The organism is Actinomadura sp. 7K534, assembly GCF_004348575.1.
Taxonomy (GTDB): Bacteria; Actinomycetota; Actinomycetes; order Streptosporangiales; family Streptosporangiaceae; genus Spirillospora; species Spirillospora livida.
In genome coordinates, this window is sequence record NZ_SMKB01000006.1 from 1 (window position 1) to 57223 (window position 57223).

52 protein-coding genes and 1 pseudogene (1 of these 53 cut by a window edge) are annotated in these 57223 nt (G+C 72.2%); 16 read left to right on the forward strand and 37 right to left on the reverse strand.

All coding sequences use genetic code 11. The features are described from left to right. Positions 1–513: 513 nt before the first annotated feature. From E1266_RS02375 to E1266_RS02405, 7 genes are all read left to right on the forward strand, one after another. Entirely contained in the window at positions 514–1770 is a 1257-nt protein-coding gene (locus tag E1266_RS02375; protein WP_165965899.1) for a cytochrome P450, read from the forward strand. A gap of 65 nt (positions 1771–1835) precedes the next feature. Continuing rightward, positions 1836–2714: a hypothetical protein gene (locus tag E1266_RS02380; RefSeq protein WP_132043224.1), complete on the forward strand. Its 879-nt coding sequence runs from the start codon at positions 1836–1838 to the stop codon at positions 2712–2714. Next, positions 2711–4369 (forward strand): hypothetical protein, encoded by a 1659-nt coding sequence (locus E1266_RS02385; protein WP_132043226.1) that lies wholly within the window; start codon positions 2711–2713, stop codon positions 4367–4369. Before E1266_RS02380 ends, E1266_RS02385 begins: the two co-directional genes overlap by 4 nt. A 222-nt stretch (positions 4370–4591) precedes the next feature. Continuing rightward, positions 4592–7051 (forward strand): nitrate- and nitrite sensing domain-containing protein, encoded by a 2460-nt coding sequence (locus tag E1266_RS02390; RefSeq protein ID WP_132043228.1) that lies wholly within the window; start codon positions 4592–4594, stop codon positions 7049–7051. Continuing rightward, positions 7048–7473 (forward strand): roadblock/LC7 domain-containing protein, encoded by a 426-nt coding sequence (locus tag E1266_RS02395; protein WP_132043230.1) that lies wholly within the window; start codon positions 7048–7050, stop codon positions 7471–7473. The genes E1266_RS02390 and E1266_RS02395 overlap by 4 nt, the downstream gene beginning before the upstream one ends. Continuing rightward, the gene (locus E1266_RS02400; RefSeq protein ID WP_132043232.1) at positions 7470–7889 is read left to right on the forward strand and encodes a DUF742 domain-containing protein; all 420 of its coding nucleotides are present in this window, start codon (positions 7470–7472) and stop codon (positions 7887–7889) included. The genes E1266_RS02395 and E1266_RS02400 overlap by 4 nt, the downstream gene beginning before the upstream one ends. Then, positions 7870–8499, forward strand: coding sequence for an ATP/GTP-binding protein (locus E1266_RS02405; protein WP_132043234.1), 630 nt, complete (start codon positions 7870–7872; stop codon positions 8497–8499). The genes E1266_RS02400 and E1266_RS02405 overlap by 20 nt, the downstream gene beginning before the upstream one ends. An 87-nt stretch (positions 8500–8586) precedes the next feature. On the opposite strand, the gene E1266_RS02410 is transcribed toward E1266_RS02405, so the two are convergent. From E1266_RS02410 to E1266_RS02500, 19 genes and pseudogenes are all read right to left on the reverse strand, one after another. Next, entirely contained in the window at positions 8587–9507 is a 921-nt protein-coding gene (locus tag E1266_RS02410) for a polyprenyl synthetase family protein (RefSeq protein ID WP_132043367.1), read from the reverse strand. 133 nt (positions 9508–9640) lie between these two features. Beyond that, the gene (gene nuoN / locus E1266_RS02415; RefSeq protein WP_132043236.1) at positions 9641–11239 is read right to left on the reverse strand and encodes an NADH-quinone oxidoreductase subunit NuoN; all 1599 of its coding nucleotides are present in this window, start codon (positions 11237–11239) and stop codon (positions 9641–9643) included. Next, positions 11236–12816, reverse strand: a complete 1581-nt coding sequence (locus E1266_RS02420) for an NADH-quinone oxidoreductase subunit M (protein ID WP_132043238.1) — start codon at positions 12814–12816, stop codon at positions 11236–11238. Before E1266_RS02420 ends, nuoN begins: the two co-directional genes overlap by 4 nt. Then, positions 12813–14729, reverse strand: a complete 1917-nt coding sequence (gene nuoL / locus E1266_RS02425) for an NADH-quinone oxidoreductase subunit L (protein ID WP_132043240.1) — start codon at positions 14727–14729, stop codon at positions 12813–12815. Before nuoL ends, E1266_RS02420 begins: the two co-directional genes overlap by 4 nt. Positions 14730–14738: 9 nt before the next feature. After that, on the reverse strand, positions 14739–15038 hold the full coding sequence (nuoK, locus tag E1266_RS02430; RefSeq protein ID WP_132043242.1) for an NADH-quinone oxidoreductase subunit NuoK: 300 nt from the start codon (positions 15036–15038) through the stop codon (positions 14739–14741). Further along, positions 15035–15955 (reverse strand): NADH-quinone oxidoreductase subunit J, encoded by a 921-nt coding sequence (locus E1266_RS02435; protein ID WP_132043244.1) that lies wholly within the window; start codon positions 15953–15955, stop codon positions 15035–15037. Before E1266_RS02435 ends, nuoK begins: the two co-directional genes overlap by 4 nt. 164 nt (positions 15956–16119) lie before the next feature. Continuing rightward, positions 16120–16557, reverse strand: a pseudogene (gene nuoI / locus E1266_RS02440) (NADH-quinone oxidoreductase subunit NuoI); the annotation flags it as partial. Between the two features lie 49 nt (positions 16558–16606). After that, the gene (gene nuoH / locus E1266_RS02445) at positions 16607–17983 is read right to left on the reverse strand and encodes an NADH-quinone oxidoreductase subunit NuoH (protein WP_132043248.1); all 1377 of its coding nucleotides are present in this window, start codon (positions 17981–17983) and stop codon (positions 16607–16609) included. Next, positions 17980–20514 (reverse strand): NADH-quinone oxidoreductase subunit G, encoded by a 2535-nt coding sequence (locus tag E1266_RS02450; protein ID WP_207945378.1) that lies wholly within the window; start codon positions 20512–20514, stop codon positions 17980–17982. Before E1266_RS02450 ends, nuoH begins: the two co-directional genes overlap by 4 nt. Next, positions 20511–21809 (reverse strand): NADH-quinone oxidoreductase subunit NuoF, encoded by a 1299-nt coding sequence (gene nuoF / locus E1266_RS02455; protein ID WP_132043250.1) that lies wholly within the window; start codon positions 21807–21809, stop codon positions 20511–20513. The genes E1266_RS02450 and nuoF overlap by 4 nt, the downstream gene beginning before the upstream one ends. After that, positions 21806–22585 (reverse strand): NADH-quinone oxidoreductase subunit NuoE, encoded by a 780-nt coding sequence (gene nuoE / locus E1266_RS02460; protein ID WP_132043252.1) that lies wholly within the window; start codon positions 22583–22585, stop codon positions 21806–21808. The genes nuoF and nuoE overlap by 4 nt, the downstream gene beginning before the upstream one ends. Then, the gene (locus E1266_RS02465; RefSeq protein WP_132043254.1) at positions 22582–23952 is read right to left on the reverse strand and encodes an NADH-quinone oxidoreductase subunit D; all 1371 of its coding nucleotides are present in this window, start codon (positions 23950–23952) and stop codon (positions 22582–22584) included. Before E1266_RS02465 ends, nuoE begins: the two co-directional genes overlap by 4 nt. Beyond that, positions 23949–24695: an NADH-quinone oxidoreductase subunit C gene (locus E1266_RS02470; protein WP_132043256.1), complete on the reverse strand. Its 747-nt coding sequence runs from the start codon at positions 24693–24695 to the stop codon at positions 23949–23951. The genes E1266_RS02465 and E1266_RS02470 overlap by 4 nt, the downstream gene beginning before the upstream one ends. Position 24696: 1 nt before the next feature. Then, on the reverse strand, positions 24697–25242 hold the full coding sequence (locus E1266_RS02475; protein WP_132043258.1) for an NADH-quinone oxidoreductase subunit B: 546 nt from the start codon (positions 25240–25242) through the stop codon (positions 24697–24699). Next, entirely contained in the window at positions 25243–25602 is a 360-nt protein-coding gene (locus tag E1266_RS02480; protein WP_132043260.1) for an NADH-quinone oxidoreductase subunit A, read from the reverse strand. Positions 25603–25781: 179 nt separating this feature from the next. Continuing rightward, positions 25782–27038, reverse strand: coding sequence for a geranylgeranyl reductase family protein (locus E1266_RS02485; RefSeq protein ID WP_207945379.1), 1257 nt, complete (start codon positions 27036–27038; stop codon positions 25782–25784). 132 nt (positions 27039–27170) lie between these two features. After that, positions 27171–27872: a demethylmenaquinone methyltransferase gene (locus E1266_RS02490; protein WP_132043264.1), complete on the reverse strand. Its 702-nt coding sequence runs from the start codon at positions 27870–27872 to the stop codon at positions 27171–27173. 54 nt (positions 27873–27926) lie between these two features. Then, a complete protein-coding gene (locus tag E1266_RS02495; protein ID WP_132043266.1) occupies positions 27927–28166 on the reverse strand; it encodes a DUF4229 domain-containing protein in 240 nt (79 codons plus the stop codon). A 65-nt stretch (positions 28167–28231) separates the two neighbouring features. Beyond that, on the reverse strand, positions 28232–29212 hold the full coding sequence (locus tag E1266_RS02500; protein ID WP_132043268.1) for a threonine/serine dehydratase: 981 nt from the start codon (positions 29210–29212) through the stop codon (positions 28232–28234). A 248-nt stretch (positions 29213–29460) separates the two neighbouring features. Here E1266_RS02500 and E1266_RS02505 point away from each other — a divergent pair, with 248 nt between their 5' ends. Beyond that, the gene (locus tag E1266_RS02505; RefSeq protein ID WP_132043270.1) at positions 29461–29664 is read left to right on the forward strand and encodes a BldC family transcriptional regulator; all 204 of its coding nucleotides are present in this window, start codon (positions 29461–29463) and stop codon (positions 29662–29664) included. A gap of 75 nt (positions 29665–29739) precedes the next feature. Here the strand turns inward: E1266_RS02505 and E1266_RS02510 are convergent, their stop codons facing one another. Continuing rightward, on the reverse strand, positions 29740–30015 hold the full coding sequence (locus E1266_RS02510) for a hypothetical protein (protein WP_132043272.1): 276 nt from the start codon (positions 30013–30015) through the stop codon (positions 29740–29742). A 14-nt stretch (positions 30016–30029) separates the two neighbouring features. Then, the gene (locus E1266_RS02515) at positions 30030–31010 is read right to left on the reverse strand and encodes a hypothetical protein (RefSeq protein ID WP_132043274.1); all 981 of its coding nucleotides are present in this window, start codon (positions 31008–31010) and stop codon (positions 30030–30032) included. Positions 31011–31147: 137 nt separating this feature from the next. Between E1266_RS02515 and E1266_RS02520 the strand changes: the two genes are divergently transcribed. Then, on the forward strand, positions 31148–31432 hold the full coding sequence (locus tag E1266_RS02520) for a PLD nuclease N-terminal domain-containing protein (RefSeq protein WP_132043276.1): 285 nt from the start codon (positions 31148–31150) through the stop codon (positions 31430–31432). 34 nt (positions 31433–31466) lie between these two features. Here E1266_RS02520 and ccsB read toward each other — a convergent pair whose 3' ends face one another. The 6 genes from ccsB to E1266_RS02550 form a co-directional block, all read right to left on the reverse strand. Then, complete coding sequence (ccsB, locus tag E1266_RS02525) at positions 31467–32447, reverse strand: c-type cytochrome biogenesis protein CcsB (RefSeq protein ID WP_243718187.1); 981 nt, start codon at positions 32445–32447, stop codon at positions 31467–31469. Positions 32448–32451: 4 nt separating this feature from the next. Beyond that, a complete protein-coding gene (locus E1266_RS02530) occupies positions 32452–34218 on the reverse strand; it encodes a cytochrome c biogenesis protein ResB (protein WP_132043280.1) in 1767 nt (588 codons plus the stop codon). 1 nt (position 34219) lies between these two features. After that, on the reverse strand, positions 34220–34963 hold the full coding sequence (locus E1266_RS02535; protein ID WP_132043282.1) for a cytochrome c biogenesis protein CcdA: 744 nt from the start codon (positions 34961–34963) through the stop codon (positions 34220–34222). Between the two features lie 13 nt (positions 34964–34976). Further along, the gene (locus E1266_RS02540; protein ID WP_243718188.1) at positions 34977–35567 is read right to left on the reverse strand and encodes a TlpA disulfide reductase family protein; all 591 of its coding nucleotides are present in this window, start codon (positions 35565–35567) and stop codon (positions 34977–34979) included. 45 nt (positions 35568–35612) lie between these two features. Continuing rightward, entirely contained in the window at positions 35613–36251 is a 639-nt protein-coding gene (locus E1266_RS02545) for a histidine phosphatase family protein (RefSeq protein WP_132043284.1), read from the reverse strand. A gap of 74 nt (positions 36252–36325) precedes the next feature. After that, positions 36326–37252, reverse strand: a complete 927-nt coding sequence (locus E1266_RS02550) for a LysR family transcriptional regulator (protein WP_132043286.1) — start codon at positions 37250–37252, stop codon at positions 36326–36328. Positions 37253–37325: 73 nt separating this feature from the next. On the opposite strand from E1266_RS02550, the gene E1266_RS02555 reads away from it, so the two are divergent. Then, positions 37326–38261 carry an EamA family transporter gene (locus tag E1266_RS02555; RefSeq protein ID WP_132043288.1) on the forward strand — a complete coding sequence of 312 codons (936 nt, stop codon included), beginning with the start codon at positions 37326–37328 and terminating at the stop codon, positions 38259–38261. Between the two features lie 5 nt (positions 38262–38266). Beyond that, the gene (locus tag E1266_RS02560; RefSeq protein WP_132043290.1) at positions 38267–39157 is read left to right on the forward strand and encodes a dihydrodipicolinate synthase family protein; all 891 of its coding nucleotides are present in this window, start codon (positions 38267–38269) and stop codon (positions 39155–39157) included. An 18-nt stretch (positions 39158–39175) separates the two neighbouring features. Here the strand turns inward: E1266_RS02560 and hemL are convergent, their stop codons facing one another. After that, positions 39176–40471 (reverse strand): glutamate-1-semialdehyde 2,1-aminomutase, encoded by a 1296-nt coding sequence (gene hemL / locus E1266_RS02565; RefSeq protein WP_132043292.1) that lies wholly within the window; start codon positions 40469–40471, stop codon positions 39176–39178. Between the two features lie 240 nt (positions 40472–40711). Here hemL and E1266_RS02570 point away from each other — a divergent pair, with 240 nt between their 5' ends. Next, the gene (locus E1266_RS02570; RefSeq protein ID WP_165965900.1) at positions 40712–42424 is read left to right on the forward strand and encodes a serine/threonine-protein kinase; all 1713 of its coding nucleotides are present in this window, start codon (positions 40712–40714) and stop codon (positions 42422–42424) included. Here E1266_RS02570 and E1266_RS02575 read toward each other — a convergent pair whose 3' ends face one another. The 8 genes from E1266_RS02575 to E1266_RS02610 form a co-directional block, all read right to left on the reverse strand. Next, positions 42425–43069 carry a bifunctional DNA primase/polymerase gene (locus tag E1266_RS02575; protein WP_132043296.1) on the reverse strand — a complete coding sequence of 215 codons (645 nt, stop codon included), beginning with the start codon at positions 43067–43069 and terminating at the stop codon, positions 42425–42427. Positions 43070–43188: 119 nt separating this feature from the next. Then, entirely contained in the window at positions 43189–44184 is a 996-nt protein-coding gene (gene hemB, locus E1266_RS02580) for a porphobilinogen synthase (protein ID WP_132043298.1), read from the reverse strand. A 64-nt stretch (positions 44185–44248) separates the two neighbouring features. Continuing rightward, positions 44249–45778 (reverse strand): bifunctional uroporphyrinogen-III C-methyltransferase/uroporphyrinogen-III synthase, encoded by a 1530-nt coding sequence (locus tag E1266_RS02585; RefSeq protein ID WP_279436297.1) that lies wholly within the window; start codon positions 45776–45778, stop codon positions 44249–44251. 176 nt (positions 45779–45954) lie between these two features. Continuing rightward, complete coding sequence (hemC, locus tag E1266_RS02590) at positions 45955–46884, reverse strand: hydroxymethylbilane synthase (protein WP_279436296.1); 930 nt, start codon at positions 46882–46884, stop codon at positions 45955–45957. A 58-nt stretch (positions 46885–46942) separates the two neighbouring features. After that, positions 46943–48577: a glutamyl-tRNA reductase gene (locus tag E1266_RS02595; RefSeq protein WP_207945380.1), complete on the reverse strand. Its 1635-nt coding sequence runs from the start codon at positions 48575–48577 to the stop codon at positions 46943–46945. A gap of 46 nt (positions 48578–48623) precedes the next feature. Continuing rightward, the gene (locus tag E1266_RS02600) at positions 48624–49364 is read right to left on the reverse strand and encodes a redox-sensing transcriptional repressor Rex (RefSeq protein ID WP_132043300.1); all 741 of its coding nucleotides are present in this window, start codon (positions 49362–49364) and stop codon (positions 48624–48626) included. 337 nt (positions 49365–49701) lie between these two features. Continuing rightward, complete coding sequence (locus tag E1266_RS02605) at positions 49702–49980, reverse strand: glutaredoxin family protein (protein WP_132043302.1); 279 nt, start codon at positions 49978–49980, stop codon at positions 49702–49704. Between the two features lies 1 nt (position 49981). After that, the gene (locus E1266_RS02610) at positions 49982–51253 is read right to left on the reverse strand and encodes an antibiotic biosynthesis monooxygenase (protein WP_132043304.1); all 1272 of its coding nucleotides are present in this window, start codon (positions 51251–51253) and stop codon (positions 49982–49984) included. 213 nt (positions 51254–51466) lie between these two features. Between E1266_RS02610 and E1266_RS02615 the strand changes: the two genes are divergently transcribed. The 4 genes from E1266_RS02615 (at position 51467) to E1266_RS02630 (ending at position 56612) form a co-directional block, all read left to right on the forward strand. Then, positions 51467–52138, forward strand: coding sequence for a sigma-70 family RNA polymerase sigma factor (locus tag E1266_RS02615; protein WP_132043306.1), 672 nt, complete (start codon positions 51467–51469; stop codon positions 52136–52138). 191 nt (positions 52139–52329) lie between these two features. Beyond that, positions 52330–52512 carry a hypothetical protein gene (locus E1266_RS02620; protein WP_132043308.1) on the forward strand — a complete coding sequence of 61 codons (183 nt, stop codon included), beginning with the start codon at positions 52330–52332 and terminating at the stop codon, positions 52510–52512. Between the two features lie 14 nt (positions 52513–52526). Then, positions 52527–53399 carry an HAD-IB family hydrolase gene (locus E1266_RS02625; protein ID WP_132043310.1) on the forward strand — a complete coding sequence of 291 codons (873 nt, stop codon included), beginning with the start codon at positions 52527–52529 and terminating at the stop codon, positions 53397–53399. Positions 53400–53426: 27 nt separating this feature from the next. Continuing rightward, the gene (locus E1266_RS02630) at positions 53427–56612 is read left to right on the forward strand and encodes a BTAD domain-containing putative transcriptional regulator (protein WP_132043312.1); all 3186 of its coding nucleotides are present in this window, start codon (positions 53427–53429) and stop codon (positions 56610–56612) included. On the opposite strand, the gene E1266_RS02635 is transcribed toward E1266_RS02630, so the two are convergent. After that, positions 56590–57223 carry the 3' portion of an ABC transporter permease gene (locus tag E1266_RS02635; protein ID WP_132043315.1) on the reverse strand. Its footprint extends 152 nt past the window's final position, so only the last 634 of its 786 coding nucleotides appear in the window; its start codon lies beyond the right edge, outside the window; it ends in the stop codon at positions 56590–56592. The genes E1266_RS02630 and E1266_RS02635 overlap by 23 nt on opposite strands.

The following is a 57223-nucleotide window of genomic DNA, read 5'->3' on the forward strand; positions in this document are numbered from 1 at the left end:
CGTCGTCACTCGACCCTGACCGGAGGTGTGGGGGCCGGGGTGCGGGAGCCCGACTCTGTCGTGAGGTTCGGGAGCGAGAGTTTGGTCCCGTGATCCGGGTTTGTGCAGGTCGAATGGGCGATGCTTCGAACTGGTGCTCGATTTAAGAGCATTCGACCCAGCATCGAACGAGAAGTCAGGGCACTTCTGACCGGGGCGACGCATCACTTGTGAAGTGAGGCACGTCACGCGTGGATTGTCATATTTCCTACCAACTAGCTGCTTGTTTTCGTCAAATGATCATGTGATACTCCACTCGAACCCGTCAGCGGGCTTCATATCGCCACAAAGCGCCTATACCGACTACTGATCGATGCTCTCGGGGCTCCCGCCACCCGGACTGCCCGCGTCACCACGTCAAGGGAATCGAGAATGACCGTCGATGTCGGCACCCGGTCCGCTCGGAAAGCACGGACGCTGCCCCTTCGCCATCTGCCGCGGCTGGTGCGCGATCCGCTGGGAACGTTCGAACTGATGGGACGTGAAGCGAACGGCGAGATAGTGCGGGCGAACCTCGGCCCGTTCCGCCCATACCTGATCACCCGGCCGGAGCACCTGCAGTACGTCCTGCGCGACAACGTCGACAACTTCCGGCGCGAGGGCATGATGTGGAAGCCCGTCGGACGCCTGGTCGGCGACACCTCCGACCTGGGCGCGTCGTGGAACATCCGGCGCCGGGTCTACCAGAACCTCCTGTCAGCGCCGAGCACCGCGCTGGTCGCCGACGAGATGACCGCCACGATCGCCGAGGCCGTGGACGTCCTGGGTGAGCGCGCCGCGGACGGACGGCCCGTCGACGCCTACGGGGAGATGACGCGGATCGTCTACCGGACGATCATCCGGGTGCTGCTCGGCGACCGCATCGAGCTTTCGAAGATCGACCAGCTCGGCGAAGCCATGGTGACCGCGACGACGTCGTCGTTCCGCTCGCGGATGCTGATGCCGTTCATCCCGTTCTCCGTGCCGCTGCCGGGAGACCGGACCTTCAACCGCGCCGTGCGGGCCCTGGACGACCTCGTCTTCCCCATCGTCCACGAGGCGCGCCGCCGCGAGGACGACGGCAGCCGGGACGTCGTTTCGATGCTCATCCACGCGCGGGGCGATGACGGCGCGGCGCTCGACGACAAGGCCGTCCGCGACGGCATCGTCGGGCTGTTCATGGCGGCGACGGACACGACGGTGTCGATCCTGACGTTCCTGTGGGGGGCGCTGGACGCGTACCCGGACGTCCGCACGAAGCTCTATGACGAGATCGACCGCGTAGTGGGGACGGGTCCGGCCCGTTATGACGACGTCCCGAAGCTGACCTACACCAAGATGGTGCTGCAGGAGGCGCTTCGCCTCTTCTCCGTCGGCTGGATCACCCCGCGGGGGGTGCGCGAGGACGACGTCATCGACGGGGTGCGGCTCAAGGCCGGCTCGACGATCGCCATCAGCCCGTTCCTCACGCACCGGCTGCCGGACGTCTGGCCCCAGCCGCACGTCTTCGACCCGGAGCGGTTCGTCTCCGACCGCTCCCGGCACCGTTTCGCCTTCATGGCGTTCGGTGGTGGTCCCCATCAGTGCGCGGGCCGCGTCTTCTTCTACATCGAGGCACCGCTGATCCTGGCCACGCTGCTCAGCAGGTACCGCCCGGTGCTGGCGAGCCCGCAACCGATCGAGCCACGGGTGGACCTCACTCTGAAGCCGCGTGAGCGGGTCGAGATCACGCTGCAGCCCGTCCGGCGCTGAGCCATCGGACGCACCGCCACGCTGAACGTCATCTGGAACGCACCACTCCCGGGATGGTCTTCACCATGGAAAAAATCGATGTCACCGGCCTGCCCGCGGCCACCCCGAGCGGCGCGATCTGCGCGGTGGCGGGTCAGGCTGGGAGGGAGACGCAGCGGTGGGCGGAGCGGTACGGCCGCCTGTTCTCCGCCAAACCCTTCGATCCCACTCTCTACAACACGGTCTGCCTGTGCACGGCGTTCAGCGCGCCGTGGGCGACGAGCGACGAGCTGCAGTTGACGAACCGCACCGCCGTCTGGGGCTTCGGCGTGGACTGGCGCATCGACTACGTGGCGACCTCGCGGGCCGAAGTGGACGACGTCGTCGCCGGGTGCCTGGCCGTCGCCGACGGGGAGCCGCCGGCCGACGACGATCTGATGCTCTCGCTCGCCGACATCCGCGACGGGCTGGCGGAGTCCCCCGCGTTCCCCGCGCTGCTGCCCGCCTGGCGGGACCAGCTCGCGCGTTTCCTGCACGCGATGGCGCACGAATGGGACTGGCGGTCCGCCGGGAAGCGCCCCACCCTGGCCGAGTATCTGGATAACTCGGACAACTTCGGGTTCTCCTTCGCGTTCCTCTCGCAGTGGATCTCCGCCAGCCCGCCGCCGGGCGAGGCCGACATCGCGGCGATCCAGGCGGCGAGCTGGGCCGCGCAGCGGGCCGGGCGCCTGATCAACGACATCGGCAGCTACGAGCGGGACGTCGAGTGGGGGGACCTCAACGCCCTCCTGCTCGACGTCGGACGGGACGAGATAGACCGGCATGTCGCCGAGCTCACCGGGCGGTTCCGGGAGGTCGTCGTCCCCCTGCGCGAGGACCATCCCCGGCTGGCCTACTACCTCGAACGCCAGATCGACTTCTGCATCGGGTTCTACGGCGAGACCGACTACTGGGGGACGCTGTGACCACCGGTCAGGAGGCACGGCCGAACGCCGGCCCGGCCGCGGCCCAGGAGCTGCTCGCCGGCCTGCTCGCGCGACCGTGGGGGCAGGTCTCGCCGTCGATCTACGAGACCGGCAGGCTGGTCTCCCTCGCCTCCTGGCTGAAGGGGCACGGCCCGCGGCTGCGGTACCTCCTGGACGCCCGGCGTCCGGACGGCTTCTGGGGAGCGCCGGAGGGGTACATGGTCGTCCCGACGCTGAGCGCCGTGGAGGCGATGCTCAAGGTGCTGCGCGAACGCGCGGGCGACCGGTCGGACGCGAGCGTGCGCACCGAGGAACTCGCCGGCACGCTCAACCGCGTCCTGCCCGCGCTCGCCGGGCGGCTGTCCGGCATGACCGCCGACGCCCTGCCGGACATGCCGGCGAACGACCTCATCGCCAGCGCGCTGATCGACTCGATCAACGACCACCTCGCCGCCCTCCGGGAACTGCCCTCGTCCGGCCTCGACCCGGCGGTCCTGGACGGTCGCCTGGGCCGTCCGAAGGACCTGGACGGGACGAGGCTCGCCACCATCCGGGCCGCGCTCGGCGCCGGTATCGTCCTGCCGGAGAAGGTGCTGCACGCCCTTGAGGTCGCGGGCGATCTGGCGCGGGGTGCGCCCGCGGTCCGTCCGGGCTCGCTGGGAGCGGTCGGCGCGTCGCCCGCCGCCACGGCCGCCTGGCTGAACGAGCGCGACGCGAGCGATCCCCACCACCCGGCGCGGGTCTTCCTGGAGACGGTCGTGGGCGACCACGCCGGTCTCGCGCCCTGCGGCATCCCCGTCACGGTCTTCGAACGCGCCTGGGTGCTCGGCATCCTCGCGCGGACCGGGGTCGCCGCGAACGTGCCCGCCCCGCTGGTGCAGGGTCTCGACGGCGCGCTCGGCCCGGTCGGGACCCCGGCGGCGGAAGGGCTCCCCGCGGACGCCGACACCACGTCGGCGACCCTGTACGCGCTCGGTCTCCTCGGCGTGCCACGGGCCCCCGACATGCTGTGGTCGTACGAGACGGACACGCATTTCTCTACCTGGCCCGGCGAGAACGGCTTCTCGGTAAGCGTCAACGCGCACGTCCTGGAGGCGTTCGGCCAGTACCTCCAAGCCGTGCGCCGGGGCGAGGCACCGCCGACCGCGGCGGCCCGACGGTACGCGGCGACGGTCGACAAGCTCGTCGACCTGCTGTGCGACCGGCAGGAGGCGGACGGGAGCTGGACGGACCGGTGGCACGCCTCGCCCTACTACGCGACCATGTGCTGCGTCGTGGCGCTGGACCGGTTCGGCGGCGAAAAGGGCGCAGGGGCGGTGCGACGCGCCCGCGCGTGGACGCTGGAGACCCAGCGGTCCGGCGGGTCGTGGGGACGCTGGGAAGGGACGGTCGAAGAGACCGCCTACGCCATTCAGATCCTGCTGTCAGACTCGCGGGATAGCGCCATGTGGGATGCGGCGGGAAGGGTTAAGAAATCTGTGACCTTCGGCTGTAAAAACCTCCCCGCACCGGACCGGCCGGACGACGGAGCCGCCGAGTGGCCGGCGCTATGGCACGACAAGGACCTGTACCTGCCGATCGCGATTGTGCGCGCGTCCGTCCTGGCAGCGCACCGGCTGGCCGACCAACGCGGCATTAGACCCGATTTGTGCTAAATAAGCGTTGCGCCCATGTTTCGTGTCTCACACTGCAAGATGGTCAATGGCGTAATCCCCGCTCACGGGAACAAAGTACATCATCTGAGCCCGCAACGTTGCTAAGGTACTCCGCGTGCGCACGCGACAGCCCCCGTCGCCGCGCGCCTGTACACCAGCGACCCGGCAACCGTCACCCCCGGCGGTCCGCCGTGCGCTCGGGAACTCGTTGAGGACAGGTTGATGCGCTTCCGCAACTCACGTCTGCGGACGAAAATTACCGCCCTGCTCGTGTCGCTCGCGGCACTGTGGGTCTTCGCGGCCTGGGTGACCATGCGCGAGGGACTGAATCTGCTCACCGTCAGCACGCTCGACCAGAACGTCACCCGGCCCGCCGTGACTCTGGTTACGGAACTGCAGCAGGAACGCAGGCTCTCGCTGACCTACCTGGGAAGCCCGGGCAGGCAGCAGCGCGCCGCGCTGGACGCACAGCGCCAGCGCGTGGACTCCGCGTCGGCCGACTACCGGGAGAGAGTCGCCAGCGGCACCGTGTCGAGGATGGCCAGTGACAACACCAAGAAGAGCATCAAGGAGTCACTCAGCCGCCTGACCGCCATCACCGCGGGCCGGAACGCCATCGACGCCCGCTCACTGGAGCGGAGCCAGGCCGCCCAGCCCTTCAACGACTTCATCGACGTCGCCTTCCGCCTCTACACCTCGGCCGGAAGCGTGGACGACGACGCCATCGCCAAGGACAGCCGCACGCTCAACTCCCTCACCCGCGCCAAGGAGATCCTCTCCCGCGAGGACGCGCTGCTCGCCGGAGTGCTCGCGGCCGGGCGCTTCACGCCGACCGAACACGCCCAGTTCACCCAGCTGGTGGGGACCCAGCGGTTCCTCCATGACGAGGCCGCCGCCGAGCTTCCGCAGGAAGACCGCGCCCAGTACGACGGGGTGGCCAGGAGCAGCGAGTACGTTCGGCTGCGCGGTCTCGAGGACCGCATCGTCCAGAGCAAGACGACCGGGCCGATCCGCATCACGTCCCAGGAGTGGGAGTCCTCGATGCTCCCGGTCCAGAAGCAGCTGGAGCAGGTCGTCCTCGACGGAGGCGACCGGCTTCTCGAACGCGCGAAGCCGATGGGCTACGGGATCATCCTCCGGCTGGCGCTGGCCGGCGGTCTCGGGCTGCTGGCGGTCATCGCGTCCATCGTCGTGTCCATCACCACCGCCCGGGCCCTCGTCCGGCAGCTCGAACGGCTGCGCGCCGCCGCCTGGGAACTGGCCGAGCAGCGCCTGCCCGGCGTCGTCGACCGGCTCGGCCACGGCGAGCAGGTGGACGTCGCGGTCGAGGCGCCGCCGCTGCGGTTCGGCAACGACGAGATCGGGCAGGTGGGACGCGCGTTCAACGCCGTCCAGGAGACCGCGATCCGCACCGCCGTCGAGCAGGCCGAGCTGCGGCGCGGCATCCGGGACGTCCTGCTCAGCCTGGCCCGCCGCACGCAGACCCTCGTGCACCGGCAGCTCACCATGCTGGACACCATGGAGCGGCGCCGCGACATCGAGACCAAGGAGCTGGAGGAGCTGTTCCGGCTCGACCACCTCGCGACCCGCATGCGGCGCAACGCCGAGAACCTCATCGTGCTCTCCGGCGCCCTCCCGGCCCGCGGGTGGCGCAACTCCGTCCCCATGGTGGACGTCGTCCGCGCCGCGGTCGGCGAGGTCGAGGACTACACCCGCGTCACCGTCCTGCCGTTCGGCCCGGTCGAGCTGGCCGGACGCGCCGTCGGTGACGTCACCCACCTGCTCGCCGAGCTGATCGAGAACGCCGTGTCGTTCTCCCCGCCCGACACCGTCGTGCAGGTCGGCGGGCACCTCGTCGCCAGCGGCTTCGCCATCGACATCGAGGACCGCGGCCTCGGCATGACCGACGAGAAGCTCGCCGAGATCAACGAGCGGATCGCCGACCCGCCCGACTTCAACCTGCAGAGCTCCGTGCAGCTCGGCCTGTTCGTGGTCAGCAAGCTCGCCGAGCGGTACAACGTGCAGGTCTCGCTGAAGCGCTCCGCCTACGGCGGCACCACCGCGGTGGTCGTCATCCCCCGGGAGCTGATCAGCGAGCAGGGGCCCGAGCCCGTCAAGGCCGGTGCCACCACCCAGAACGGCCTGGAGGTGCGCCAGCCGACCGCGGTGGGCGCGCCCGCGGGCGGACGGCCGATGCCGCAGGGGGCCGCGGGGGGCGATGCCCAGGCGTCCAGTCCCAGGTCGTCCGGGGCGACGGCGACGCTGTCCCCGTCCTCCACCGGCCCGGCGCTCGTGGCCGTGCCGCCGCCCGCGTCCGAACCGGCCGAGGGGGACGCACCCGACGACGGCGCACGCGCCCACGAGGACGCCGCCCCCGACGACGGGGGTGAATCCGCAACCACCGAGCCGGAGGATCAGCCACCCGTGCCCGATATCTCCACCACACCGTCCGGTCTGCCTGTCCGGGTGCCCCAGGCGAACCTGGCCGAGCCCCTGCGGGCGGGCGAAGCCGCCGCCGCCGAGGAGCAGGAGGAGGTGGCGGACCCCGGCCGCTCTCCCGAGGAGATCCAGCGGATCATGGGTTCCTACCAGCGGGGCAGCAGGCAGGGCCGCTCTGACGCGGCCCAGGCGAAACGGCAGGAAAGGCGAGAGAACGCAGCGGAAGGCGAGGAAGATCAGTGACGCAGAAGACCGGTTCGACCTCGGATCTGGGCTGGCTGCTGGACGATCTGGTCCACCGGCTGCCGCACACCCGCAGTGCCGTCGTGCTGTCGGCGGACGGCCTGCTGATGGCGTCCTCCGAGGGCATGACGCAGGATGACGGGGAGCACCTCGCCGCCGTCGCCGCCGGCATCCAGAGCCTCGCCAAGGGCGCGGGCGTCCGCTTCGGCGGCGGCCCCGTCCGGCAGACGATCATCGAGATGCAGTCGGCGTTCATGCTGGTGACGGTGGCGGGCAAGGGCGCCTGCCTCGCCGTCCTCGCGGGGGACGAGGCCGACGTCGGCCTCATCGCCTACGAGATGGCGATGCTCGTCACGGCCATGGGCCACCACCTCACCACCCCGGCGCGGTCGGAGTCCGCCGCCGAGGGAGGCGCGACATGATGCCCCCCGAGGATCCGCCGGACCAGTGGCCCGACGATACGCTGCCGCCCGCCCGCGGCCGGCTGCTCGACGAGCAGGCCGGCCCGATGGTGCGCCCCTACGTGATGACCAGCGGCCGCATCGAGCCGACCCGCGGCGAGTTCGACCTGATCACGCTCGTCGTGGCGGTCGGCCCCGAGCCGGAGGGCGCGATCGGCCTAGGGCCGGAGCACCTGGCCATCATCCGGCTCTGCCAGTCGGTCATGTCGGTGGCGGAGATCACCGGCCACCTCGACCTGCCCGTCGCGACCGTGCGGGTGATGCTCGGCGACCTCCTCGACAAGGGGTTCGTCTCGATGCAGGAACCCGAACCCGAGGCGGACATGCACGACATCAGGCTCTACAAGGCGGTGATCGATGGTCTCCGGGCCCTCTAGCGCCGGGGGCGGACGGCACGGCGTGCGCGCCCGCAGGCTCCCCACGGCGGTAAAGATCGTGATCGCGGGTGGATTCGGCGTCGGCAAGACCACGATGGTCGCGACGGTGTCCGAGACCCAGCCGCTGCGCACCGAGGAGGTCCTCACCGACAAGAGCGTCGGCGTCGACGACGTCTCCGGTGTGGAGCGCAAGGACACCACCACCGTCGCGATGGACTTCGGCCGCATCACGATGAAGGAGGACTACGTCCTCTACCTCTTCGGGACGCCGGGCCAGCAGCGCTTCTGGTTCATGTGGGACGAGGTATCCCTCGGCGCCCTCGGCGCCGTGGTCCTCGCCGACACCCGCCGCCTGTCCGACTGCTTCCCGTCGGTCGACTACTTCGAGCGCCGCAACACCCCGTTCATCGTCGCGGTCAACTGCTTCGAGGGCGCCAAGCGCTACGACCTGGCGGAGATCCAGCTGGCCCTGAACCTGGGCCCCAAGGTCCCCGTCATGCTGTGCGACGCCCGGGACCTCGACTCCTGCAAGCAGGTCCTCATCGACCTGGTCCTGCACGCCATGAAGTCCCGCGGCCTGACCGAAGAACCCGAACCCCAGAACGCGTAGAAGACAACGAGGCCGTGTGCGCGCCGACCCACGTCGGCGGGCACACGGCCTCGTGTTGTGTAGATGCCGGGTTCCCCGGTGGCCGGGCTAGCCCGTCCTCGACACCACGTAGTCGCAGAGGCCGGTGAAGGCGTCCCGGGCGGGGATGTCGGGGAGGGTGAGGAGTTCGGTGCGGGCGTCCTCGGCCCAGCGGCGCAGGTCGGCGCGGGCGCGGTCCATGGCCGGGTGAGCGCGGAGGAGGGCGAGGGCCTCGGCGTGGAGCGCGTCGTCCTCGGAGAGGTCCTGGACGAGGAGCTCGCGGAGGCGGGCGTCGTCCGGGCCGGAGCCGATGCCGCCGAGGACGTGGTACATCGGGAGGGTGCGGACGCCCTCGCGCAGGTCGGTGCCGGGCGTCTTGCCGGACTCCTCGGTCTCGGAGGCGATGTCGAGGATGTCGTCGGAGAGCTGGAAGGCGACGCCTATCTTCTCGCACGCCGACGTGATGGTGTGCACCACGTGGGGGGAAGCCCCGGAGAGCAGCGCGCCGAAGTGGCCGGAGACGGCGATGAGGGACGCCGTCTTGTCGGCGACGACCTGGAGGTAGTGCTTCAGGGGATCGTCGTCCGAGCGGGGGCCCACGGTCTCCTGCATCTGGCCGCGGACGAGGCGGCCGAACGCGCGGGCCTGGACGCGGACGGCCTCGGGGCCGAGGTCCGCGAGCAGGTCGGACGCGCGGGCGAACAGGTAGTCGCCGGTGAGGATGGCGACCGTGTTGGTCCAGCGGTAGTTGGCCGACTCCTGGCCGCGGCGGACGGGCGCCTCGTCCATGACGTCGTCGTGGTAGAGGGTGCCGAGGTGGGTGAGTTCGACGACGACCGCCGCGGGGACGACGCCGGGCGCGTCCGGGTCGCCGAAGTGGGAGGCCAGCAGGACCAGCATCGGCCGGAACCGCTTGCCGCCCGCCTCGACCAGGTGCCGGGACGCCTCGGTGAGCAGCGCGTCGTCGCCGCGCACGCACTCCGTCAGCATTTCCTCGACGGTGGCGAGGCGGCGGGCGGCGTCCGCCGCGAGGGCGGCGTCGACGGGAAGCCCGAACGGGCCGGTCGCCGCTTCGGCCGGCCCGCCGGACTTCTCAGCAGATGGGTGGCTCACCCAGGACTCCCTACCGGACGAACATGTCGGTCGTGGCTTGTCCCGCAAGGTCCAGAATGGGCTGTGGGAGCACGCCGAGTACCACAGTAGCCGTCAGGCCGAGCGCGACCGCGACCGCGGTCGCCGGGCCGGCCACCACGACCGGGCCGTCCGGGTCGGGGTCGCTGAAGAACATCAGGACGATCACCCGGACGTAGAAGAACGCCGCCACGGCGGAGGCGATCACCGCGACGATCACCAGCGGCGTCGCGCCCTCCTCGACCGCCGCCTTGAACACCGCGAACTTCCCGGTGAAACCGCTGGTCAGCGGGATCCCGGCGAACGCCAGCAGGAAGAAGGCGAACGTTCCGGCGACGACCGGGGAGCGCTTGCCGAGCCCCGCCCAGCGCGACAGGTGGCCCGCCTCGCCGCCCGCGTCCCGCACCATCGTGACGACGGCGAACGCGCCGACGGAGGCGAAGCCGTAGGCGAGCAGGTAGAACAGGGTGCTCGACAGGCCGTTCGGCGACGTGGCGATCACGCCGAGGAGCAGGAACCCCGCGTGCGCGATGGAGGAGTAGGCCAGCATCCGCTTGATGTCGGTCTGGGTGATCGCGACGATCGACCCGACGACCATTGTGAGAATGGCCACAGCCCACATGAACGGCCGCCAGTCCCACTCCAGCGTCTCGAACGCGACGTAGTAGACGCGGACGATCGCGCCGAACGCCGACACGACGGTGCACGACGCCATCAGCGCCGTGATCGGCGTGGGGGCGCCCTGGTAGACGTCCGGCTTCCACATGTGGAACGGGACGCCGCCGAGCTTGAACAGCAGCCCGACCGACAGCAGCGCGACGCCCGCGAGCAGCAGGCTCTCGTTGCCCGCGTCCCGCGCGATCTGCGCGGCGATGTCCGACAGGCGCACCGACCCCGCGTACCCGTACAGCAGCGCGATGCCGTACAGGAAGAACGCCGAGGAGAACGCGCCCAGCAGGAAGTACTTGACCGCGGCCTCCTGCGAGAGGAGGCGCCTGCGGCGGGCGAGCCCGCACAGCAGGTACAGCGGCAGCGACAGCACCTCCAGCGCCACGAACATCGTGAGCAGGTCGTTCGACGCCGGGAACATGATCATGCCGCCGACGGCGAACATCATCAGCGGGTAGACCTCGGTCTGGACGGCCCCCGCCTCGGCGGTGCGCTGCTCCGCCTCACTGCCCGGCAGGGCGGACGCCTGCGCGGCGAAGTGCCCCTCGACGGCGCCGCCCGCCCGGCCGGTGCCGCGGTCGGCGATCAGCAGGAGGCTGACCAGCGCCAGCACCAGGATGGTCCCCTGGAGGAACAGGGTCGGGCCGTCCACGCCGAGGGCGCCCTCGGCGGCGACGCTGTGCGGGTTCTCGCGCCAGCCCAGCATGATCGTCCAGACGAACGCGGCGGCGAGGCCAAGGAACGCGATCGGCACCTGCACGAAGTAGCGGGAGCGGCGGCCGACGATCGCTTCGACGAGGACGCCGAGGACGGCGGCGCCGAAGACCAGCAGCATCGGGGCGATCTGCCCGTACTCGATGTGCGGCGCGGGGATCTCACCCCCCTGCGCGAGGACCGCGCTCACGTGACTGCTGGTGCTCATGGACGGGCTCCGTTCTCGGCTACGTTACCGGTGACGTCCGGTGCCGGGTCCCGCTGGTCGACGCGGGCCAGCGTCTCGTTCACCGACGGGTTGATCACGTGCAGTACCGGCTGCGGGAAGAAGCCCATCGCCACGATGATCGCGAGGATCGGCGCGATGACCCACTTCTCCCGCACGGACAGGTCCTTCAGGCCCTCGACGGCCGGCGCGGCCGGGCCGCCCATGGTCCGCTGGTACATCCACAGGATGTAGACGGCGGCGAGCACGACCGCGATGACGGACGCGATCGCGGCCCACTGGTAGCGCGTGTACGTGCCGACGATGACGAGGAACTCCGACACGAACGGCGCGAGGCCGGGCAGCGACAGGCTCGACAGGCCGGCGATGAGGAACGACCCGGCGAGGACGGGCGCCACCTTCTGCATGCCCCCGTAGTCGGCGATCCGCGCCGACCGCCGCCGGACGATCATGAACCCGACGACGAGGAACAGCGCGCCCGTGGCGAACCCGTGGTTCACCATGTACAGCGCCGCGCCCGACTGGGCCTGCGACGTCATCGCGAAGATGCCGAGCACGATGAACCCGAAGTGGGAGATCGACGTGTAGGCGATCAGCCGCTTCATGTCGACCTGCCCGATCGCGAGGATCGCGCCGTAGATGATGCTGGCGACCGCGAACACGATCACGACCGGCGTCGCCCACCGGGCCGCGCCGGGGAACAGCTCCAGGCAGAACCGGAGCATCCCGTACGTGCCGACCTTGTCCAGCACGCCGACGAGCAGCACCAGCGCGGGCGCCGGGGACTGCTGCGCCGCGTCCGGCAGCCAGGTGTGCACCGGCGCCATCGGCGCCTTGATCGCGAACGCGATGAAGAAGCCGAGGAACAGCCACTTCGCCGTCGTCGGGTCGATGTCCAGCTTCGACAGCTCGGTGAACAGGAACGTGCCCTGCCCGAGGCCGCCCTCCGCGGCCGGCTTCGCCGACAGCGGGTAGAGCCAGATGACCGCGACGAGCATCAGCAGCCCGCCGAACAGCGAGTACAGCAGGAACTTCACCGCGGCGTAGGAGCGCTGCGCGCCGCCGTAGGACCCGATGATGAAGTACATCGGGATGAGCAGCGCCTCGAAGAAGACGTAGAAGACGAACACGTCGGTCGCCGCGAAGACGCCGATCATCGTCGCCTCGAGGGACAGCAGCAGCGCGAAGTAGGTCTTCACCGACCGCTTCGGCGGGACGTCCACCCCGCCGGACCGGTCGGCCTCGCCCCACGAGCCGAGGATGACCAGCGGCACGAGGATGACCGACAGCAGGATCAGCGTCAGCGAGACGCCGTCGACGCCGAGCGCCCAGTGGATCCCGAACTCCCGGATCCACCAGTACCGCTCCTCGAACTGGAAGCGCGGCCCGCCCGCGTCGAAGCCCGCCGCCATGATCCCGGCGAGGACCGCGACGAGGACGGAGACGCCGAGCGCGACCTGCTTGACCAGCGCCTCCCGCTCGCGCGGGATGACGCTGACCAGCACCGCGCCCACCACCGGCAGCGCGATGAGGACGCTCAGCCAGGGAAAGTCGCTCATGAAACGTTCACCACCAGGAGCGCGGCGACCACGAGCGCAGCGCCGAAGGTCATCGAAAGGGCGTAGGAACGGGCGAAGCCGGTCTGGACCCGCCGGAGCCGGCCGGACGTGCCGCCGATGCCGGCGGCGGTCCCGTTGACGAGGCCGTCGACGCCGCGCCCGTCGAACCAGACGGCGAGCCGGGTCAGCCACTGCCCGGGACGCATCAGCAGCGACTCGTTGAGCGCGTCGCCGTAGAGGTCCTTGCGCGCCGCGACCGTGACGAACGAGCCCTTGGGCGCCTCACGCGGCACCTTCCGGCTGCCGTACTGCCGCCACGCGATGGCCGCCCCGGCCACCATCAGGACGAGGGAGACCGCGCCGGTCGGGGTGATCAGCGCGAAGTGGTGCTCCTTCTCGGGCGTCCCGACGACCGGCTCCAGGAAGTGGGCGAACCCGCCGAGGATCAGGAAGCCGCCCGCGGCGAGCGAGCCGACCGCCAGCAGGATCAGCGGGACGGTCATGATCTTCGGCGACTCGTGCGGGTGGACGTCGTCCGCCCAGCGCTTCTCGCCGAAGAACGTCATGAACATCACGCGCGACATGTAGTACGCGGTGATGCCGGCGCCGAGCAGCGCGCACGCGCCGAGGATCGCCCCGGACGTGCCGCCCTTGTCGAACGCCGCCTCGATGATCCCTTCCTTGGTGAACCAGCCGGACAGCCCGGGGAACCCGATGATGGCGAGGTACCCGAGGCCGAACGTGGCGTAGGTGATCATCATCACCGAGCGGAGCGCGCCGTAGTGGCGCATGTTCACGTCGTCCTTCATGCCGTGCATGACGGACCCCGCGCCGAGGAACAGACCGGCCTTGAAGAAGCCGTGCGCGATGAGGTGCGCGATGGCGAAGACGTACCCGGCCTTGCCGAGCCCGGCGGCCAGCGTCATGTAGCCGATCTGCGACATCGTCGAGCCGGCGAGGGCCTTCTTGATGTCGTCCTTGGCGCACCCGATGATCGCACCGAACAGCAGGGTCGCCGCACCGACGATCGTCACCACGAGCTGCGCGGTCTCCGACATCTCGAAGATCGGCCCGGCGCGGACGATGAGGTACACGCCGGCGGTGACCATCGTGGCGGCGTGGATGAGCGCCGACACCGGGGTCGGGCCCTCCATCGCGTCCAGGAGCCAGGACTGCAGCGGGAGCTGCGCCGACTTGCCGCACGCGCCGAGCAGGAGCAGCAGCCCGATCGCGGTGGCGGTGCCGGTGCTGAGCTGGGACGCCAGCCCGGCGTGCTCGGCGCCGGTGCCGAGCACGGCCCCGTACTCGATGGTGCCGAACGTCGCGAAGATCAGCGCGATCGCGATGATCAGCCCCATGTCGCCGACGCGGTTGACGACGAACGCCTTCTTCGCCGCGGTCGCGGCGGTCGGCTTGTACTGCCAGAACCCGATCAGGAGGTACGAGGCGAGGCCGACGCCCTCCCAGCCGATGAACATGACGAGGAAGTTGTCACCGAGCACCAGCAGCAGCATCGCCGCGACGAACAGGTTCAGGTAGGCGAAGAACTTGCGCCGCTCGGGGTCCTCGGCCATGTAGCCGACGGAGTAGATGTGGATGAGCGAGCCCACCCCGGTGATCAGCAGCACGAAGCTGATGGACAGGGGGTCCACCAGCAGGTCCATGCCGACCTTGAACGCGCCGACGTCGATGAAGTCCCACAGGTGCAGGATGCGCCGCCGCTCGTCGGCGGCGTACCCGAGCATCTGGGCGAACATCGCCACGCCCACCGCGAACGAGGCCACCGACATGGCGACGCCGAGCAGGTGTCCCCACCGGTCGGTGCGCCTCCCCCCGAGCAGGAGGATCGCGGCGCCCGCGAGCGGGAGCGCTATGAGGAGCCAGGACGCGGCCTGGATGCCTTCCGCTTTCATCCCAGCCTCTCAGTACTTCAGCAGGTTCACGTCGTCGACCGACGCGGATCTGCGGGTCCGGAAGACGGTCATGATGATCGCGAGGCCCACCACGACCTCCGCGGCGGCCACCACCATCACGAAGAAGGCGATGATCTGACCGTCCAGGTTGCCGTGCATTCGGGAGAACGAGATGAACGCCAGGTTCGTCGCGTTCAGCATCAGCTCGATGCACATGAAGACCACGAGCGCGTTGCGGCGCACGAGGACGCCGAGCGCCCCGATGGTGAACAGGATCGCCGAAAGCGCCAGATAGTGCTCGGGACTCATGAACCGGCCTCGCCTTCACCCTCGTTGCCGCCCGCGGCCCGCGTCCCGGGCTTGGCGACGCGCCCCTCGGCGTCCGCGTCCGCGGCCTCCGCGGTGACGGCCTTGACGTCCCGCACGTTCCGCTCGACCGCCTCTTCCGCGGTCGAGCCGTGCAGGTCGGCGTGCCGCTCGGCCGTGTCGACGCGGGCGGCGATGACCGGGTTGACCGACAGCTCCGACGTGGTCCCGTCGGGCAGCAGCGCCGGCATGTCCACGGCGTTGTGCCGGGCATAGGTGCCGGGGCCGGGCAGCGGCCCCGGGTGGTCGCCGGACAGGAACCGCCGCTTGGACAGGACCTTCTGCGTCGGCTTCTCCCCGGTCCGCTCGCGGTGCGCCAGCACCATCGCGCCCAGCGCCGCGGTGATCAGCAGGGCGCTGGTGGCCTCGAACGCGAACACGTACTTGGAGAACAGCAGCCGGGCCAGGCCGACGACGTTGCCCTCGGCGTTGGCCTGCTGCAGGCCGGCCGTGCCGCCGAACGCCGCGTTGCCGAGCCCGGCGCCCAGCAGCGCGATGAACCCGAACACGGCGACGGCCGCCCAGAAGCGCTGCCCGCGGATCGTCTCCACCAGCGAGTCGGTGGAGCTGACGCCGACGAGCATCACGACGAACAGGAACAGCATCAGCACCGCGCCGGTGTAGACGATCACCTGCACGAACGCCAGGAACGGGGCGCTCTGGATCGCGTACAGCGCGGCGAGCGACAGCATCACGGTCGCCAGCAGCAGCGCCGAGTGCACCGCCTTCCGCATGAAGATCATGCCGAGGGCGGCGGCGACCGACACGACGGCCAGCAGCCAGAAGAAGAACGGCTCGCCGGCCTGCTTGTCGGCCACCTCCGCCGCGAGGACGGGGGCGCCCTGGATCGCGGAGATCACGCGCTCTCACCCCGCTTGCGGGACTTCTCGCGCTTGACCGCCTGGTCCGCGCTCGCGCGTCCGCCTTCCTCGGAAGGAATGGTCGGCGCCAAAGGCGTCCCGGGGGGCGCGGGGGGTCGTCCCCCCTCGGACGACCCCGTCGGCGCGGGCTCCTCGGGCTGGAGGCCGAGGCGGTAGTAGTCCTCCTCGGTGTCGCCGAGCCGCATCTCGTGCGGCGGCGCCTCCATGCCCTCGCGCAGCGGTGCGAGCAGCATCTCCTTGGTGTAGATGAGGCTCTCGCGGCTGTCGTCGGCGAGCTCGTACTCGTTGGTCATCGTGAGCGCCCGCGTCGGGCACGCCTCGATGCACAGCCCGCACAGGATGCAGCGCAGGTAGTTGATCTGGTAGATGCGGCCGTACCGCTCACCGGGCGAGTAGCGCTCGTCGGCGGTGTTGTCCGCCCCCTCGACGAAGATCGCGTCGGCGGGGCACGCCCAGGCGCACAGCTCGCAGCCGATGCACTTCTCCAGGCCGTCCGGCCACCGGTTGAGCTGGTGCCGCCCGTGGAAGCGCGGCGCGGTCGGCTTCTTCACCTCGGGGTACTGAACGGTCTCGCTCTTCATGAAAATCTGGTGGAACGAGACCCCGAACCCCTTCACCGGGTTCAGGAAATCAGTTAGTCCCACTGGTGACCTCCTCAGGAGGGGTACTGATCTTGGATGCGCCGGCCGGCCCACCGCGGTAGTGGGGCGCGTCCATCGGCGGCACCGGGAAACCGCCGGCCGCGGGGGCGGACTTGCCGCCCTCGCCCGCGCCCGGCACGATCTCCTTCTCGTCCTCGCCGCCCCGGAACATCTCCCAGAGCACCGTCGCCACCAGGACCACCGCCGCGGCGACCGCGGCGACGATCACGATCTGCTGCATGTCGTAGCCCTCGTTGCGCAGCGCGCGGATGGTGGCGACCAGCAGGATCCAGCCGAGCGAGAAGGGCATCAGCACCTTCCAGCCGAGCTTCATCAGCTGGTCGTAGCGGACGCGCGGCAGCGTGCCGCGCAGCCAGATGAAGAAGAAGATGAACAGGAACACCTTGGCCAGGAACCACAGGACCGGCCACCAGCCGGAGTTGGCCCCCGCCCACACCGTGGAGATCGGCGCGGGAGCGCGCCAGCCGCCGAGGAACAGCGTGGTGGCGAGCGCCGACAGCGTCGCGAGGTTGATGTACTCCGCGAGGAAGAACATCGCGAACTTCAGCGACGAGTACTCGGTGTGGAAGCCGCCGACCAGCTCGCCCTCGCCCTCGGGCAGGTCGAACGGGATGCGGTTCGACTCGCCCATCATCGTGATCACGTACACGATGAAGGACGGGGCCAGCAGCAGCACGAACCAGCGGTCCTGCTGCGCCGCGACGATCTCCGAGGTGGACATCGAGCCCGCGAACATGAACACGGCCACGAACGACAGCGCCATCGCGATCTCGTAGGAGATCACCTGCGCGGACGAGCGGAGCCCGCCGAGCAGCGAGTACGGCGACATCGACGACCAGCCGGCGAGCACGATCCCGTAGACGCCCATCGACGCCATCGCCAGCACCAGCAGCACCGCGACCGGAAGGTCGGTGACCTGCAGCGGCGTCTGGTGCCCGAAGATCGAGACCGTCGGCCCCATCGGGATGATGGCGAACGAGATGAACGCGGGCACCGCGGCCATGACCGGCGCCAGGACGAACACGACCTTGTCGACCTGGCGGGGGACGATGTCCTCCTTCAGGGCGAGCTTGATGCCGTCCGCGAGGCCCTGCAGCAGCCCGAACGGGCCCGCGCGGTTCGGGCCGACGCGCAGCTGCATCCGGCCGATGACGCGGCGCTCGATCCACATCGTCAGCAGCACGGTCACGACGAGGAACGCGAAGACGGCGAGGACCTTGCCGCCGATCAGCCACCACGGGTCCGAGCCGAAGTCCTCCAGCGTCGGGTCCGCGGCGACCGGCGCCAGGGGCGCCTGCAGAGGCAGGGGCGCCTGCAGAGGCAGGGCCGCAGCGAGCGCGCTCATTTGCTCCCTCCAGCGTTCTCATCGGACGCCGCCGGCGCGCCGGACACGGCCGTCGCGCCGGACTCCGGCGCGGTCGCGCCGGTCGCGGCGGTCGCGGACCGGAGCACCCCGCTCGCGATCCCGACCACACTGCCCGCCGCCGCGCCGAGGTCCCGGTACAGCGAGCAGCCGGCCGAGTTGGTCGGCAGCCACACCACCCGGTCGGGCAGGTCGGCGGTCACCTCCAGCGGCAGCGTGACCTCGCCGCGCGCCGTCGAGACCGTGACCGCCTCGGTGGCGCCGATCTCCGCGGCCGTCGCGGGCGACAGCCGCGCGGCCGCGGCCTTGGCGGTGCCCGCGAGGAACGGCTCGCCGTCCTGCAGGCGTCCCCGGTCCAGCAGCAGCCGCCACGTCGCGAGCAGCGCCTCGCCGCGCTCCGGGTGCGGCGGGAGCGCCTGCGCCACGTCCGGCGCCTCCGGGCGCTCGCCGCGGTAGGCGCCGAGCTCGGTCAGCTCGCGGCGCGCCGCCTCCGGGCCGGGCAGGCCCAGGTGGACGTCCAGCTCGTCGGCGAGGGAGTCCAGCACCCGCAGGTCGGACATCCGCCCGGCGGCCTTGAGCACGACGTCGAACTGGCGGCCGCGGCCCTCCCAGTCGACGAACGTGCCGGACTTCTCCGCGACGGCCGCGACCGGGAAGACGACGTCGGCGCGGTCGGTGACCGCGCTCGGCCGCTGCTCCAGGCTCACCACGAACGGCGTCGCATCGAGCGCCCGGAGCATCGCCTCCGGGTCGGGCAGGTCGTAGGGGTCGACGCCGCCGACGAGCAGCGCGCCGCGCTCCCCCCGGCCCGCCGACGCGATGATCCCGGCGGTGTCCTCGCCGGGCGCGTCGGGCAGTGCGGCGACGCCCCAGACGCGGGCCACCTCGGCCCGCGCCGCCGGGTCGGTCACCGGGCGGCCGATCGGCAGCAGGCCGGGCAGCGCACCGGCCTCCAGCGCGCCGCGCTCCCCGGCCCGGCGCGGCACCCACGCCAGCCGGGCGCCGGTCACCCGCGCCAGCCGGACCGCCGCGGTCAGCGCGCCGGGGCTGCCGGCGAGCCGCTCGCCCACCAGGATGACGGCGCCGGGCGCCTCCAGCAGCGTCCGGACGTCGGACCGGTCCGCGTCGCCGATCAGCGACGCGAGCGTGTCGGCCTCGGCGCCGGGCGCCGTCGGCAGCAGCGTGCCGCCGACCTTGCCCAGCCCGCGGGTCGCGAACGGAGCCGCCGCGTACACCTTCAGCGCGTTCTTGCGGAACGCCTTGCGGAGCCGCAGGAAGACGATCGGCGACTCCTCCTCCGGCTCGAAGCCGGCGAGGAGCACGGCCGGCGCCTTCTCCAGGTCGGCGTAGGACACCTCGATCGAGCGTCCCGCGACCGACGAGGCGAGGAAGCGCGACTCCTCGTCGGACAGCGGCCGGGCCCGGAAGTCGACGTCGTTGCTGCCAAGCGCGATCCGCGCGAACTTGGCGTAGGCGTAGGCGTCCTCAAGGGTGACGCGGCCGCCGGTCAGCACGCCCGCGGAGCCGCGCGCCGCCGCGAGGCCCTCGGCCGCGATGGTCAGCGCCTCCGGCCACGACGCGGTCTCCAGCACGCCGTCCTCGTTGCGGACCAGCGGGTGCGTGAGCCGGTCGGGCTGCGTCGTGTAGGTGAACGCCCAGCGGCCCTTGTCGCAGTTCCACTCCTCGTTGACGTGCGGGTCGTCCCCGGCCAGCCGCCGCGTCACCTTGCCGCGCCGGTGGTCGGTCCGCATCGCGCAGCCGGACGCGCAGTGCTCGCAGACGCTCGGCGTCGACACCAGGTCGAACGGGCGGGACCGGAACCGGTACGCGGTGCCGGTGAGCGCGCCCACCGGGCAGATCTGCACGGTGTTGCCGGAGAAGTAGGACTGGAACGGCCGGTCCTCGGCGATCCCGATCTCTTCCTTCGCGCCGCGGTTCGTCAGCTCGATGAACGCGTCGCCGGCGATCTCCTCGGAGAACCGGGTGCAGCGCGTGCACTGGATGCAGCGCTCCCGGTCGAGGAGCACCTGGCTGGACAGCGGGATCGGCTTCGGCCACGTCCGCTTGGTCTCCACGAACCGCGTCTCGCCGCGGCCGTTGGACATCGCCTGGTTCTGCAGCGGGCACTCGCCGCCCTTGTCGCAGACCGGGCAGTCCAGCGGGTGGTTGATGAGCAGGAACTCCATGACGCCGTGCTGCGCCTTGTCGGCCACCGGCGAGGTGAGCTGGGTCTGGACGACCATGCCCGGCATCACCGGCGTGGTGCACGACGCCTGCGGCTTCGGCATCCCGCGGCCGTTGCCGGCGTCGGGGATCTCCACCAGGCACTGCCGGCACGCCCCGATCGGGTCGAGCAGCGGGTGCTCGCAGAACCGCGGGATCTGGATGCCGAGCAACTCGGCGGCCCGGATGATCAGGGTGCCCTTCGGCACCTCGATCTCGAAGCCGTCGATGGTGCAGGAGACCATGTCCTCGCGCTTCTCCACCGCCGACTTGTCGTCGGTGACGGTCACTTGGCACCTCCCCAGAGGGTGGACTCGGCCGGGTCGAACGGGCAGGCGCCCCGCTCGAAGTGCTGGAGGTACTCGTCCCGGAACAGCTTGATGGACGACACGACCGGGCTCGTCGCGCCGTCGCCGAGGGCGCAGAACGCGCGGCCGAGGATGTTGTCGGAGATGTCCAGCAGGGTCTCCAGGTCCTCCTCGGTGCCCTGGCCGGCCTCCAGCCGCTTCAGCATGAGCTTGTACCAGTAGGTGCCCTCGCGGCACGGCGTGCACTTGCCGCACGACTCGTGCGCGTAGAACTCCGACCAGCGCAGCACCGCCCGGACGACGCAGGTCGTCTCGTCGAAGATCTGCAGCGCGCGGGTGCCGAGCATCGACCCGGCGGCGCCGACGGACTCGAAGTCCAGCGGCACGTCCAGGTGCTCGTCGGTGAAGATCGGGGTGGACGACCCGCCGGGCGTCCAGAACTTCAGCCGGTGCCCCTCCCGGATGCCGCCCGCCATGTCGAGCAGTTCCCGCAGCGTGATGCCGAGCGGCGCCTCGTACTGGCCGGGCCGCGTCACGTGCCCGGACAGCGAGAAGATCCCGAAGCCCTGCGACTTCTCAGTGCCCATCGCGGCGAACCACTCCGGGCCGTTCCCGACGATCGAGGGAACCGACGCGATCGACTCGACGTTGTTGATGACGGTGGGCCCGCCGTACAGGCCCGCCACCGCCGGGAAGGGGGGCTTCAGCCTGGGCCAGCCGCGGAACCCCTCAAGGGAGTCCAGCAGCGCCGTCTCCTCGCCGCAGATGTAGGCGCCGGCGCCGCTGTGCACGACGATGTCCAGGTCGTAGCCGGACCCGAGGATGTCCTTGCCGAGGTAGCCCGCCTCGTACGCCTCCGCGACCGCCTGGTGCAGCCGGCGGATCACGTGCAGCACCTCGCCGCGCACGTAGATGAAGGCGATGTTCGACCTGATGGCGTACGAGCTGATGATGGTGCCCTCGACGAGCACGTGCGGGTTCGCCATCATCAGCGGGATGTCCTTGCACGTGCCCGGCTCGGACTCGTCCGCGTTGACGACCAGGTACCGCGGGTTCGGGCTGGTCGGCGGCAGGAAGCCCCACTTCATGCCGGTGGGGAAGCCCGCGCCGCCGCGGCCGCGGAGCCCGGAGTCCTTGACCGCCTGGACGATGTCGTCCGGGTCCATCCCGAACGCCTTGCGCAGCGCCTTGTAGCCGCCCCCGCGCTCGTAGCCCGCGCGGGTGAACGAGTCGGGCTGGTCCCAGTTGCCGGTGAGGACCGGTGTCAGCGTGGTCACTTGCTCCGTCCCTCCTGGCTGCCGGGCTTCGCGTCACCGGGGATCGGCTTGCCCGGCTCGTGCGGCGGCGCCGAGATCTCCTCGGGCCGCACCGGCTCGTCCGGCCGCGCGCGGTCGACGTCCGCCGCCGGCGCCTCCCAGCCGCGCTCGCGCGCCAGCTCAAGGCCGCGCAGCGACTCCGGACCGGCCTGGACGCCCTCGCCGGCGCGCCCGTCGGGGAACCCGGCGAGGATGCGGGACGCCTCCCGCCACGTGGCCAGGTGCTCCGGCCCGCGCGTGGGCAGCACCGGCTGCCCCGCCCGCAGGTCGTCGACCAGCTTCTTGGCCTTCTCGGGAGTCATGTTGTCGAAGAACTCCCAGTTGACCGTCATCACGGGCGCGAAGTCGCAGGCCGCGTTGCACTCGATCCGCTCCAGGCTGACCTTGCCGTCCGGGGTGGCCTCGTCGTTGCCGACCCCGGCGTGCTCGCTCAGCTCGTCCCAGATCTGGTCGCCGCCCATGATGGCGCACAGCGTGTTGATGCAGACGCCGACGTGGTACTCCCCCACCGGCTTCTGCTTGTACTGCGTATAGAACGTCACGACGCCCGTGACCTGCGCGGGCGTGATGCCGAGCAGCTCCGCGCAGAACTCGATGCCGTCCTGCGTGACGTGCCCCTCCTCCGACTGGACGAGGTGCAGCATCGGCAGCAGCGCCGACCTCGGCCGCGGATAGCGGCCGATGATGTCCTTGGCGTCGCGCTCCAGCCGTTCACGAACCTCCGGCTCGTACGTCATCGGTCCACACCCCCCATGACCGGGTCGAGGCTGGCCACCGCGGCGATGATGTCGGCGACCATGCCGCCCTCGGACATCGCCGGGACGGCCTGCAGGTTGACGAAGGACGGGTCGCGGAAGTGGGCGCGGAACGGGCGGGTGCCGCCGTCGCTCACCACGTGCGCCGCGAGCTCGCCGCGCGGCGACTCGATCGGCACGTACGCCTGCCCGGCCGGCACCCGGAAGCCCTCGGTCACCAGCTTGAAGTGGTGGATCAGCGCCTCCATCGAGGTGCCCATGATGTGGGCGATGTGCCGGGGCGAGTTGCCGAGGCCGTCCGCGCCCATGGCCAGCTGCGCCGGCCAGCCGATCTTCTTGTCCTCGATCATCACCGGGCCCTTGACGGTCTGCAGCCGGTCCAGGCACTGCTCGACGATCTTCAGCGACTCCTCCATCTCGGCCATCCGGACGAGGTAGCGGCCGTACACGTCGCAGGTGTCCTGCGTCGGGACCTCGAAGTCGTAGGTCTCGTAGCCGCAGTACGGCTGCGACTTGCGCAGGTCCCACGGGATACCGGTCGAGCGCAGCACCGGGCCGGTGACGCCGAGCGCCATGCAGCCGGTGAGGTCGAGGTACGCGACGTCCTTCGTGCGGGCCAGGAACACCGGGTTGGCGTCCAGCAGCTTGCGGAGCTGCCGGATGCGCTTCGGCATCCGGTCCAGGTAGTCGCGGATCTTGCTGGTCGCGCCGCTCGGCAGGTCCTGCGCGACCCCGCCCGGCCGGATGTAGGCGTGGTTCATCCGCAGGCCGGTGATCTCCTCGAACAGGTCGAGGGTGTACTCGCGCTCGATGAAGCCGTTGAGCATCACCGTCGTCGCGCCGAGCTCCAGCCCGAACGTCGCGATCGCCACCAGGTGCGAGGAGATCCGGTTCAGCTCCATCATCATCACGCGGATGATCTGGGCGCGCTCCGGGATCTGGTCCTCGATGCCGAGCAGCCGCTCCACGCTGAGGCAGTACGCCGCCTCGTTGAACAGCGGAGCCAGGTAGTCCATCCGGGTGCAGAACGTGGTGCCCTGCGTCCAGGTCCGGAACTCCATGTTCTTCTCGATGCCGGTGTGCAGGTAGCCGATCACCAGCCGGACCTCGTTGATCGTCTCACCGTCGAGGGTGAGGATCAGCCGGAGCACGCCGTGCGTGGACGGGTGCTGCGGGCCCATGTTGACGACGAGGCGCTCGTCGTCCGCCTCCTCGGCGCCGGCGACGACCTGGTCCCAGTCCGCGCCGCCGACGTCGAAGATCCGGCCCTGCGTCTCGCCGCCGGCCGTCCCCGACGCCGCCTCCTCCGCCGCGTAGGCGTCGTACTCGGTGTACTTGGTCGAGCTCATACGTACGACCGCCTTTCGTCCGGCGGGGGAATCTCCGCACCTCGGTACTCGACGGGGATGCCGCCGAGGGGGTAGTCCTTGCGCTGCGGGTGGCCGACCCAGTCGTCCGGCATCTCGATCCGCGTCAGCGCGGGGTGACCGTCGTAGACGATCCCGAAGAAGTCGTAGGTCTCGCGCTCGTGCCAGTCGCTCGTGGGGTACACGGGGACGAGCGACGGGATGTGCGGGTCGGCGTCCGGGCAGGTCGCCTCCAGCCGCACCCGCCGGTTGTGGGTGATCGACAGCAGGTGCGCGACGGAGTGCAGCTCCGCGCCCTCGTCCGCCGGGTAGTGCACGCCCGACACGCCCGAGCACAGCTCGAAGCGCAGCGACGGGTCGTCGCGCATGGTGCGCGCCACCTCGCGCAGGTGCTGCCGCTTGACGTAGAACGTCAGCTCGCCGCGGTCGACCACGACCCGCTCGATCGCGTCGCCGTAGTCGGGGTAGGCGCGTTCCAGCTCGTCGGCGATCTCGTCGAACTCGCCGGGCTCGGCCGCGCCGCGGGGCCCGCCGTAGGGGCGCGGCGTCGACACCTTCGGGGTCTGCCGGACGACGAGGCCGCCGTAGCCGGAGGTGTCGCCGGTCGTCTTCGCGCCGAACATGCCGCGGCGGACCACCGGCTGCTCGCGGCGCTCCTCCTCGGTCTGCGCGGGCAGCTGGTCGGCGGCCTGCTCGGCCCGCTGCTCAGGGTGCTCGGAACTCATCTCAGGCCCCCTGTCCCAGCAGCGGAAGCCGGCGGCGCTTCGCCTCTTCCAGCTCGGCGATCTGCTTCTGGCGCTGCGGGCCGAGCTTGGTGTTCTGGATCTGGTCGTGCAGCTTCACGATCGCGTCGAGCAGCATCTCCGGCCGCGGCGGGCAGCCGGGCAGGTAGACGTCCACCGGGACGACGTGGTCGACGCCCTGCACGATCGCGTAGTTGTTGAACATGCCGCCGGACGAGGCGCACACGCCCATCGCGATGACCCACTTCGGCTCGGTCATCTGGTCGTAGATCTGCCGCAGCACCGGCGCCATCTTCTGGCTCACCCGGCCCGCGACGATCATCAGGTCGGCCTGCCGCGGCGTCGCCGAGGCGCGCTCCATGCCCCACCGGGAGAAGTCGTGCCGGGGGTCGCCCGTCGCCATCATCTCGATCGCGCAGCAGGCGAGGCCGAACGTCGCCGGCCACACCGAGCTCTTGCGCGCCCACCCGGCGACCTGCTCGACCGTGGTCAGCAGGAAACCGCTGGGGAGTTTCTCCTCGATACCCATTTAGTCCCACTCCAGACCGCCGCGCCGCCAAACGTAGGCGTACGCGACGAGAACGGCGGCGATGAACAGGACCATCTCGACAAGGGCGAACAGCCCCATCCGGTCGAACGCGACCGCCCAGGGGAAAAGGAAGATGATCTCAATGTCGAAGACGATGAACAGCATCGCCGTCACGTAGTACTTGATCGGAAAACGCCCGCCGCCCACCGGCTGCGGGGTCGGCTCGATACCGCACTCGTAGGCGTCGAGCCTGGCGCGGTTCCATCGCTTGGGCCCCGTCAAGGAGGCCATCACCACCGAGAAGGCGGCGAAGCCGAAGCCGAGCACCCCGAGCGCGATGATCGGAATATAGAGATCCATGCTCTACGGCCTCTCCTCGGAACGTACGACGTTGTACGGAACGGCCCCGCCGCGGGCCGCCACCTTGGCCAAGGTGTTCAATAGCGCTCCCCTCAGGGGGTCGGTCATGCACTGTAGTCCGCTCACCTGCGGAAGCATGAATCGCAGGGCCCCGCTCATGCCGTCGCTCATGCCGTCGCTCATGCCGACGGAGCCACCTTCTGCATCGCGTTGATGACGCGGTCCATCGAGTCCCCGCCCTTGGGATCGGTCAGGTTCGCCAGGAGCTTGAGCGTGAACCGCATCAGCGTGGGGTGGGGCAGACCGTGCGAGGTGAGGAACTTCATGATGCGCGGGTCGCCGATCGCCTGCACGAACACGCGGGCCAGCGTGAAGTAGCCGCCGTGCTCGTCCTTCAGGATGCGCGGGTACTCGTACAGCGTCCGCTCCCGCTGCGCGGGGGTGCGGCGCGCCAGCGCCTGCACCATGATGTCGGCGGCCAGCCGGCCGGACTCCAGCGCGTAGTCGATGCCCTCCCCGTTGAACGGGTTGACCATGCCGCCGGCGTCGCCGACCAGCAGCATCCCGCGGGTGTAGTGCGGCTGCCGGTTGAAGCCCATCGGCAGCGCCGCGCCGCGGATCTTCGAGGTCGCGTGCTCCTCGTCGAACTGCCAGTCCTCCGGCATCTGCGCGCACCAGCGCTTGAGGAGCCCGCGGTAGTCGACGTTCTGGAACGCCTGGCTGGTGTTGAGCAGGCCGCAGCCGACGTTGGACGTGCCGTCCCCCACGCCGAAGACCCAGCCGTAGCCGGGCAGGAGGCGCTCGCCGTCCCACAACTCCAGCCACGCCTCCATGTAGTCGTCGTCGTGGCGCGGCGTCTGGAAGTAGCGGCGGACCGCGACGCCCATCGGGCGGTCCTCGCGCCGCTGCAGGCCCATCGCGAGCGACAGCCGGGTCGAGTTGCCGTCGGCGGCGACGACCAGCGGCGCGTGGAACTCGACGTCCTCGCCCTCGTACTTCGCGGTGACGCCGGTGATGCGGTCGGTGCGCTCGTCGAGGATCGGGCCGGTCACCGTGCAGCCCTGCAGCAGCCGGGCGCCGGCCTTCGCGGCGTGCTCGGCGAGGAACTGGTCGAAGTCGGTGCGCTTGCGGACGAGCCCGAAGTCGGGGAAGGACGCGAGCTCCGGCCACGGCAGCTCCACCTTCACGCCGCCGCCGTAGATGCGCAGCCCCTTGTTGCGCCCCCAGCCGGGGTCGTTGACGTCGACGCCCATCCCGATGAGGGCGCGGACGGCGCGCGGGGTGAGGCCGTCACCGCAGATCTTGTCCCGCGGGAAGGTGGCCTTCTCCAGCAGGAACACCTCGAGACCGGCCTGCGCCAGCCAGTAGGCGGTCGACGATCCGGCGGGGCCTGCCCCGACGACGATGACGTCTGCGTGTCGGGCGGAGTCGGTCACGGCGTTCCTCTTCAGCTCGTTCGCTTGTGAAGCACTTCACAAGGATCCGACGGGGAGTCTATTCCTTTATCAGGACTGGTGGGTACTTCTGGGTGGTCCGGATCTGGATCGCTCCCACCGGCCGGCCATGCCTCACCCCGGATTCACGGCGTGGTGGAGCGCGGCCACCCCGAACGTGAGGTCCCGCCAGCGCACCTCGCCCCAGCCCGCGTCCTGGAGCAGCCGCGCCAGCGCCGCCTGGTCCGGCCAGGCCAGCGTCGACTCGGCCAGGTAGCGGTAGGAGTCGGGGTTGGAGCTGACCCGCGCCAGCAGCGGCAGCCCGAACTTCAGGTGCGTCCGGTGGCCGAGCGCGAGCAGCCCGTTCGGGGGGTGGCTCACCTCGCACACCAGCAGCCGGCCGCCGGACCTCGTCACCCGCCGCAGCTCGCGCAGCGCCTGCCCGGTGTCCGCGACGTTGCGCAGCCCGAACGAGATCGTCACGGCGTCGAACACGCCGTCCGCGAACGGCAGCCGCAACGCGTCCCCGGCCACGAAGCTCAGCCGCCGCGCACCCGCCTGCCGCCGCACACCCACCCGCAGCATGCCGAGCGAGAAGTCGCACGCGACGGTGTGCGCGCCCGCCTCGGCGAACGGCACCGAGGACGTCCCCGTCCCCGCCGCGAGGTCGAGGATCCGCTCCCCGGGGCGGGCCGCCACGGCCCGCACGACCTCCCGCCGCCACCGCCGGTCCTGCCCACCGGTCATCAGCGTGTTCAGCAGGTCGTACCGCTCGGCGGTGCCATCGAACATCGCCGCAACGTCGGCGGGCTTCTTGTCAAGGGAGGCGCGGCTCATGCCCCCACCCTAGAAGGCGCGGCACGCCGGTCACGAACCGCGGGGCCGCTCCCGCTAGGCGTCTTCTTTGGTTACCGACCTTTGGAATTTCTGTCGCTGGGTGCGGACGCCGGAGACCACTACCGAGGACATCCGGTCGCGCTGGGTGGAGAGGAGGACGTAGCTGACCACTCCGCTGATGAGCAGCGCCATCAGCAGGAGGAGGAATCCGCGTGCTCCGAGCAGCGCCAGTACACCCGCGGTCGCCGCGAAGATCGCTAGCCGCGCCAAGGTATAGAGAACGACGGTACGCATGACACTCCCGAGGCTACCCCCCGCCCCCACCAGCCGGGATCCGGGGCCCCGGCGGCACGGCGCTCCTACTTGAGGAGGTCCAGGAGGAGGGCCGGGTCGATGTTGCCGCCGGAGAGGATTGACACGTACGTGCGGGCCGGGGGCAGTTCGGCTTGGCGGTGCAGGTAGGCGGCGGTGGCCACGGCGCCGCCGGGTTCGGCTATCAGGCGGGCTTCGCGGGCCAGGCGGCGCATCGTCGTTTCGATCTCTTCCTCGGTGACGGTGACTATGCCGTCCACGTGGGCGCGCATGTGGGCGAAGGGGAGGTCGCCGACCCGCTGGACGCGGAGGGCGTCGGCGATGGTGCGGCCGGTCTTCTCCGCGTCCCAGGTGACGGGACGGCCGGCGCCCATGGAGTCGCGGGCGTCGGCGGCCAGTTCCGGTTCGACGCCGATGATCGTGGCCTCCGGGCGCAGGGCCTTGACGGCGGCGGAGATGCCGGCGATCAGGCCGCCGCCGCTGACGGGGACGAGCACGACGTCCACGTCGGGGCGGTCCTGGACGATCTCGACGCCGACGGTGCCCTGGCCGGCGATGACGCGGGCGTCGTCGTAGGGCGGGATCATCGCGAAGCCGTGCGCGTCGGCGAGCTTCGCGGCGGTCTCGGCGCGGGCCTGCGACGTCGGCTCGACGTAGACGACCTCGGCGCCCAGGGCGATGCACGCGTCGACCTTCACGCCGGGGGTCGTGTGCGGCATGACCACGACCGCCTTGACGCCCAGGGCGCGGGCCGAGTAGGCGACGGCCTGCGCGTGGTTGCCGCTGGAGTGCGTCACGACGCCGCGTGCGCGCTCGGCCGGCGGCAGGGCGGAGATGGCGGCGTACGCGCCGCGCAGTTTGAACGCGCCGATCGGCTGCAGCGACTCGGCCTTCAGCAGAAGTGCCGGTTCGCCGGCCGCCGCGGGTGCGGGGTCGCGGGGAAAAGGCACGAGCGGCGTGCGGGCCGCCACGCCCGCAATGCGTTCTGCGGCACGCTCTATCTCCGGCAGGGATACGAGGTCGGACATGTTCTGGGAGACTACTTCGCACGGCGGACAGGGGCTGCCCCGCGGCCCGTCCCGGACGTGACATGGCAGGTCAAACGGGGTCAACGTGAACGGCGTTGCCCATGTCGCGGGTACCGAGAGTCATCGCTCCTGCTCGGCGTACTACGGACCGTGATCTTTTCCGAAAACAAGGGAGAAATCGGTCTTGACCCGCCACACTGTTAAACAGTCCACCCGCGCCGAGAGCGGGACAAAGGGGGAGAGAAAACGTGGAGAGCACGAGCGAGCGCCTGCTGACCCCAGGAGAGGTCGCCGCCCTCTTCCGGGTCGACCCGAAGACGGTCACCCGGTGGGCCGCCGCGGGCCGGATCAGCAGCATCCGCACTCCGGGAGGGCACCGGCGCTTCCGCGAGTCCGAGGTGCACGCGCTGCTGCGCGGCGAGGAGACCGTCGCCGAGCATTCGGCCCGCTGACCGGACCTCAGCCGCCCGGACCGCCGCGCCGTGGCAGTCCCCTCCGCCCGGGCGGCCGGGGCCCTTCCCTCCCCGTCACACCTGGCCTCCCGCGTCGTCCGCCTTCCACTCCTCGAACCGGCGGAGCAGGTCCGCGTCCTCGTCCCGCCAGCGGCGCCGCCGCTCCGCCAGTTCCTCCTCCGTGAGCGACTCGCCCAGGAGGCGGTCGTAGTCCGGGTCGCCCGGCCCGATCTCGACGTAGGCGTCGGCGATGATCCGTCCCTCGCCCGCTCCGGAGTCCGGCTCGCCGGGTTCGGTGAGGACGCTGTGCGGAACCCGGAGCGTGCCATCGGGGAGCCGGATCACGTACATCCTCGATCGCCCTCCTAGATCCCGTACCTGCGGTTGAAGAAGAGCATGACCTCCAGGGCCGTCCGGATGTTGCCGCCGAGCATATCCACGAGGGCGGGGCGCTGGCGGGAGGAGATCGCGGCGAAGGCGTCCGCGAAGAACTCGCGGCGCCCGAGGGCGTTCGGCTGGCGGTGGAAGTCGCTCGCCAGGTGCGGTCCGCACTCCTCGTACAGCTTCCGGAACGCGGGGCTGTCGGACGTCCACTCGCCGTCGTCGCCGTCGATGTCGTCGAGCGCGTGGCCGACCTCGTGCAGCATCACGTCGGGGGTGGGGGACGGCCGGTCCCCCACGACGATCTTGCGGTCGCCGTACGCGCCGGCGCAGATGTCCCAGGTGGCGCGGCCGGAGGGGAGCGGCCGGTCGCGCAGGTGGCCCATGTCGTCGAGCTGCGGGACGCCGCCCGGCCCCACGTAGATCCCGTCGAGCCCGCCCGCGAGCTTCTCCTTCAGCGGCGCGGGCAGCGACGCCAGGCTGTCGATGGCGCCGATGACCTCGGGTGTCGGCGGCCCGTCCCGGACGTCCCATTGCCGGTAGAGGATCCCCTCCAGGGAACCGCAGTGCCGGCGGCCGTCGGCGGCGTGCGGCGTGCCCGGCGGGTACGGCTCGACTCGCAGCCGGTCGTCCTCCAGCTCGAAGTCGCTCCACGAGTAGTCGCCGGACCGGGGGCGGCCGAGCCTGCGGCGTACCGGCCCGCGCCGCTCCGGCCGTCCCGCGAGCTCGGTCACCGGGTCGGGGCCGCCGTCCGCGGCGCCGGGGCCGAGCGCGTAGTCGTCGTCACGGCCCGCCTTGCGGAACCGCCCGAACCGGTCGCGGGGCTGATTGCTGCGCGGCCGCACCTGCCCCGAGTCGGGCGGCGACGAGGAGTACGCGGTGTCGTCCTTGCGGCTCCGCACGCCGCGCGGCGACTCCCGGCTCCGGAGCTCCCGGGGCTTGCGGTGGACGCCTTTGAAGCGCATCAGGCTCCTCTGTCAGCGGGCCCCGCGGGGGTCACGAGCGACGCTCGTCGAGTCCGGTGCCGGACAGGGCCCCTCCGGAAGGGTAAGCCGGGACCCGACTCGGCGTCATCCCCGCAAGTCACGGATACCCTTTTAGCGTGATATACGTGCTGGTAACCCTGCTTTTGGTTGGTTTCTGGGTCTTCTGCATCCTGGACGTGCTCCGGACCGACGCGTCCGAGGTGCAGCACCTGCCGAAGGGGGCCTGGTTCGCGATCGTCCTGGTCCCCCTCGTCGGCTCGGTGCTGTGGCTCCTCGAGGGGCGTGCCCGGCGGTCGGCCGTCCCGGGCCCGCGGGTCGCCGCCCCGGCCCCGAAGGGCCCGGAGGACGACCCGGCGTTCCTCCGCGATCTGGAGCGCCGGCTCCGCGACGGGGACGGCTGACGGCGCCCCCTCCCAGGGGAGGGGGCCGCGGGGGTCAGGCGTAGGAGTGCAGCCCCGAGAACATGTAGTTCACGCCGAAGAAGTTGAACATCAGGGCCGCGAAGGCGATCAGGGACAGGACCGCGGCCTTGCGGCCCTTCCACCCGGCCGTCGCGCGGGCGTGCAGGTAGGCCGCGTAGATGATCCACGTGACGAAGGACCAGACCTCCTTCGGGTCCCAGCCCCAGTAGCGGCCCCACGCCTGGTCGGCCCAGATGGCGCCCATGACGATCGCGGCCGTCCAGATCGGGAACGCGAACATCGTGACCCGCATCGCGAGGCGGTCCAGGCTCTCGGCGGACGGGACGCGGGACAGCACGCCGCCGTCCGCGAGGGTGCCGCGGGACTCGGCGCGGGCCTTCAGCAGGTAGAGGATCGTGGCGGCGCCCGCGACGGTGAACGCGCCCGTCGCGACGATCGCGGCGCTGACGTGGATGGCGATCCAGTACGAGTTCAGCGCCGGGGTGACCGGGCCCACCGAGTCGTACAGCCAGATGTTCGCGACGCCGAGCGCGATGACGGCGGCCAGCATGACGAACGCGCCGAGGAACCGCGCCTTGTACCGGTACATCACGAACAGGAACGCGGTGACGGCGGCGAACGCGATCGCGGTGAGGAACTCGTACATGTTCCCCCACGGCCAGCGGCTCGCGGCCAGCCCGCGGGACACCATGACGCCGAGGTGCGCGGCCCAGCCGAGCACGCTCATGAAGACCGCGAGGCGGACCCAGTCGACCTGCGGGCGCTCGCCCTCGTCCGCGCCCTCGTCCCCGGCCTCGGCGGTGGCCGGGTCGTCGGCCGCGGCGCCCGCGGCGCCCACCAGGACCTTCGCCTCGGACGTCTCCCGTGCCTCCGCCGCCGCGCGGCGGCGGCCGAAGCCGAGGTCGACGGCGTAGGCCGCCAGCGCGACCACGTACATCACCACGGTGGTCAGCATGAGCTTGTCGCTCAGGTTCGCGAGGTCGGCGTCGCTCACCTCGTCACTCCTTCGGTTCGGTCGCCGGACCGGATCCGCGGTCGGCGTCGGGCTCGGGCTCGGATTCGGGCTCGCTACCGGGCCCCTCATCGGGCCCTTCGTCGGACTCGTCGTCGGGCCCGTCGCCGGGCTCGTCCTGCGGACCGCGCAGCGCGGTCACGATCTCGTCGAACTCGGGGGTCGGGTTCCCCAGCGTGAGGCCACCGACCTCGACCACCGTACGCCCGCCCTCCGCGGCGCTCGCACGGACCCACACCCTGCGCCGCCGGACCATGAACGACGTCGCCACGCCCAGCACCGCGAGGATGGCCGCGACCAGGGCGGGGATGCGTCCCGGGTCCCGGTTGACCGAGAGCGTCACGTACTGCCGCAGCCCGTCGAACGTGATCGAGCCGCCGCCGGGCACGTCGAACGTCTCGCCCGGTTCGAGCAGCTTCTGGCCGTCCTTGACGGGGTGCAGCGTCTCCCCGACCCCCTCCAGCTTGTAGACCGACTGGGGGGTTCCGGAGTCGAGGCCGATGTCGCCCTTGAACGAGGTGATCGTGACGACCGGGCGCAGCGGCGCGGGGAACCCCGAGACGATCTGCTTCCCGTCCTGGCTCGCCATCGCGGTCGGCCACAGGATCCCGTAGAAGGCGAGCTGGTCGGGCTGCGCGTCCGGGACCTTGATGACGCCCTCGGACGTCAGGTTCCGCGGCTCCATCTCCAGGAACGGCACCGAGTCCTGGAACGCGATGTCGCCCTCGGCGTCCCGCACGGTGAAGACCGGCGCGTAGCCGTGCCCGAGCAGGTACACCTTCGCCCCGCCGACGTTCAGCGGATGGTTGATCCGCAGGTCGTACGGCTTCTCCGCGGCGTCCGGGCCGGAGCGGTAGCGGATGTCGGCGTTGAACGCGGTGGCCTGGCCGCGCTTGTCGCCCTCGGTCTCGTACTCGGCCTTGAAGTCGTCCAGGGTGAGGGTGAACGGGGCCAGCTCGCCGTCCTCGAAGGCGCGCCCGGGGGTGAACTGGTCGTACAGGCTCAGCGAGTTGGCGAACGTCTTGCCCTCGGTCAGCAGCACGTTGCCCTGGTAGCCGAACAGGTTGCCGAGGCCGAGCGCGAACAGCAGCGCCAGCAGCGAGACGTGGAAGAGCAGGTTGCCGGTCTCGCCGAGGTAGCCCTTCTCGGCGGACGCGGCGCCGCCCGCCACGTCCACCCGGAACCGCCGCCCGCGCAGCACCTCGCGCGCCTCGGCGAGGACGTCCTCGGGGGACGCGTCCGTCTCGTACTTCGCGGACTGCGGCAGCCGCCCGAGGTTCCGGGGCGCCGCCGGCGGCCTGGCCCGCATCGACCGGTAGTGCTGGAACGCGCGCGGGATGACGCACCCGGCGAGGGAGACGAACAGCAGGATGTAGATCGCCGCGAACCAGGGCGCGGCGAACACGTCGAACATCGACAGCCGGTCCAGCCACGGACCCGCGGTCTTGTGGTCCTCCAGGTAGGCCGCGACCTGCTCGGGCGCCTGCCCGCGCTGCGGCAGGATCGACCCGGGCACCGCGCCGAGCGCCACGAGGAAGAGCAGGATGAGCGCCGTGCGCATCGTGGTGAGCTGCCGCCAGGCCCAGCGCAGCCAGCCGAGCGGGCCGATGCCCGCGGGGCGCGGTGTCTCCCCCGGCGCCTGCCGCGCGGCGGGCGCGCGGGTGCCCGAGGCGTCGGCCGTGTCCGCCGTGTCGGCGGTGCCGGTGGCGGCGCCGGTGGTGTCCGTGGTTTCCGTGCCCTGGTAGTCAGTCATCTCAAATCACCGGTTGGAAGCCGCTGATCCACGACTTCAGCTCGATGTTCAGGTCACCCCAAAGGCCGCTCACCAGCAGCACCCCGATGAGGACGAGCATCCCCCCGCCGATCCGCATGACCAGGGGGTAGTGGCGCTTCACCGCGCCGAACGCCCCGAGCGCCCGGCGGTAGCCGACCGCGGCCGCCACGAACGGCAGCCCGAGGCCGAGGCAGTACGCCAGCGACAGTAGTGCGCCGCGCCCCGCGCTCGCCTCCGTGACGGCGAGACTCTGCACGGCGCCGAGCGTCGGGCCGATGCACGGCGTCCAGCCGAGGCCGAACAGGACGCCGAGGAGCGGCGCGCCCGCGAGGCCCGCCGCGGGCAGCCGCCCGGACTTCACCGTCCGCTGCAGCCCCGGGACGAACCCCATGAACGCGAGGCCGAACAGGATCGTGATGACGCCGAGGACGCGGGTGATGGGCTCCTGGTACTCCAGCAGCCACCGGCCCAGCCCCCCGAAGACGGCGCCGTAGCTGACGAACACGACGCTGAAGCCCGCGACGAACAGCAGGACGCCGGCGAGCAGCCGGCCCCGCTTCTGCTCGGCCAGCTCGACGCCGGACATGCCCGTCACGTACGACAGGTAGCCGGGCACCAGCGGCAGGACGCACGGCGAGGCGAAGGACACGAGCCCGGCGAGCGCCGCCAGCGGCGCCGCCGCCACGAGCGACCCGCTGACGACCGTATCGTCGACCGAGCTCACTGGTCCGCCGTGCTCATCGTTCGGCGGAGACCTTGGAGACCAGCGGGGCGAGCTTGGAGACGGTCGTCGCGCCGATGATGCGGGCGGCGACCCGGCCCTCCCGGTCGAGGACGAGCGTGCTCGGGATCGCGCTCGGCGGCACCTCGCGGAACGCCAGCGTCACCTGGCCGCCGGCGTCGAACAGGCTCGGGTAGGTGATCTTGAACTTGCGCTCGAACGCCTCGGCGTTGGGCTTGGAGTCCTTGAAGTTGACGCCGAGGAACTCGACGCCCTCGTCCTTCTTCTCCGTGTAGACGTGCTGCAGCGACGGCGCCTCGCCGCGGCACGGCGCGCACCAGGACGCCCAGAAGTTGACGACCACGACCTTGCCCTGGAAGTCCGACAGCTCGAACTTCTCGCCGGTCAGCAGCTCGCCGCCGACGCCCCGCACGCTCGTGCGGTCCGCCGGCTTGTACTCGGTGACGTTCCCGTCGCCCGAGATGAAGCGGTTGTCGTCACCGCCGGGCCCGCTCCCGGCCGCGCCGGTCCCGGCGCAGCCGGCCAGCAGCGCGCAGAGCGCGGCCGCGGCGGCGGCCGCGCGCAGTGGGGAGACTCGGGGGTTCAACGGACCCTCCTACTACAGGACGTAGTACACAATCTACCGGCGCCGTCAGGCACCCGGGACACTGGGGCCCTTCGCGATCCCGGCGGCGGGCTCGTTGTAGGCGACCTCCACGAGCCGGCTGCCGTTGAACGTCAGGCTGGTGACGCTGGCGAGGGAGCACTCGCGCTTGTTCGGCAGGTGCCAGAGGCGGCGGCGCTCGGCGTGCAGCCGCAGGGTGTAGATGGGCAGCTGGTGGCTGACGCAGACGGCCTCGTGCCCGCGCGCCGCCTCCCGCGCCCTGATCACGGCGCCGCGCATCCGGGCGGCGAGCGCCCGGTACGGCTCGCCCCAGGACGGGCGGAACGGGTTGCGCAGGTGGTACCAGTGCTCGGGACGCTTCAGCGACCCCGCCCCCGCCCCGAACGTCAGGCCCTCGAAGTGGTTGTCGGCCTCGATGAGACGGTCGTCCACGGTCACGGGCAGGTCGAACGAGTCGGCGAGCGGCGCGGCCGTCTCCAGCGCCCGCTGCATCGGGGAGGAGAACAGCGCGGCCACGTCCCGGTCGGCGAACCATTTGGCGGCGGCCTTCGCCATGAGGACGCCGTCCTCGCTGAGGCGGTAGCCGGGCAACCGCCCGTAAAGGATCCCCTCGGGGTTGTGCACCTCGCCGTGCCGCATCAGGTGAACGATCGTCTTGTCAGTCATCGCGAGGTCAGGGTACCTTCGCCGCCCCCTCCTCCGGCCCACCGGTCCACCCGCGGCCGCGGGGGGCGGGCGGCTCAGGCGGGCGCGTCGGTGAAGACGGGGACGCCGGGGGGCACGGCGGCGCGCAGCGCGCCGACGACGGCGCGGATCCCGGGCCTGCGGGCGGCTTCCTCCCGCCACAGGGCGTAGACCCGGCGCGACAGGGGGTCGGCCAGCGGGACGACCGCCACCCCCGGCGGTACGTCGCAGCGGCCGAGCCGCGGCAGGATCACGTTGCCGAACCCCGCCGCGACCAGGGACAGCTGCGAGGCGAACTCGTAGACCATGTGCTCGATGCGGGGCTCGCTGTCGACGGCGCGGAGCGTGCGCAGCAGCCAGTCGCAGCAGATGCTGTCCGGAGACGAGCTGATCCACGGGTCGCCGGCCAGCTCCTTGAGGTCGATCGCGTCGCGGCCGGCCAGCGGGTGCCCGGCGGGCAGCGCCACGTCGGCGACGTCGTCGCAGATGACGCCCTTGCACAGGCCCTCCGGCAGCGGGAGCGGCTCGTTGTTCCAGTCCTGGACGACCGCCATGTCGAAGTCGCCGCGCGACACGAGCGGCATGCTCTGGTTCGGGTCCTCCTCCCGGACCAGGAGGCGCAGGTCGGGATGGTCGGCGCGCAGGATGCCCAGCGCGGCGGGCATCAGCCCGCGGACCGCGGTGGGGAACGCGGCGACGGTGAGCTGCCCGACGACGGAGCCGCGGTGCGCCTCCAGGTCGGCCTGCGCCTGCTCCACCAGCGACAGGATGCGCTCGGCGTGCGCGACGAGCAGCTCGGCGGCGTCGGTGAGCCGGACACCGCGCCCGTTGCGTTCGAGGAGCTTCTGGCCGGTCTCCCGCTCCAGCTTCGCGAGCTGCTGGGAGACCGCCGAGGTCGTCACGTGCAGGACGTCGGCGGCCGCGCTGACCGAGCCGTAGGTCGCGACGGAGTGCAGCGCGCGCAGCCGTTCGAGATCAAGCATGAAGCAATACTAAAACGAAACGTCAAGAAATTCTCGCTTGCCCTAAAGCAAGTCGCCGACGACGATCGGACGCATGACCCCACGCCATGTCCTCCTCGCCACGCTGGTCGCAGCGATGTGGGGCTTCAACTTCGTCCCGATCAGCGTGGCGCTGGACGACTTCCCGCCGCTGCTGATGGGGGCGCTGCGGTTCACGGCCGCGGCCGTGCCCGCCGTCTTCCTCGTGCGGCGGCCGCCGGTGCCGGCGCGCTGGCTCGTGCTGGTCGGCCTGCCGCTCGGGGTGGGGCAGTTCGGCCTGCTGTTCATCGGCATGCACATGGGGATGCCGGCGGGGCTGGCGTCGGTCGTCCTCCAGGTGCAGGCGATCTTCACCGCGCTGTTCGCGGCGCTGCTGCTGCGGGAGCGGCTGAGCGCAAGGCAGGTCGGGGGCATGGTCGTCGCGTTCGGCGGCGTCGCGCTGATCGGCATGGCGCAGTCCGATGGCGGCGGCCCGGCCGGGGCGTTCCTCGTCTGCCTCGCCGCCGCCGCGAGCTGGGGCCTGGCGAACATCGCGATGCGGCGGATGAACCAGGCGGCCACCGGGCCGGTCGACGCGTTCGGGTTCATGGTGTGGGTGTCGCTGGTGCCGCCGCTCCCGCTCTTCGCCCTGTCACTGCTCTTCGAGGGGCCGGGCGCCGTCCCGGAGGCCGCGCGGAACCTGTCGGTCGCGGGCGTCTCCTCGCTGGCGTTCATCGCCTACGCCGCGACGCTCGGCGGGTTCGGCGCGTGGGGCTGGCTGATGCGCCGGTACGAGGCCAGCACGGTCGCCATGTACTCGCTGCTCGTGCCGCCGTTCGGGCTCCTCTCCGCGGTCGTCCTGCTCGGCGAGCGGGTGGACGCGGCCCGGCTCACCGGCGCGGTCCTCGTCGTCGCGGGCGTCGCCGCCGGGACCGTCCGCCTGCGGCGGCGCGCCGCCGCTCCGCCCCCCGTCCTGCCCCCCGCCGACGCCGAACTCGCGGAGACAAGGTGAGACCCATGCACGGAATCCACGCCTCGCTCGTGACGCCGTTCACCCCGTCCGGCGAGGTGGACGCCGCGTCGCTCGAACGGCTCGCCGTCCACTGCCTGCGGAACGGGGCGGACGGCCTGGTGGCGCTCGGCACGACCGGCGAGGCCGCCATGCTGAGCCCGGCCGAGCAGCACACGGTGCTGGAGGTGTGCCGGGCCGTGTCGATCGAGCACGGCACGCCGCTGATCGCCGGCGCCGGGACGATGTGCACCGCGGAGTCGATCCGGCAGGCCCGCGAACGCGCCCCGCTGGCCGACGCGCTGCTCGTCGTCGTCCCGTACTACCTGCGCCCGTCGGACGAGGCCGTCCTCGACCACTTCGCCGCGATCGGGAACGCCGTGGACGTGCCGATCCTCCCGTACAACATCCCGTACCGGACGGGGAAGCACCTCGCGGCGGACACCCTCGTCCGGCTGCTGTCCCTCGGCTCCGTCGCCGGGATGAAGCACTGCGCGGGCGCCATCGACCGCGACACCCTCGCCGTGCTGGCGACCGGCACGGGCAAGGCGGTCCTGGCCGGGGACGACGCGTACGTCTTCCCGATGCTCCAGCTCGGCGCGGCCGGCGCCGTCGCCGCGTCGGCCTGCCTCGCGCCGGCCGCCTTCGCCGCGCTGGCGGCCGCGGCGCGCGACGGCGACGCGGCGCGCGGGCTGGCGCTCCACAACGCGCTGTTCCCGTTGGCGGAGGCGCTGTACAGCGAACCGGCCCCGGCCGTCCTCAAGGCGTGCCTCGCCGAGGTGGGCGTGATCGACGAACCCGCGGTGCGCGCTCCGCTGCTCGCACCGGACCCCGGATCGGTCTCCACGGCCCTGGCCGCCTTCCATGCGCTCCCTGCACTCGCCCTGGAAGGCGTTTAGGACGACGCTGGACGCCTTTCAGGACACTGCACGGGCCGCGGCCTGGGCTGCGCTGGGAAGGGCGTCCAGAACCCGTCCCAGAGCTTCCTCGTCATGCGCCGCCGACAGGAACCACACCTCGTACGCCGACGGCGGCAGATAGACACCGCGTTCCAGGGCGGCGTGGAAGAACGCCGCGTACGCCTTGGAGTCCTGGTGCTGGGCGGCCGCGAAGTCCCCCACCTTGCCCTGGGTGAAGAAGATCGAGAACAGGTTGCCGGCGTGCTGCGCCGAATGCGGGACGCCCTCCCGGGTCAGCGCCTCCGACGCCGCCTTCGACACGAGCTCCGCCGACCGGTCGATCGCCGCGTACACCTCGTCCGTCGCGTTGCGGAGCGTGGCGAGCCCGGCGGCGGTGGCGAGCGGGTTCCCCGACAGCGTGCCCGCCTGGTAGACGGGACCGGCGGGGGCGAGGCGGTCCATGACGTCGGCGCGGCCGCCGAACGCGGCGGCGGGCAGCCCGCCGCCCATCACCTTCCCGAACGTCATCAGGTCGCCCGGCACGCCCTCGATCCCGTACCAGCCGGACTTCGACGCGCGGAACCCGGTGAGGACCTCGTCGATCACCAGCAGCGCGCCGTACCGCTCGCACAGCCGCTTCAGCAGCGCGTTGAAGCCGTCCAGCGGCGGCACCACGCCCATGTTGCAGGGCACCGCCTCGGTGATGACGCAGGCGATGTCGGTGCCGTGGTCGTGGAACGCCGTCTCCACCGCCGTGACGTCGTTGTAGGGCAGGATGAGCGTGTCGGCGGTCGTCGCGCCCGTCACGCCCGGCGTGTCGGGCAGGCCGAACGTGGCGACGCCGGAGCCCGCCGCGGCGAGCAGCGCGTCGACGTGCCCGTGGTAGCAGCCGGCGAACTTCACGATCTTGGTGCGGCCGGTGAAGCCGCGCGCCAGCCGGATCGCCGACATCGTCGCCTCGGTGCCCGAGTTGACCAGCCGGACCTTCTCCACCGGGGTGCGCGCCACGATCTCCTCGGCGAGCTCCACCTCGCCCGGCGTCGGCGCCCCGTAGGACGTGCCGCGGCCCGCCGCGTCCCGCACCGCCTCGACGACGGCCGGGTGCGCGTGCCCGAGGATCATCGGCCCCCACGAGCACACCAGGTCGACGTACTCGTTGCCGTCCGCGTCCGTCAGGTACGGGCCGCGCCCCGACGCCATGAAGCGGGGCGTGCCGCCCACGGCCCCGAAGGCCCGCACCGGCGAGTTGACGCCCCCGGGCACGAGCCCGGCGGCACGGTCGAACAACTGCTGCGAGCGCTCAATACCAGTCACGCGGTCCAGTGAACCATCCCCGTCCGGGGCGCCGTGCGCGCCCGCAGGCGCCCCGCCGCGAGCGAAATGAGGCAGTCAGTCCGTTGCAGTTCGGCGACTTGCCTTGACCTCGCACGGTACGGGCCGATATTCCACCAAGTACGACATCGGCGCCCTGTCTCGCTCACGGTCTCACGGCGCCTCCCGCACTCACCGGCTGTACTCACCGGCCGTACTCATCTGACAGGCCGTATCGGAGGGATGGCTTTCAACGTGGTTGACGGCTGGACGGTCCCGGGCTTCACCCACGACCGGGAGCTCGGCGGCGGCGCCTCGGGCCGGGTGATGCTGGCGACCGACGAACTGACCAGCACCAAGGTCGCGATCAAGTACCTCGACGGCGCGCTCGCCGGCGACGAGGCGTTCCTCGCGCGGTACCGCGCGTCCGCGCGCAGCCTGTCGCAGATCGAGGACCCCAACGTGGTCGACCTGTACGACTTCGTCGAGGCCCCCGACGGCTCGGCGATCGTGATGCAGTACGCAGAGGGCGTCAGCCTGCGCCGCGTCCTGGCCGCGCAGGGCCCCACCGGCCCCCTGGCGGCCCTGTCGATGCTGGGCGGCACGCTCCTCGGCCTCGCCGCGGCGCACGACCAGGACGTCGTGCACGGCGCGCTGCGCCCGGCGAACATCCTCGTGGACGCGAACGGCAACGCGCGGCTCACCGACTTCGCGACGGCGCCCGCGGGCACCGAGGCGCAGTCCGCCCCGCCGTACGCGGCGCCCGAGCTGTGGGACGGCGCGCCCGCCACCGTCGCCACCGACCTGTACGCGGCCACCGCGGTCTTCTACGAGTGCCTCACCGGGCGGCCCCCGTACGCCGGGCGGAACATGGCGCGGCTGCACCGCGAGGCGCCGGTGCCCGCCGAGGAGGTCCCCGGGCCGCTCCGCGACCTGATCCACAAGGGCCTCGCCAAGGACCCGGCGCAGCGGCCGCGGTCCGTCGCCGACTTCCTCGGCGCGCTGGAGGACGCGGCCGTCTCCGCGTACGGCCCGTCCTGGGAGGCGCAGGGCCGCGGGCGGCTCACCGAGCTCGCCGCGCAGGCGGCGGCGTACCCGGAGCCGCCGAAGCCGAAGCCGGCCCGCGCCAGCGGCCGCAACCCGATCGTCGCGGGCAAGCAGTCCGGTGGCGGGGGTCGCGGGCGCTGGATCCTCGCGGGCGTCGCCGTCCTCGTGGTCGCCGGCGCCGGCGCGAGCGCCATGACGCTGCTGCGGGGCGACGACAAGCCGCCGCCCGACCCGGCGCCCGCGCAGAGCAGCACACCGCAGCCCTCGCTGCCGGTCGGCGGCGTGGACCCGGCGCCGCTCGTCGCGCAGATCGACCAGGCCGTCAACCAGGCCCCCGGCGCGCTGTTCAGCTACCGGCAGTCGGGCTGCTGCGGCTTCCCCGCCACGGCCAAGGGGACGTTCGGCCTCGCGCAGGGCGGGGAGGCGTCCTACTCGCTGACGCTCGCGGGGACGGGCTCCGCGCGCAAGCCGGTGCGCGCCTTCATCGTCCAGGACCGGCTCTACGTGCGCGTGGGGCGGCAGTGGAAGGCGTCGGCGCTCGGCGGGCGCGGCTACCCGGCGGCGGCCGACCAGGTCCGCCAGGGCAGCTCCGTCGGCAACCTGACGGCGCTCCTGCGGTCGGCGACCAAGCTCACCAAGGGCGAGAGCACCGAGACGGGAACGATCTACGAGGGCGAGGCCCCGGCGGCGAAGCTCGCGGAGGCGCCCGGCATCGGCCCGGTGTACGCGCAGATGGCGCAGGCGACCGGCGCGCAGCAGCTGGCCTTCGCGATCAAGGTCGACCCGGGGTACCGGCCGACCGCGTTCTGGGTCCGCGCGGGCGCCGAGGACGGCCGCAACCAGACGATGCGCGGCTCGTACTCCAAGTGGGGCCGCAAGCCGCCCATCCAGGCCCCGCGTACTGCCTGATCAGGCGTCCTCGCAGCTGTCGGCGAGGACCTCCAGCAGCCGCAGGGGGTCGGGGAGCGGGCCGCGGGCCGGCGGCCGCAGCCAGCTGACCTCGCGCCCGTACGGGAGGACGGACGGCGGCGCCACGACGTAGCTGTCGCGGCAGTGCCACCGCATGCCGGGCGTCTCCGCGACGTCCTCCGGCAGGGTGTCGAGGTGGCAGGACCACCACTCGTCCTCGTCCACGGGCGCGCCGCGCGTCGCGACGAAGAACAGGTGCCGGTCCCCGCCGAAGGACGCGACGGGCCCGACGGGCAGGTCCTCGTCCTCGATCCGGTCGAGCGCGATCGCGCCCGCCGCGGCCGGGACGTCGAACACGTCGAACACCCGGCCGGTCGGCAGGATGATGTTCGCCAGGGGGCGCTTCACCCACCAGCGGTCGATGACGCCGGTGTCCACGCTGGCCTGGTGCGCCCAAGTCGCCGACACCGGGTGCGCGCCCGGGTCGGGGCAGCCGATCCGGTCGCACGAGCACGCCCGGTCGCCGCCGTTGGGGGGATGCGCGCCGGGGAAGGAGGGCCAGCCCAGCCCGGCGTACCGCCGCGCCGCGGAGGCCATCCGGTCACGCGCCGCCTTCTGCCGCCTGCTCCCCGACACCACCAGCATGTACGCCCCCAATACCCAAGGTCGAAGCGCGGTTCCCGACTAACGCGGTTCCTGACTAACGATGATGCCCGCCGCGCAAACCCCCGGGCACGGCAACCCCCGGATACGACCCCAAGTGACTAGGGAGAGTCCTGGGACAGGCGGCGGGCCACCTCCGTGGCCCAGTAGGTCAGTGCGATGTCCGCGCCGGCGCGGCGGATCGACAGGAGGGACTCCATGATGGTGCGCTCGCGGTCGATCCAGCCCTTCGCCGCGGCGGCCTCGATCATCGCGTACTCGCCGCTGACCTGGTAGGCGGCGACGGGCACGTCCACGGTGTCGCGGACGCGGCGGACGACGTCGAGGTAGGCCCCGGCGGGCTTCACCATGACCATGTCGGCGCCCTCGTCGAGGTCGAGGAGCACCTCGCGCAGCGACTCCTCGGCGTTCGCCGGGTCCTGCTGGTGGCTGGCGCGGTCGCCGAACCGCGGCGCGCACTCGGCGGCCTCGCGGAACGGGCCGTAGTACGCCGAGGCGTACTTCACCGAGTACCCCATGATCGCGATGTCCGGGTGGCCGGCGCCGTCGAGCGCGGCGCGGATCGCGGCGACCTGGCCGTCCATCATGCCGCTCGGGCCGACGACGGCCGTGCCCGCCTCGGCCTGCGCGACCGCGATCGACGCGTACCGCTCCAGCGTGGCGTCGTTGTCGATCTCGCCGGAGTCGGTGAGGACGCCGCAGTGCCCGTGGTCGGTGTACTCGTCCAGGCACAGGTCCGTCATGACGACGGTCGCGTCGCCCAGGTCGCCGCTCAGGTCGCGCAGCGCGAGCTGGACGATGCCGTCCGGGTCGTCGGCGGCCGAGCCCGTGCCGTCCTTCACCGCCGGGACGCCGAACAGGATGATCCCGCCGACGCCGGCCTGCGCCGCCTCGTGCGCGGCCTTGCGCAGGCTGTCGCGGGTGTGCTGGTACACCCCCGGCATGGACGAGACGGGCTGCGGCTCGGTGATGCCCTCCTTGACGAACATCGGCAGGACCAGATCGGCGGGCGCGAGCCGCGTCTCGGCCACGAGCCTGCGCAGCGCGGGCGTGCGGCGCAGCCGTCGCGGCCTGGCGACGGGGAACTGTGCGGACATGTCCTTCTCCCGGTTCGGGTGTTCCGCGCCGGCGCGCCCCGGCGGCTTCGGTCTCGTTACGGTCTCAACGGCGGCGCCGGGCGCCCCGGCGCATCTGGCTGGGCTTGCGGAGCGGGTCGCCCGCCTCGATCTGGGCGGCCCTCCGCTTGGCACCGTACTCCGCGAGCGCCGCCGCGAGGGTCGAAACGGACGGCTTCTCCGCCATGACGTCCACGCGCAGCCCGTACTCCCGCGCGGTCCGCGCGGTCTGCGGGCCGATCACGGCGATCACCGTCACGTTGTGCGGCTTGCCCGCGATCCCGATCAGGTTCTTCACCGTGGACGACGACGTGAACAGCACGGCGTCGAACCCGCCGCCCTTGATCGCCTCGCGGATCGGCGCGGGCGGCGGCGCCGCCCGGACCGTCCGGTAGGCGGTCACGTCCTCGCACTCCCAGCCGAGCTCGGTCAGCCTGGCGATGAGCACGTCGGTGGCGATGTCGGCGCGCGGCAGCAGCACCCGGTTGATCGGGTCGAGGTCCTCGTCGTAGGGCGGCCACTCCGCCGCGAGGCCCTCGCCGGACTGCTCCCCGGACGGCGTCAGGTCGGGCTGGACGCCGAACTCCACCAGCGCGGCGGCGGTCTGCTCGCCGACGGCGGCGACCTTCAGCCCGGCGAACGCGCGGGCGTCGAGGCCGTAGTCGACGAACTTCTCCCGGACGGCCTTGACGGCGTTGGTGGAGGTGAACACCACCCACTCGTACCGCCCGGTGACCAGGCCCTTCACGGCGCGGTCCATCTGCTGCGGGGTGCGCGGCGGCTCGACGGAGATCGTCGGGACCTCGTCGGGGACGGCCCCGTACCCGCGCAGCTGGTCCGACAGCGACGCGGCCTGCTCCTTCGTCCGCGGCACGAGGACCCGCCACCCGAACAGCGGCTTGGTCTCGAACCAGGACAGCTTGTCGCGCCAGCCGACCACGTCCCCGACGACGATCAGCGCGGGCGCCTCCATGCCCTTCGACGCGGACGCCAGCTTCTGCAGGGTCGACACGACGGTCTCCTGCTCGGTGGTCGTGCCGAGGCTCGTCATCGCGGCGGGCGTGGAGTCGGGGCGCCCGGCGGCGACGAGGCCCTTGCAGACCTCGGCCACCGCGTGCTCCGCGCCCATGATCACGAGCGTGCTGTCCGGGGCGGCGAACCGCTCCCAGTCCACCCCGCCCTCGGAGGCGTCCACGACCCGGATCTCGCGGTGGTCGGCGTCGGTCAGCGGGATGCCCGCGTACCCGGGCACGCCCGTCACCGCGGACACGCCCGGCACGACCTCGAACGGGACTCCGGCCTTGGCGAGCGCGGAGCCCTCGGCGGCCAGCCCGCAGCCGAGGCCCGGGTCGCCGTTCACCAGCCGGACGACCCGCCGCCCCGCCTTGGCGGCGCGCGAGGCGAACCGGACGGGGTCGCCCTCCGCCGAGTCGATGATCTCCACGTCGGGGCGGCAGTGGGCGAGGATCTCCTCCGGGCACTGGGCACGGCTCACGATCACCGTGTCGGCGCGGCCGAGCTCGGCCGCGGCGCGCAGGGTCAGCAGGCCCGGGTCGCCCGGCCCCATCCCGACGATCGAGACGGTGCCGAGCGCGGGCGGCGCCGCGGCGGGCTCGTTCGTCGCGCCGGTGCTCGTCGCCTCGATGTCCGTCACCTCGGTGTTCTCGGCCTCGGTGTGCTTCGCCTCGGTCGGCTTCGCCTCAGTGTTCTGCGCCTCGGTGTTCTTGGCGGCGGTGCTCTTCGCGGCGGGGCTCAATCGCGCTCCCCCATCAACTGGTCGGCCCCCTGCGCGAGCAGCCGGTCCGCGAGGTCGCGGCCGATCTGCTCGGCGGCATCCGGGTGGCCGCTTGCGGACAGCCTGATCTGCCGGCTCCCGTCGTACGCGGCGACGGTCGCCGTCAGATGCAGTTCTTCTTCTACTTCGGCAGCGTACGTCCCCACGGGCGCGGAGCAACCCGCCTCCAGGACGGCGAGGATCGTCCGCTCGGCGGTGACGGCCCTCCTGGTCGCGGCGTCGTTGACCGTTCCAAGGAGTTCGCGGAGGTCTGCCCGGTCGGACCGGCATTCCAGCGCGAGCGCGCCCTGTCCGGGCGCGGGCAGCATCTGGTCGGTGTCGAAGACCTCGCCGACCGCCTCGACCCGCCCGATCCGCCGGAGGCCCGCGTGCGCGAGCACGACGGCGTCCAGTTCCCCGTCGGTGACCTTCGCCAGCCGGGTGTCGGCGTTGCCGCGGATCGGGATGACGTCCAGGTCGGGACGCAGCGCCCGCAGCTGCGCTATGCGGCGCGGCGAACCGGTGCCGACGCGCGCCCCGTGCGGCAGGTCGGCGAGCTTCACCGGGCTGCACAGCGCGTCCCGCGGGTCGTCGCGGGCCGGGGTCGCGGCGAGCGCGATCCCGGGCGTCTCGGACGTCGGCAGGTCCTTCAGCGAGTGCACCGCGAAGTCCACCTCGCCGGAGAGGATCTTGTCGCGGAGCGCGTTGACGAAGACCCCGGTCCCGCCCATCTGCGCGACCAGGGCCTTGGAGACGTCACCCTGGGTGGTTACCCCCACCAGCTCGACGGCATGCCCCGTGCGCTCCGTCAACAGGTCCGCGACCCGCTGCGACTGCGTCGTCGCCATCAGGCTCTTCCGGGTCCCGAGCCGCAGCGGGCCCCCGGTGGCGCCCGGCCGACCGCTCAATCCCTGACTCAATGGCTCGCTCCGCTCGGCTCTCGGCGGGCGGCGCCGCCGCCCGCGATCACGTCGTGTCTCCTTCGCGCGCCGCGACGGCGTCGCCGGCGCTGACGGCCCGGACGCTCGCGGCCTGCGCGTTCACCGTCTCCGCGCGCACGCCCTCCAGCTCGTGGGCGTTGACGTCCCGCACGCTCACTTCGCCCGCGGCGGCGTCGTCCATGGCTGCGTTGCCCGGGGCCGCGTCGTCCGTGCCGGTCCCTCGCGCGCCCTCGGGCGGGGACGGGATGCTCACACAATCGGCTTCGGCGCACTCGGCGTCAACCGCGGCGGCCGAAGCGTTCCAGTCCGGCGCGGCCGCCGGCCCGTCCTCGTCCATGTCGGCGTCCATGTCGGCGTCCATGTCGGCGCGGGCGACGGCCTCGGGCGCCTTCGGGTCCAGGTCGAACAGCTCGCGGAGCGCGTCGGCGTAGGAGTCGCCGCCCGGCGCCGCCGCCAGCTCCTTCACCCGGACGGTCGGCGCGTGGAGCAGCTTGTCCACGACGCGCCGGACGGTCTGGCCGATCTCCCGGCGGGCCCGCTCGTCGATCTCGGGGAGCCGGCCGCTCAGCCGGTTCAGCTCCGCCTCCACGACATCCGCGGCCTTGCTGCGCAGCGCGACGACCGTCGGGGCGACGGCGGCGGCGCGGGCCGCGCCGAGGAACGCCTCGACCTCCTCGCGCACGATCCGCCGGGCGGCCTCGACGGCCTTCGGGCCGATGGCCTGCGCCGCCTCCTGCTCGGTGCGCAGGTCGTCCAGCCCGGCCAGCCGGACGTCCGGCAGGTCGCCGGCCTCCCGCTCGATGTCGTGCGGCAGCGCCAGGTCGAGCAGGAAGCGCTTGCGCCCGTCGGAGCCGACGCCCCGCGCCGCGAGCTGCGCCGCGGTCAGCACGACGCCGGTCGCGCCGGTGCAGGAGACCACCAGGTCGGCCTCGGCTATGGCGGCGTCCAGCAGCGACAGCTCGACCGCCCGGGACGGCACGTCCAGCGACTCCGCGAGCCGCACGGCCCGCTCGTGGGTGCGGTTCGCCACCACGACCTCGCGGGCGCCGGAGCGGCTCAGCGTCGCCGCGGCCAGGGAGCTCATCGAGCCGGCGCCGACGACCAGGGCGCGCACGCCGTCCAGCGGCCCGAGGTGCCGGACGGCGACCTCCAGGCCCACGCTGACCAGGGACGCGCCCGCCTTGTCGATGCCGGTCTCGTGGTGGGCGCGCTTGCCCACCCGCAGCGACTGCTGCAGGACGTCGTGCAGGTCGCGGCCGAGCGTGCCCTCGTCCTTGGCGAGCCGGAACGCCTGCCGGATCTGCCCGAGAATCTGGCCCTCGCCGACGACCATCGACTCCAGGCCGCACGCCACCGCGAACACGTGCTGGACGGCCCGCTCCTCGTAGTGGACGTAAAGATGCCGCGACAGGTCGTCCAGCGGTATGCCGGAGTGGAGGGCGAGCAGTTCTGAGATGGCCGAGACGCCGCCGTGGAACTTGTCCACGACCGCGTAGATCTCGACGCGGTTGCACGTCGACACGATGGCGGTCTCGGCGACGTTCACGGACCTGTGGACGGCGTGCAGCAGCTTGACCAGGTCGTCCCCGGCCACCGCGGCGCGCTCCAGCACCGCGACGGGTGCGCTCCGGTGGCTGAGTCCCACGACCAGAATGCTCATATGGCCTCTCCCGCGTCTCCCTGGTTACCCGGTCGGACTGCCCCGATCATGCCTCTACAGTTTCCACATACTGTGACGTACCGGGAGGCGCGTCCCCCTCCTGGAGGGGGGCGAGACCGTCCGGTCCCCCGGCCTTGCGCTGCTCGTGGAACGCAAGGATCTGCAGTTCGATCGACAGGTCGACCTTTCGCACGTCGACGCCTTCCGGCACCGAGAGCACGACCGGCGCGAAGTTCAGCACGCTGGTGACGCCCGCGGCCACCACGCGGTCGCAGACCCCCTGGGCCGCGCCCGCGGGGGTCGCGATCACGGCGATGGACACGCCGTGGTCGGCGATGATGCCCTCCAGCCGGTCGATGTGCTCCACCACCATCCCGGAGATCTCCTGGCCGACGATGGCCTCGTCCGCGTCGAGCAGCCCCGCGACGCGGAAGCCGCGGGACGCGAAGCCGCCGTACCCGGCCAGCGCCCGGCCCAGGTTACCGACGCCAATGATCGCGACCACCCAGTCCTGGGTGAGGCCGAGTTCGCGGGAGATCTGGTAGACGAGGTACTCGACCTCGTACCCCACCCCGCGCGTCCCATACGAGCCCAGGTGGGAGAGGTCCTTGCGGAGCTTGGCCGAGTTGACGCCCGCCGCCGCGGCCAGTTCCTCCGAGGACACGGTGGCGACGCCGCGCTCCTGCAGCGCGGTCAGCGCGCGCAGGTACACCGGCAGCCGCGCCACGGTGGCTTCCGGGATGCCGCGGCCCGCGCGGTCGCGGGATCGGTTCTGTCGAGGTGTCACGGCCTGCTCTTCGGGCTCGTCGCTGGGCACGGGGACGCGGACCCGTGGCCCCGGTCTGGTGCGGTCCGGCAGGCGGCCTCACACCGCTTTCCGACCGCCCCGGGGCTGCCCCTCAGGTTAAGCCTTTGTGAACAGACGCACAAAGTCACCCCCGCTTCCGCGGGCGCCGCCCGGCCCGCTCACGACGACGAGAACACCGCCCACCAGGGGCTTTCGAGCGTACGTCGCGTCCACGAGACCGCCACACGATGTGACCGACTCGACAAACCGGGCACCCGGAAACAGGTGCCGCGCACCGCCCGCCGCGCGGGCCGGGTGGGCCGGGTGTCAGGGGGTGTCAGGCCGCTTCGCGCAGTTTCGCGATGGCGGCGCGGAGGCGGTCCTCGTCGACGCGCCAGAAGTCGTGCTGGACGCCGTTGACGAGCGTGACCGGGATCTGCTCCCAGTACTGCTCGGTGTCCCGCTCGGAGAGGGTGATGTCCCGCTCCTCCCACGGCACGTCCAGCTCGCGGGCGACCCGCTCGATGACCGCGCGGGCGTCGTCGCACAGGTGGCAGCCGGGCTTGCCCAGCAGCGTGATCACGATGCCGGGCGCGGCCCGCTCCGTTCCGGTCATGTCACCTCCCGGGGAACTCCGGCGCCGGGAGCGGCACCTTGGCCGCGCCGAGGCGCAGTTCGATCACGTTGGTGGCCAGCACGTGCGTCCGGGACTCGGCCAGGAACCGCTGCAGGTGCGGCTGGCGGCGGTGCGCGGCGAACGCGGCGTCGTCCCGGAAGAGCTGGTAGAAGATCCGCTGCGTGGGGGCCCCGACCACCTCGTGGCTGGCGAAGATCACGGTCTCCGGCTCCAGCGCGCGGGCGGCCTTGACGAGCTCGGCGGCGAGCCGGTCGAAGGCGTCCTCGCGGCCGTCCAGGAGCGTGTAGACGGTGATCTGCCCGCACGCCCCGCCCAGCCCGCCGGCCCGGGGCTGGTCGGCGGCCGGGAGGCCGCCCAGCGCGGCGGCGGCGCCGACCCCGTCCACGGCCGTGGGGCCGGCGGGGTTCTCCCGGAAGCGGAGGTCCTCGGCCGGGGCCGGCTCGGGGAAGCGCAGCTCGCCGCGGCGCGGGTCGTGCGAAGGGGTCGGCGCCGGGACGGGCTCGCGCCGTCCGGGCGGGTAGCCCTGCTCTTCGTATCCGGTCACCGGCTCATCCCCGTAGTCGTCCCCATAGTCGTCATAGTCCTCGTCGTCGTAGACCGGGATCGTGCGCATCGCCCCGTACCAGACGAGGCCGGCCGCCCCGCCGAGCGCGATCACCGCGAGCGGCGCGGGGAGGAACCCGCGGCTGCCGCTCACCACCAGCACGCCGCCCAGCGCGACCAGCGCGATGGGGATCAGCAGCTCGGCGGCCTCCTGGTCCTGCTTGCTCGCCAGCCACGCGGTGACCCCGGTGCACCCGGCCAGCGCGAGCACCGCGACGACGTGCGCGCCGTCGATCAGCAGCAGCGGCAGGGCGTCGTAGGTGTCGCGGGGCTTCGGCAGGTCCTTCGACAGCTTGCCCTTGAGCGGGTCCAGCAGCAGGATCACGATCGCGACGAACGTGTAGGAGATCGCGAACAGCCACGCGGCGAACCGCACCTGCACGTACCGCGCGATCAGCTCGATCATGCCGAGCGCCAGCCAGACCGGCGCGATCAGCGCGGCGCCGAGCTCCATGACGCGGAAGAACACGCCGTTGAACCCGGCGAGGAAGCCGACGCCCATGGACAGCAGCGCGAGCGACAGCCCGACCTGCGTGAACGACCACGCGATGAGGTAGAGCAGCCGGTCCTTTTGGGCGCGCTGGATCAGCAACCCGGTGACGAGTAATGCGCCAAGGGCTGCCAGGAGCGCGAGCAGAGCAGAGAGCATCGCGCCCCATGTTGCCCGATGCCGGGGGGAGACGGGTAACCGCTCACGTGAACGGCTCAGCCCCGGCTGCGCCGACCGCCCGCGCCGGCCCCTGCGGCGATCGCACACGCCGCGGCGTGCACGTACCTCTGCACGCACCATTGCCTGGCGTACGTGTCGGTATCTAGAGTGGCAAATCACGCCGGAGGTCGCGTACGCCCCGAGGAGAACTGCATGAGCAGCCTGACCCTCGATGCCGGGTTGCTCCCGATCCCCCGGCTGTTCCGGGAGAGCGCCGCCCGCGCCCCCGGGCACGCCCCCGGCCGGACCATCGACAAGGCCGCCGACAGCGACCGGGCCGAGGTGCTCAAGGCCCTGGTGCTGCGGGCCCGGGACGGCGACGCCGAAGCGTTCGGGTGCCTCTACGACCACTACGTCGAGCTGGTCTACCGCTACATCTACTACCGCGTGGGGACCCACTCGCAGACCGAGGACCTCACCAGCGAGACGTTCCTCCGCGCCCTGCGCCGGATGTGCGACTTCCACTGGCAGGGCAAGGACTTCGGGGCCTGGCTGGTGACGATCGCGCGGAACCTCGTCGCCGACCACTTCAAGTCCGGCCGCTACCGGCTGGAGATCTGCACCGCCGAGCTCGTCGAGCCCGACCGGCACCAGGAGGGGCCCGAGCGGACCGTCCTGGACGCGATGACGAACCGCACGCTGCTGCAGGCCGTCCGGCGGCTCGGCTCGGAGCAGCAGGAGTGCGTCGTCCTGCGGTTCCTGCACGGGCTGTCGGTCGCGGAGACCGCGCTGATCATGGACAAGAAGCCGGGCGCGATCAAGGCGCTGCAGTACCGCGCCGTCCGGTCGCTGGCCCGGATGCTCCCGCCCGACCTGCTCCGTTAGCCCGCGTGGAGCCCATGCCCCGGCCATGAAGGGGTAGTGCGCGGCCTCGCCGCAGGCTTCGGCGGGCCGCGCGGCGGGCATCATTGAAAGGTCTATCAATCTGATCACCGGGCCGTAACCCGCGCCGCCGCACGATCGTTTTGCGGGCAGGAGCGCGTTCGCGTCCGGATACCGCAAGGGAGCGGCTGTTGATGACCGGGCGAGGGAAGATCGCCGAGCATGGGAACGCGCTGGCCCGGCTGCGGGTGGGCGACGCGGGGCCGGACCCGCGGTTCCGCGCCTCGCTGCGCGAGCGGCTCATGGCGGCCGCGAGCGGCCAGGGTGACGACGGTCCCAATCACGGGCGGCGCGACGATCTCGGGCAAGGGGGTTGACTAGGCTCGGCCCCATGCGGCGATTCTGGCAGCGCGCCAAGGACGAAGATCACAAGAGCGCCGGGGAGGTCGCCGCGGCCGCGGCGGCCGAGCCCGAGCCGCTTCCGGAGCCCGATCCGTCCGCGGCGGCGTTCTTCGACGTCGACAACACGATGATGCGCGGGGCGTCCATCTACTACTTCGCGCGCGGCCTCGCCGCCCGCAAGCTGTTCACGATGCGCGACCTCGCCATGTTCGCCTGGGGGCAGGCCGCGTTCCGGCTGCGCGGCACCGAGAACTCCGAGCACATCGGCAGCGCCAAGGAGGCCGCGCTGTCGTTCGTCGCCGGCCAGCGGGTCGACAAGATCGTCGCGCTCAGCGAGGAGATCTACGACGAGGTCATGGCCGACCGGATCTGGCACGGCACCCGGACCCTCGCCCTCCAGCACCTGGACGAGGGCCAGCAGGTCTGGCTCGTCACCGCCACGCCCGTCGAGGTCGCCCGGACGATCGCGCACCGCCTCGGCCTCACCGGCGCGCTCGGCACCGTCGCCGAGACGCGCGACGGCCTCTACACGGGCCGGCTCGTCGGGAACCTGCTGCACGGCCCCGCGAAGGCCGAGGCCGTCCGCGCGCTCGCGCAGCGCGAGGGCCTGGACCTGGCGCGCTGCGCCGCCTACAGCGACTCGATCAACGACCTGCCGATGCTGACCGCCGTCGGCCACCCGCACGCCGTGAACCCGGACCCGGAGCTGCGCGCGCACGCCAGGGAGAACGGCTGGCCCGTCCACGACTTCCGCACCGGCCGCAAGGTCACGATGGTGGCGCTGCCCGTCGCGGCCGGCGCAGGCGCCGTCGCGGGCGGGGTCTTCGCGGGCGTCGCCCTCCGCCGCCACTACCGCACCTGACCGCCCCCGCGGGCTTAGCCTTCTCCCGTGGCCGTCGAGCTGAGGTTGCTGTCGCGGGTCTCCTGCCGCGGGCGGGACGTCTCCGGCCCCCGGCTGCGCGGCCTGCTCGCGCTCCTGGCGGACGAGCCGCGGGCGGGCGTGCCCGTCGCCCGCCTGGTCGAGGGGCTGTGGCCGGACGGGCGTCCGGAGAACCCCGCCAAGGCGCTCCAGGTCGTCGTGTCGCGGGCCCGGTCGCAGTTCGGGCCGGACGTCGTCGTGCGCACCCCGGCCGGGTACCGGCTGGGGCTGGACGAGTCCCGGGTGGACGCCTCGGCCGTGCTGCTCGCCGCGTCCGCGAGCGCGCGGTGCTCCCGCGAGGGCGACCACGCGGGCGCCCTCACCCGCGCCGAGGAGGGCCTCGCCCTGTGGGACGCGCCCCCGGGTCCGGGCACCGGCGACGACCCCCTGTCAGCGCTGCGAGCGGCACGGACCCCGGCGTACCGGGCGCTGGCGCGCACCCGCGCCCTGGCGCTGGCCCGGCTCGGCCGGCACGCCGAGGGGCTGGACGCGCTCACCGCGGTGGCCCGCGAGCATCCCCGCGACGAGGAGGTCCTCGGCGCACTGCTGCGCTGCGAGGCGGCGACCGCGGGGCCGTCCACCGCGCTGACCAGGTACGAGACCTACCGGCGCGCCCTGCGCGACGAGCTCGGCGCCGATCCGGGGGCCGCGCTCCAGGACGTCCACCGGGAGCTGCTCCGCGCGGACGCCCCGGCCGTGCGGACGGGTGTCGCGCACGAGCCGAACCCGCTGCTCGGCCGGGCGGGCGACCTCGCGGCCGTGCTCGACCTGGTGCACACGTCCCGCGTCACATCGATCGTCGGCGCGGGCGGGCTCGGCAAGACGCGGCTCGCGCACGCGGTGGCGCGCGACGCCCCGCAGCGGTCCGTGCACTTCGTCCCGCTCGCGGGCGTCGCCCGGGACGAGGACGTCGCGGCCGAGGCGGCGTCCGTCCTCGGCGCCGGCGACCCGCGCCGCGCCGCCCCGGGCCGCCCCGGCGGGACGGGCGGCCCGCTCGCCGGGATCGCCGAGGCGCTCGGGCCGGGTCCCGTGCTGCTCGTCCTGGACAACTGCGAGCACGTCGTCGGCGGCGTCGCCGGCCTCGTCGGCGGCCTGGTGGCGATGACCCGGGACCTGCGGGTGCTCACGACGAGCCGCGCGCCGCTCGGCCTGTCGTCGGAGTCGGTGTACCCGCTCCCCGCGCTGGGCCTGCCGACGGCCGTCGAGCTGTTCCGGCAGCGCGCGCGTGCGGCACGGCCGGGCGCCGCCGTCCCCGCGGACGCCGCTGCGGAGCTGTGCCGCCGCCTGGACGGCCTGCCGCTCGCCGTGGAGCTGGCGGCGGCGCGCGTCCGCGTCATGTCGGTGCCGGAGATCGCCCGCGGGCTGGACGACCGGTTCGCGCTGCTGCGGGGCAACGCGCGTGACGCGCCGTCCCGGCACCGGACGATGCACGCCGTCGTGGAATGGAGCTGGAACCTCCTGTCTCCGTCCGGGCGGGCGGCCATGCGAGCGCTGTCGGTCTTCTCCGCCGGTTTCACCGCCGACGCTGCACGCCCCCTCGTGGACGGCGACGTCCTGGAGAGCCTGGAGGACCTCGTCGTCCAGTCGCTGCTCGAAACGACCGAGGGCGAATCGGGGACGCGGTTCCGGATGCTGGAGAGCGTCCGCGAGTTCAGCGCGGCCCACCGCGACGCCGAAGGCGAGACGGACCGTGCGATCGGCGGGCTCCTCGCCTGGGCGCGGGGGTTCGGGGCCGCGCACCAGGAGTCGCTGTTCGGCGCCGAGCCGTTCGCCGCCCTGGCGCGCGTCCGGGTCGAGCAGGACAACCTGGTGCAGGCGCTCCGCCACGCCCTCGCCCGGGACGACCGCCCGGCCGTCGCGGCGGTGGCCGCCGTGCTCGGCGGCCTGTGGACGCTGGAGGCCGCCTACAGCCGGATGATCACCATGGCGGAGGAGACGGCCGGGCCGCTGAGCCGCTTCCGTCCCGGCCCCGGGGACGTCGAGACGGCCCGGACCGCCCTCACGCTCAACGTCCTGACCGCGCTGCTGATGAAGGGGCCGCGGCCGACGCGGACCCTCGTCGCGCTGCGCCGCCTGCCGCCCGCCGCGCCGACCGGCTTCATCCAGGCCATGGCGGCGGTGCTGGCGGCCGGGCCGGAGATCCTCGACCCGGACGGCGGCGCGGCCGTCCTCGACCGGATGCGCGCGAGCGACTCGCCGGCCCTCGCCGCCATCGCGAACTGCGTCGCCGGCTACATGAGGGAACGCGACGGCGACCTGACCGCGGCGCTCCGGGCCACCGAGACAATGCTCGCGGCGTCCGGCGAGCCGCGCACCCCGTGGCTCACGCTGCTCGCCCACTCGCGGGTCAGCGAGCTGCTGCTGCAGCTCGACCGGGACGAACGGGCTTCGCACCACCTGCACGTGTCCCTGGACCTGATCGAGCACTACGGATGGCACGACAGCTTCGGGCTGCTGTGGGCGCTCGCCGCCGCCGACCTCCGCCTCGGCCGCCTCGACCGGGCCGAACGCCGGCTCGACCAGTCGCTCGTGTCGGGCCACGACGAGACGTTCGGCACCGCCACCTTCCACCTGGGCGCCCGCGCGGAGATCGCCTTCGGGCGCGGCCGCACCGCGACCGGCCTGCGGCTCTGGCGGCGGGCGGTCGAGCGGCTCACCTGCGACGAGGACCCCATGTCGGCGCCCGGCCTCGACCCGTGGACGCTCGAAGCGCACAGCGTCACCGTCGTCGCCCACGCGCGGCACGGCCGGCTCGACCTCGTCGAGGACATCGCGGCCGGGCTGCCCGCCAAGCTGTCCGCCCTCCTCGCCCACCCGCAGGACACGATGCCGTCGTTCCTGATGGATCTCCCGCTCTGCGGCGGCGTCCTGCTGGCCCTGGCCCTCGCCGACCTCGCCCGCGCGGGCGGCACCGCCGAGGCCCCGCCGGACGTGCGGGCGCGGGCGGCGCGCACCATCGCGCTGGCGGACCGGCTGTATTTCGTCCGGTCCTTCCAGCCCACGATGTCACCGTCGACGGCCCGCCGCACCGCCGAGGACGCCGACCGGCGGGCGTACTCCGCGGCCGTGCCGGAGTACGCCCGCCTGGACGGATGCGGCCTGCGGGCCGCCGCCCGCGACCTGGCCCGCGAGCTCAGCGCGGCGCCTTCCGGTTGAACAGCACCTTCGAGCAGGCGTAGCCGGCGACGGCGAGCCCGGCGCACCACGCAATCGAGACCGCCGCGTCCCGCCCGCTCGGCGTGCCGGCCAGCAGCCCCCGCAGCGTCTCGTTGACGGGGGTGAACGGCTGGTACTCGGCGAACCACCGCACCCCGGCCGGCATCGACTCCGGCGGGACGATGGCGCTGCCGACGAACGGCAGGAACTGGATGATCAGCGGCGAGTTGCTGGCGCCCTCCGGGTTCTTCGCCAGCAGCCCCAGGGCGACCGCCACCCACGTCAGCGCGAACGTGAGCAGCACCAGCAGGGCGATCGCGGCGAGCCAGTCGAGGACGCCTCCGCTCGTCCGGAAGCCGAGCGCGACCGCGAGCCCGATCACGGCGGCCGTGCTGAGCACCGTCTGGATCATGCTGCCGGCCACGTGCCCGGTGAGCAGCGACGCCCGCGCGATCGGCATCGTCCGGAACCGGTCGATGATGCCCTCGGTCATGTCCAGGGAGACCGACACCGACGTCGTCATGCACCCGGACGCGACGGCCATCAGGATGATGCCCGGCGCCACGTAGCCGATGTAGCCGCCGCTCGCCGCCCCGCCGACGCCCGCGCCG

Excerpts from the sequence above, each read along its gene's own strand:
- E1266_RS02375 (WP_165965899.1), top strand. The coding sequence starts at position 514 with ATGGGACGTGAAGCGAACGGCGAGATAGTGCGGGCGAACCTCGGCCCG.
- E1266_RS02380 (WP_132043224.1), top strand. The coding sequence starts at position 1,836 with ATGGAAAAAATCGATGTCACCGGCCTGCCCGCGGCCACCCCGAGCGGC.
- E1266_RS02390 (WP_132043228.1), top strand. The coding sequence starts at position 4,592 with ATGCGCTTCCGCAACTCACGTCTGCGGACGAAAATTACCGCCCTGCTC.
- E1266_RS02400 (WP_132043232.1), top strand. The coding sequence starts at position 7,470 with ATGATGCCCCCCGAGGATCCGCCGGACCAGTGGCCCGACGATACGCTG.
- E1266_RS02405 (WP_132043234.1), top strand. The coding sequence starts at position 7,870 with ATGGTCTCCGGGCCCTCTAGCGCCGGGGGCGGACGGCACGGCGTGCGC.
- E1266_RS02410 (WP_132043367.1), bottom strand. The coding sequence starts at position 9,507 with ATGCTGACGGAGTGCGTGCGCGGCGACGACGCGCTGCTCACCGAGGCG.
- nuoN (WP_132043236.1), bottom strand. The coding sequence starts at position 11,239 with ATGAGCACCAGCAGTCACGTGAGCGCGGTCCTCGCGCAGGGGGGTGAG.
- E1266_RS02420 (WP_132043238.1), bottom strand. The coding sequence starts at position 12,816 with ATGAGCGACTTTCCCTGGCTGAGCGTCCTCATCGCGCTGCCGGTGGTG.
- nuoL (WP_132043240.1), bottom strand. The coding sequence starts at position 14,729 with ATGAAAGCGGAAGGCATCCAGGCCGCGTCCTGGCTCCTCATAGCGCTC.
- nuoK (WP_132043242.1), bottom strand. The coding sequence starts at position 15,038 with ATGAGTCCCGAGCACTATCTGGCGCTTTCGGCGATCCTGTTCACCATC.
- nuoH (WP_132043248.1), bottom strand. The coding sequence starts at position 17,983 with ATGAGCGCGCTCGCTGCGGCCCTGCCTCTGCAGGCGCCCCTGCCTCTG.
- nuoE (WP_132043252.1), bottom strand. The coding sequence starts at position 22,585 with ATGACGTACGAGCCGGAGGTTCGTGAACGGCTGGAGCGCGACGCCAAG.
- E1266_RS02465 (WP_132043254.1), bottom strand. The coding sequence starts at position 23,952 with ATGAGCTCGACCAAGTACACCGAGTACGACGCCTACGCGGCGGAGGAG.
- E1266_RS02470 (WP_132043256.1), bottom strand. The coding sequence starts at position 24,695 with ATGAGTTCCGAGCACCCTGAGCAGCGGGCCGAGCAGGCCGCCGACCAG.
- E1266_RS02475 (WP_132043258.1), bottom strand. The coding sequence starts at position 25,242 with ATGGGTATCGAGGAGAAACTCCCCAGCGGTTTCCTGCTGACCACGGTC.
- E1266_RS02480 (WP_132043260.1), bottom strand. The coding sequence starts at position 25,602 with ATGGATCTCTATATTCCGATCATCGCGCTCGGGGTGCTCGGCTTCGGC.
- E1266_RS02490 (WP_132043264.1), bottom strand. The coding sequence starts at position 27,872 with ATGAGCCGCGCCTCCCTTGACAAGAAGCCCGCCGACGTTGCGGCGATG.
- E1266_RS02495 (WP_132043266.1), bottom strand. The coding sequence starts at position 28,166 with ATGCGTACCGTCGTTCTCTATACCTTGGCGCGGCTAGCGATCTTCGCG.
- E1266_RS02500 (WP_132043268.1), bottom strand. The coding sequence starts at position 29,212 with ATGTCCGACCTCGTATCCCTGCCGGAGATAGAGCGTGCCGCAGAACGC.
- E1266_RS02510 (WP_132043272.1), bottom strand. The coding sequence starts at position 30,015 with ATGTACGTGATCCGGCTCCCCGATGGCACGCTCCGGGTTCCGCACAGC.
- E1266_RS02515 (WP_132043274.1), bottom strand. The coding sequence starts at position 31,010 with ATGCGCTTCAAAGGCGTCCACCGCAAGCCCCGGGAGCTCCGGAGCCGG.
- E1266_RS02530 (WP_132043280.1), bottom strand. The coding sequence starts at position 34,218 with ATGACTGACTACCAGGGCACGGAAACCACGGACACCACCGGCGCCGCC.
- E1266_RS02545 (WP_132043284.1), bottom strand. The coding sequence starts at position 36,251 with ATGACTGACAAGACGATCGTTCACCTGATGCGGCACGGCGAGGTGCAC.
- E1266_RS02550 (WP_132043286.1), bottom strand. The coding sequence starts at position 37,252 with ATGCTTGATCTCGAACGGCTGCGCGCGCTGCACTCCGTCGCGACCTAC.
- E1266_RS02555 (WP_132043288.1), top strand. The coding sequence starts at position 37,326 with ATGACCCCACGCCATGTCCTCCTCGCCACGCTGGTCGCAGCGATGTGG.
- E1266_RS02560 (WP_132043290.1), top strand. The coding sequence starts at position 38,267 with ATGCACGGAATCCACGCCTCGCTCGTGACGCCGTTCACCCCGTCCGGC.
- E1266_RS02570 (WP_165965900.1), top strand. The coding sequence starts at position 40,712 with ATGGCTTTCAACGTGGTTGACGGCTGGACGGTCCCGGGCTTCACCCAC.
- E1266_RS02575 (WP_132043296.1), bottom strand. The coding sequence starts at position 43,069 with ATGCTGGTGGTGTCGGGGAGCAGGCGGCAGAAGGCGGCGCGTGACCGG.
- hemB (WP_132043298.1), bottom strand. The coding sequence starts at position 44,184 with ATGTCCGCACAGTTCCCCGTCGCCAGGCCGCGACGGCTGCGCCGCACG.
- E1266_RS02595 (WP_207945380.1), bottom strand. The coding sequence starts at position 48,577 with ATGAGCATTCTGGTCGTGGGACTCAGCCACCGGAGCGCACCCGTCGCG.
- E1266_RS02605 (WP_132043302.1), bottom strand. The coding sequence starts at position 49,980 with ATGACCGGAACGGAGCGGGCCGCGCCCGGCATCGTGATCACGCTGCTG.
- E1266_RS02610 (WP_132043304.1), bottom strand. The coding sequence starts at position 51,253 with ATGCTCTCTGCTCTGCTCGCGCTCCTGGCAGCCCTTGGCGCATTACTC.
- E1266_RS02615 (WP_132043306.1), top strand. The coding sequence starts at position 51,467 with ATGAGCAGCCTGACCCTCGATGCCGGGTTGCTCCCGATCCCCCGGCTG.
- E1266_RS02620 (WP_132043308.1), top strand. The coding sequence starts at position 52,330 with ATGACCGGGCGAGGGAAGATCGCCGAGCATGGGAACGCGCTGGCCCGG.
- E1266_RS02625 (WP_132043310.1), top strand. The coding sequence starts at position 52,527 with ATGCGGCGATTCTGGCAGCGCGCCAAGGACGAAGATCACAAGAGCGCC.